General features: G+C 61.0%; 48 protein-coding genes, 2 tRNA genes, 2 rRNA genes and 2 pseudogenes (2 of these 54 only partly in view). 28 read left to right on the top strand and 26 right to left on the bottom strand.

Features of this window, described 5'->3' with window-relative positions; genetic code table 11:
- Positions 1-578: the end of a malate dehydrogenase (quinone) gene (gene mqo, locus J3P94_RS05430; RefSeq protein ID WP_434571879.1), read on the top strand. Its footprint begins 931 nt before the window's first position; 578 of the gene's 1,509 nt are visible here — the last part of the coding sequence; the start codon falls outside the window, past its left edge; the stop codon is at positions 576-578.
- Between the two features lie 113 nt (positions 579-691).
- On the opposite strand, the gene J3P94_RS05425 is transcribed toward mqo, so the two are convergent.
- Together J3P94_RS05425 and J3P94_RS05420 are read right to left on the bottom strand one after the other, a co-directional pair.
- A complete protein-coding gene (locus J3P94_RS05425; protein WP_434571877.1) occupies positions 692-979 on the bottom strand; it encodes a PA4642 family protein in 288 nt (95 codons plus the stop codon).
- A gap of 61 nt (positions 980-1,040) precedes the next feature.
- Positions 1,041-1,526: a hypothetical protein gene (locus tag J3P94_RS05420; protein ID WP_434571875.1), complete on the bottom strand. Its 486-nt coding sequence runs from the start codon at positions 1,524-1,526 to the stop codon at positions 1,041-1,043.
- 295 nt (positions 1,527-1,821) lie between these two features.
- On the opposite strand from J3P94_RS05420, the gene dauA reads away from it, so the two are divergent.
- The gene (gene dauA, locus J3P94_RS05415) at positions 1,822-3,561 is read left to right on the top strand and encodes a C4-dicarboxylic acid transporter DauA (RefSeq protein WP_434571873.1); all 1,740 of its coding nucleotides are present in this window, start codon (positions 1,822-1,824) and stop codon (positions 3,559-3,561) included.
- A gap of 136 nt (positions 3,562-3,697) precedes the next feature.
- On the opposite strand, the gene J3P94_RS05410 is transcribed toward dauA, so the two are convergent.
- Together J3P94_RS05410 and J3P94_RS05405 are read right to left on the bottom strand one after the other, a co-directional pair.
- A complete protein-coding gene (locus J3P94_RS05410) occupies positions 3,698-4,171 on the bottom strand; it encodes a WbuC family cupin fold metalloprotein (protein ID WP_434571872.1) in 474 nt (157 codons plus the stop codon).
- Between the two features lie 4 nt (positions 4,172-4,175).
- Positions 4,176-4,733, bottom strand: a complete 558-nt coding sequence (locus J3P94_RS05405; RefSeq protein ID WP_434571871.1) for a hypoxanthine-guanine phosphoribosyltransferase — start codon at positions 4,731-4,733, stop codon at positions 4,176-4,178.
- A 163-nt stretch (positions 4,734-4,896) separates the two neighbouring features.
- Here J3P94_RS05405 and upp point away from each other — a divergent pair, with 163 nt between their 5' ends.
- Together upp and J3P94_RS05395 are read left to right on the top strand one after the other, a co-directional pair.
- Complete coding sequence (gene upp, locus J3P94_RS05400; RefSeq protein WP_434571869.1) at positions 4,897-5,535, top strand: uracil phosphoribosyltransferase; 639 nt, start codon at positions 4,897-4,899, stop codon at positions 5,533-5,535.
- 2 nt (positions 5,536-5,537) lie between these two features.
- Entirely contained in the window at positions 5,538-6,812 is a 1,275-nt protein-coding gene (locus tag J3P94_RS05395; RefSeq protein ID WP_434571867.1) for a uracil-xanthine permease family protein, read from the top strand.
- A 134-nt stretch (positions 6,813-6,946) separates the two neighbouring features.
- On the opposite strand, the gene hemH is transcribed toward J3P94_RS05395, so the two are convergent.
- Both hemH and J3P94_RS05385 read right to left on the bottom strand, forming a co-directional pair.
- Complete coding sequence (gene hemH / locus J3P94_RS05390) at positions 6,947-7,972, bottom strand: ferrochelatase (RefSeq protein ID WP_434571865.1); 1,026 nt, start codon at positions 7,970-7,972, stop codon at positions 6,947-6,949.
- Between the two features lie 13 nt (positions 7,973-7,985).
- Entirely contained in the window at positions 7,986-8,885 is a 900-nt protein-coding gene (locus J3P94_RS05385) for a TIGR01777 family oxidoreductase (protein ID WP_434571863.1), read from the bottom strand.
- 196 nt (positions 8,886-9,081) lie between these two features.
- On the opposite strand from J3P94_RS05385, the gene J3P94_RS05380 reads away from it, so the two are divergent.
- The 6 genes from J3P94_RS05380 (at position 9,082) to J3P94_RS05355 (ending at position 14,797) form a co-directional block, all read left to right on the top strand.
- Positions 9,082-10,068 carry an NAD(P)/FAD-dependent oxidoreductase gene (locus J3P94_RS05380; protein ID WP_434571861.1) on the top strand — a complete coding sequence of 329 codons (987 nt, stop codon included), beginning with the start codon at positions 9,082-9,084 and terminating at the stop codon, positions 10,066-10,068.
- Positions 10,069-10,240: 172 nt separating this feature from the next.
- A complete protein-coding gene (locus tag J3P94_RS05375) occupies positions 10,241-11,203 on the top strand; it encodes a YbgA family protein (RefSeq protein ID WP_434571859.1) in 963 nt (320 codons plus the stop codon).
- Positions 11,203-12,141, top strand: coding sequence for a MerR family transcriptional regulator (locus J3P94_RS05370; RefSeq protein ID WP_434571857.1), 939 nt, complete (start codon positions 11,203-11,205; stop codon positions 12,139-12,141). Before J3P94_RS05375 ends, J3P94_RS05370 begins: the two co-directional genes overlap by 1 nt.
- A gap of 12 nt (positions 12,142-12,153) precedes the next feature.
- Positions 12,154-13,587, top strand: coding sequence for a deoxyribodipyrimidine photo-lyase (phrB, locus tag J3P94_RS05365; RefSeq protein WP_434571855.1), 1,434 nt, complete (start codon positions 12,154-12,156; stop codon positions 13,585-13,587).
- Between the two features lie 111 nt (positions 13,588-13,698).
- Positions 13,699-14,463 carry an SDR family NAD(P)-dependent oxidoreductase gene (locus tag J3P94_RS05360; RefSeq protein ID WP_434571854.1) on the top strand — a complete coding sequence of 255 codons (765 nt, stop codon included), beginning with the start codon at positions 13,699-13,701 and terminating at the stop codon, positions 14,461-14,463.
- Between the two features lie 28 nt (positions 14,464-14,491).
- Positions 14,492-14,797 carry a YkgJ family cysteine cluster protein gene (locus J3P94_RS05355; protein WP_434571853.1) on the top strand — a complete coding sequence of 102 codons (306 nt, stop codon included), beginning with the start codon at positions 14,492-14,494 and terminating at the stop codon, positions 14,795-14,797.
- A gap of 116 nt (positions 14,798-14,913) precedes the next feature.
- Here the strand turns inward: J3P94_RS05355 and J3P94_RS05350 are convergent, their stop codons facing one another.
- From J3P94_RS05350 to hemA, 6 genes are all read right to left on the bottom strand, one after another.
- Positions 14,914-15,432: an acyloxyacyl hydrolase gene (locus J3P94_RS05350; RefSeq protein WP_434571851.1), complete on the bottom strand. Its 519-nt coding sequence runs from the start codon at positions 15,430-15,432 to the stop codon at positions 14,914-14,916.
- Positions 15,433-15,544: 112 nt separating this feature from the next.
- Positions 15,545-16,336 (bottom strand): glutamate racemase, encoded by a 792-nt coding sequence (murI, locus tag J3P94_RS05345; protein WP_434571850.1) that lies wholly within the window; start codon positions 16,334-16,336, stop codon positions 15,545-15,547.
- Positions 16,329-17,084 (bottom strand): molybdopterin-synthase adenylyltransferase MoeB, encoded by a 756-nt coding sequence (locus J3P94_RS05340; RefSeq protein WP_434571848.1) that lies wholly within the window; start codon positions 17,082-17,084, stop codon positions 16,329-16,331. The genes murI and J3P94_RS05340 overlap by 8 nt, the downstream gene beginning before the upstream one ends.
- Positions 17,078-17,908: a peptide chain release factor N(5)-glutamine methyltransferase gene (prmC, locus tag J3P94_RS05335; RefSeq protein WP_434571846.1), complete on the bottom strand. Its 831-nt coding sequence runs from the start codon at positions 17,906-17,908 to the stop codon at positions 17,078-17,080. The genes J3P94_RS05340 and prmC overlap by 7 nt, the downstream gene beginning before the upstream one ends.
- Positions 17,909-17,922: 14 nt before the next feature.
- The gene (gene prfA, locus J3P94_RS05330) at positions 17,923-19,005 is read right to left on the bottom strand and encodes a peptide chain release factor 1 (RefSeq protein ID WP_305498846.1); all 1,083 of its coding nucleotides are present in this window, start codon (positions 19,003-19,005) and stop codon (positions 17,923-17,925) included.
- A complete protein-coding gene (gene hemA / locus J3P94_RS05325; protein WP_434571844.1) occupies positions 19,005-20,291 on the bottom strand; it encodes a glutamyl-tRNA reductase in 1,287 nt (428 codons plus the stop codon). Before hemA ends, prfA begins: the two co-directional genes overlap by 1 nt.
- Positions 20,292-20,472: 181 nt before the next feature.
- On the opposite strand from hemA, the gene J3P94_RS05320 reads away from it, so the two are divergent.
- The 8 genes from J3P94_RS05320 to ychF all read left to right on the top strand — a co-directional run bounded on the left by J3P94_RS05320 (position 20,473) and on the right by ychF (position 27,389).
- A complete protein-coding gene (locus J3P94_RS05320) occupies positions 20,473-22,197 on the top strand; it encodes a tetratricopeptide repeat protein (protein WP_434571842.1) in 1,725 nt (574 codons plus the stop codon).
- A 3-nt stretch (positions 22,198-22,200) separates the two neighbouring features.
- A complete protein-coding gene (gene lolB / locus J3P94_RS05315; protein ID WP_434558626.1) occupies positions 22,201-22,818 on the top strand; it encodes a lipoprotein insertase outer membrane protein LolB in 618 nt (205 codons plus the stop codon).
- Between the two features lies 1 nt (position 22,819).
- A complete protein-coding gene (ispE, locus tag J3P94_RS05310; RefSeq protein ID WP_434571840.1) occupies positions 22,820-23,671 on the top strand; it encodes a 4-(cytidine 5'-diphospho)-2-C-methyl-D-erythritol kinase in 852 nt (283 codons plus the stop codon).
- Positions 23,672-23,708: 37 nt separating this feature from the next.
- Positions 23,709-23,783, top strand: a tRNA-Gln gene (locus J3P94_RS05305).
- 47 nt (positions 23,784-23,830) lie between these two features.
- Positions 23,831-24,772, top strand: a complete 942-nt coding sequence (locus J3P94_RS05300) for a ribose-phosphate pyrophosphokinase (protein WP_003171603.1) — start codon at positions 23,831-23,833, stop codon at positions 24,770-24,772.
- A 142-nt stretch (positions 24,773-24,914) separates the two neighbouring features.
- Positions 24,915-25,517 (top strand): 50S ribosomal protein L25/general stress protein Ctc, encoded by a 603-nt coding sequence (locus J3P94_RS05295; protein ID WP_186612429.1) that lies wholly within the window; start codon positions 24,915-24,917, stop codon positions 25,515-25,517.
- A gap of 164 nt (positions 25,518-25,681) precedes the next feature.
- The gene (gene pth / locus J3P94_RS05290; protein WP_047735973.1) at positions 25,682-26,266 is read left to right on the top strand and encodes an aminoacyl-tRNA hydrolase; all 585 of its coding nucleotides are present in this window, start codon (positions 25,682-25,684) and stop codon (positions 26,264-26,266) included.
- 22 nt (positions 26,267-26,288) lie between these two features.
- Positions 26,289-27,389 (top strand): redox-regulated ATPase YchF, encoded by a 1,101-nt coding sequence (ychF, locus tag J3P94_RS05285; RefSeq protein ID WP_434571837.1) that lies wholly within the window; start codon positions 26,289-26,291, stop codon positions 27,387-27,389.
- Positions 27,390-27,442: 53 nt separating this feature from the next.
- Here ychF and J3P94_RS05280 read toward each other — a convergent pair whose 3' ends face one another.
- A complete protein-coding gene (locus J3P94_RS05280; protein WP_434571836.1) occupies positions 27,443-29,518 on the bottom strand; it encodes a calcium-binding protein in 2,076 nt (691 codons plus the stop codon).
- Between the two features lie 301 nt (positions 29,519-29,819).
- On the bottom strand, positions 29,820-31,037 hold the full coding sequence (locus J3P94_RS05275; protein WP_434571834.1) for an MFS transporter: 1,218 nt from the start codon (positions 31,035-31,037) through the stop codon (positions 29,820-29,822).
- A 334-nt stretch (positions 31,038-31,371) separates the two neighbouring features.
- Between J3P94_RS05275 and J3P94_RS05270 the strand changes: the two genes are divergently transcribed.
- Complete coding sequence (locus J3P94_RS05270; protein WP_434571833.1) at positions 31,372-33,429, top strand: methyl-accepting chemotaxis protein; 2,058 nt, start codon at positions 31,372-31,374, stop codon at positions 33,427-33,429.
- Between the two features lie 103 nt (positions 33,430-33,532).
- Positions 33,533-33,609 (top strand) — tRNA-Met (locus J3P94_RS05265).
- A gap of 125 nt (positions 33,610-33,734) precedes the next feature.
- Here J3P94_RS05265 and J3P94_RS05260 read toward each other — a convergent pair.
- The gene (locus tag J3P94_RS05260) at positions 33,735-35,060 is read right to left on the bottom strand and encodes an APC family permease (RefSeq protein WP_434571831.1); all 1,326 of its coding nucleotides are present in this window, start codon (positions 35,058-35,060) and stop codon (positions 33,735-33,737) included.
- A 222-nt stretch (positions 35,061-35,282) separates the two neighbouring features.
- Positions 35,283-36,104 carry a carbon-nitrogen hydrolase family protein gene (locus tag J3P94_RS05255; RefSeq protein WP_434571830.1) on the bottom strand — a complete coding sequence of 274 codons (822 nt, stop codon included), beginning with the start codon at positions 36,102-36,104 and terminating at the stop codon, positions 35,283-35,285.
- Positions 36,105-36,228: 124 nt separating this feature from the next.
- Between J3P94_RS05255 and J3P94_RS05250 the strand changes: the two genes are divergently transcribed.
- Positions 36,229-37,029: a response regulator transcription factor gene (locus J3P94_RS05250; RefSeq protein ID WP_434571828.1), complete on the top strand. Its 801-nt coding sequence runs from the start codon at positions 36,229-36,231 to the stop codon at positions 37,027-37,029.
- A 123-nt stretch (positions 37,030-37,152) separates the two neighbouring features.
- Positions 37,153-38,997: a gamma-glutamyltransferase gene (ggt, locus tag J3P94_RS05245; RefSeq protein WP_434571826.1), complete on the top strand. Its 1,845-nt coding sequence runs from the start codon at positions 37,153-37,155 to the stop codon at positions 38,995-38,997.
- Between the two features lie 158 nt (positions 38,998-39,155).
- Here ggt and J3P94_RS05240 read toward each other — a convergent pair.
- Positions 39,156-39,587: pseudogene (locus J3P94_RS05240) on the bottom strand (methyl-accepting chemotaxis protein); the annotation flags it as partial.
- Positions 39,588-39,743: 156 nt separating this feature from the next.
- A pseudogene (locus J3P94_RS05235) lies at positions 39,744-40,316 on the bottom strand (PAS domain-containing protein); the annotation flags it as partial.
- A gap of 374 nt (positions 40,317-40,690) precedes the next feature.
- Here J3P94_RS05235 and J3P94_RS05230 point away from each other — a divergent pair.
- Positions 40,691-42,109: a short-chain fatty acid transporter gene (locus J3P94_RS05230; RefSeq protein WP_434571825.1), complete on the top strand. Its 1,419-nt coding sequence runs from the start codon at positions 40,691-40,693 to the stop codon at positions 42,107-42,109.
- Positions 42,110-42,220: 111 nt separating this feature from the next.
- Positions 42,221-43,381 (top strand): hypothetical protein, encoded by a 1,161-nt coding sequence (locus J3P94_RS05225; protein ID WP_434571823.1) that lies wholly within the window; start codon positions 42,221-42,223, stop codon positions 43,379-43,381.
- Positions 43,382-43,473: 92 nt separating this feature from the next.
- Here the strand turns inward: J3P94_RS05225 and can are convergent, their stop codons facing one another.
- The gene (gene can / locus J3P94_RS05220; protein WP_305498811.1) at positions 43,474-44,118 is read right to left on the bottom strand and encodes a carbonate dehydratase; all 645 of its coding nucleotides are present in this window, start codon (positions 44,116-44,118) and stop codon (positions 43,474-43,476) included.
- 133 nt (positions 44,119-44,251) lie between these two features.
- On the opposite strand from can, the gene J3P94_RS05215 reads away from it, so the two are divergent.
- Positions 44,252-44,656, top strand: coding sequence for a serine kinase/phosphatase (locus J3P94_RS05215; protein WP_434571821.1), 405 nt, complete (start codon positions 44,252-44,254; stop codon positions 44,654-44,656).
- Between the two features lie 258 nt (positions 44,657-44,914).
- Here J3P94_RS05215 and rimI read toward each other — a convergent pair whose 3' ends face one another.
- Together rimI and J3P94_RS05205 are read right to left on the bottom strand one after the other, a co-directional pair.
- On the bottom strand, positions 44,915-45,367 hold the full coding sequence (rimI, locus tag J3P94_RS05210; RefSeq protein WP_003205585.1) for a ribosomal protein S18-alanine N-acetyltransferase: 453 nt from the start codon (positions 45,365-45,367) through the stop codon (positions 44,915-44,917).
- Positions 45,360-46,145, bottom strand: coding sequence for an energy transducer TonB (locus J3P94_RS05205; RefSeq protein ID WP_434571820.1), 786 nt, complete (start codon positions 46,143-46,145; stop codon positions 45,360-45,362). Before J3P94_RS05205 ends, rimI begins: the two co-directional genes overlap by 8 nt.
- A 181-nt stretch (positions 46,146-46,326) precedes the next feature.
- Here J3P94_RS05205 and mksB point away from each other — a divergent pair, with 181 nt between their 5' ends.
- From mksB to mksF, 3 genes are read left to right on the top strand one after another with little or no spacing between them, the layout of a single operon-like run.
- Positions 46,327-47,604, top strand: a complete 1,278-nt coding sequence (gene mksB / locus J3P94_RS05200) for an Mks condensin complex protein MksB (protein ID WP_434571818.1) — start codon at positions 46,327-46,329, stop codon at positions 47,602-47,604.
- Positions 47,594-48,295: an Mks condensin complex protein MksE gene (mksE, locus tag J3P94_RS05195; RefSeq protein WP_434558641.1), complete on the top strand. Its 702-nt coding sequence runs from the start codon at positions 47,594-47,596 to the stop codon at positions 48,293-48,295. Before mksB ends, mksE begins: the two co-directional genes overlap by 11 nt.
- Positions 48,292-51,132, top strand: coding sequence for an Mks condensin complex protein MksF (mksF, locus tag J3P94_RS05190; RefSeq protein ID WP_434571817.1), 2,841 nt, complete (start codon positions 48,292-48,294; stop codon positions 51,130-51,132). Before mksE ends, mksF begins: the two co-directional genes overlap by 4 nt.
- Positions 51,133-51,327: 195 nt before the next feature.
- Here the strand turns inward: mksF and J3P94_RS05185 are convergent, their stop codons facing one another.
- From J3P94_RS05185 to J3P94_RS05165, 5 genes are all read right to left on the bottom strand, one after another.
- The gene (locus J3P94_RS05185; protein ID WP_434571816.1) at positions 51,328-53,631 is read right to left on the bottom strand and encodes an MlaD family protein; all 2,304 of its coding nucleotides are present in this window, start codon (positions 53,629-53,631) and stop codon (positions 51,328-51,330) included.
- Entirely contained in the window at positions 53,624-54,247 is a 624-nt protein-coding gene (locus J3P94_RS05180) for a paraquat-inducible protein A (protein WP_434571814.1), read from the bottom strand. The genes J3P94_RS05185 and J3P94_RS05180 overlap by 8 nt, the downstream gene beginning before the upstream one ends.
- Entirely contained in the window at positions 54,234-54,893 is a 660-nt protein-coding gene (locus tag J3P94_RS05175) for a paraquat-inducible protein A (RefSeq protein ID WP_434571812.1), read from the bottom strand. The genes J3P94_RS05180 and J3P94_RS05175 overlap by 14 nt, the downstream gene beginning before the upstream one ends.
- 148 nt (positions 54,894-55,041) lie before the next feature.
- Positions 55,042-55,157, bottom strand: a 5S ribosomal RNA gene (gene rrf, locus J3P94_RS05170).
- 149 nt (positions 55,158-55,306) lie between these two features.
- Positions 55,307-57,671, bottom strand: a 23S ribosomal RNA gene (locus tag J3P94_RS05165); it runs 527 nt beyond the window's last position.

Here is a 57,671-nt window from a genome sequence, read left to right as displayed (position 1 = left end):
AATCCCTGCTGTTCGGGCCATACGCTGGCTTCACCACCAAGTTCCTCAAGCACGGCTCGCTGATGGACCTGCCGCTGTCGGTACGCGCCGGCAACATCGGCCCGATGCTGGCCGTGGCCCGGGACAACATGGACCTGACCAGATACCTGATCAGCGAAGTGATGCAGTCCATGGAGCAGCGCCTGGAATCCCTGCGGCGCTTCTACCCCGAGGCGAAAGCCGAGGACTGGCGCCTGGAAGTGGCTGGCCAGCGCGTGCAGATCATCAAGAAAGACCCGAAGAAAGGCGGCATCCTGCAATTCGGTACCGAATTGGTGGCGGCCAAGGACGGCACTCTCGCCGCCTTGCTCGGCGCTTCACCAGGCGCTTCGGTCACCGTGTCGATCATGCTCGAACTGATCGAGCGCTGCTTCCCGGAAAAAGCCAAGGGAGAGTGGGCCGCCAAGCTCGCGGAAATCTTCCCGGCCCGGGAAAAAGTGCTGGAAACCGATGCGGCGCTGTATCGCAAGGTTAACGCGCAGAACAACATCGCGCTGGAACTGGTTGAAGCAAGCAGCGAAACCCAAAGCTACGCTTGATCTCCCGGATGAAAAAACGCCCCGTTCTCCATGAGAGCGGGGCGTTTTTTTTTGCAGCTTTTCGTGGCGAGGGAGCTTGCTCCCGCTGGCCTGCGCAGCAGGCCCTGAATCAATCAGCCACGCGCCTTGTTGATCAACTCGATGTATTCCTCGGCATTACGCTGGTCCTGGATCAACGCAACGAAATCATTACCGTGCTCGTCCTTGCCGTTGAGGTCATGGCCGGCCTCGACAAAGAACGTCAGGAAACGCTCGAAATCGTCGACACGCAGCCCACGGTAGGCCTTGATCAGTTTGTGCAGCGACGGCGAAGTGGCATCGACGGGCTCGAAATTGAGGAACAGCTTGATCTGTTCGTCGCCAATCTCGTCACCAATCACTTGTTTCTTGTCTTTACGCATTGCCGGCTCCAGCTCGCACAGTTCACGGGGCGGGCAGTTTACCCCCGGCGGGCCTCGGGGCTCAACGCGGGCGTGCGGCGCCAGTGTGCAGGTCGGCCCAGATATGGCCGTTGGCGTAGCTGAGGAACTGCACGTAGACCGTGTTATTGCGCAACAGATCGATCACCACCCGGTACTGGGCCTGTGGATAAGACAGCGTCAGGGTCTTGCTCGCCTCATCGAATACCGGTTTCTTCAGGCTTTTGCTTTCGCCATCAAAATTGAGGATCACCTGGCTGATGGTGGCGCCCTTGTTCAGGGGCTTGCCCTTGAGCCGCACCATCAGCGGCGAAGTGACCGGGATCGGCTGCTGGTTGGATGGGCGCTGGTTGCCCAGCACCACCGAATACTCGGTGACTTGCAGCAACTGCTGCTGTTCGGGCTGTTCCTGACGCGCCACCAGGTCATCGGGGGGCAGGAACTGGCTGTGCATCGGCGCGGCCACTGCCAGCAATGGCAGGCCGCAGATCAGCAGCAGAGCGGCACAGCGACGGATCGATACACTCATGACAGGCTCCGGAAGGCATGGCCGGGCACGCTAGCACTCCTTGAAAAAATATGCGACCGGGTCAATACAGCAGGGCTTGCGGCGCGGCATACTCCGTGAGGCCATCGGTGTCGGCCCGCTGGCATATGCCGTTGTGGCGAGGGAGCTTGCTCCCGCTCGGCGGCGCAGCCGTCGTAAATCGGCTAGCGCACTCCGTCTGAAAGATTTCAATGGCCCATTTTGGGTCTGCTGCGCAGCCCAGCGGGAGCAAGCTCCCTCGCCACGGGTTTATTGTCCAGTCTATGCGAGGAGCATCATGGCCTTCTCCGCCCCACCGCTGTTCGCCGCCTGGCGCCAAGCCTGGCGTGCCGGTTACACCCTTGAGCGCCTGCGCGGCGACCTGGTAGCCGGGCTTACGGTCGGCATCATCGCTATCCCCCTGGCCATGGCCCTGGCAATCGCCGTTGGGGTGCCACCACAACACGGTCTTTACACCGTGCTGGTGGCCGCCCCCTTGATTGCCCTGACCGGCGGCTCGCGATTCAACGTGAGCGGGCCGACGGCCGCATTCGTTGTCATCCTGCTGCCCATCACCCAGCAATACGGCCTGGGCGGCCTGCTGCTGTGCACAATGCTTGCCGGCCTGATCCTGATTGCGCTGGGGCTGATGCGCGCCGGGCGCTTGATCCAGTTCATCCCGTATCCGGTGATCCTCGGTTTCACCGCCGGGATCGGCGTGGTGATTGCGACGCTGCAATTGAAGGACCTGTTGGGCCTGAGCACTGCGGGCCAGGCCACGCATTACATCGAACAGCTCGGCGAATTGATCGTGGCGCTGCCCGGCGCACGGCTTGGCGACGCTATTATCGGCGCGGCGTGTCTGGCCGTATTGATAATCTGGCCGCGCTGGGTGCCACGCGTCCCGGGCCATCTGGTGGCGCTGATGATCGGCGCGTTGCTGGGGCTGGCCATCGAGCGCGCCGGGCTGCCGGTCGCAACGCTGGGCGAACGCTTCAGCTACGTCGTCGACGGCATCGTCTACCCCGGCATCCCGCCTTTCCTGCCGCGCTTCGACTGGCCCTGGAACTTGCCGAATGGCCAGGGCGGTGCGTTGATACTTTCCTATGACCTGTTCCGCCAATTACTGGGCCCGGCCTTCGCCATCGCCATGCTCGGCGCCATCGAGTCATTGCTCTGCGCCGTGGTGGCGGATGGCATGACCGGGAGCAGGCACGACCCCAACGCCGAATTGATCGGCCAAGGCCTGGGCAACCTCGTGGCGCCGTTGTTCGGCGGCATCACCGCCACCGCCGCAATTGCCCGCAGCGCAACCAACGTGCGCAGCGGCGCGTCATCGCCCCTGGCGGCAATCATTCACAGCCTGGTGGTGCTGGTGGCGATTGTGTTGCTCGCGCCGCTGTTCAGTTATTTGCCGATGGCGGCACTGGCGGCGTTGCTGGTGATGGTCGCCTGGAACATGAGCGAGGCCGGGCATGTGCTGCATACCCTGCGCATCGCCCCGCGCAGCGACGTGCTGGTGCTGCTGACCTGCCTGGGCCTGACGGTACTGTTCGACATGGTCCTGGCCGTCGCCGTCGGCCTGTTGTTGGCCGCCGGGCTGTTCATCAAGCGCATGAGCGAACTGACCGACAGCGCTGAACTGCCACGCCATGCCCACCAGGCCTTGCTGGACATGCCCGAGCATGTTCGCTGCTACGCCATTCGGGGGCCGCTGTTCTTCGGTGCGGCGGAGAAGGCCCTGGATGTATTACGCCGCTTCGACCCGGGTGTCCGGGTGGTGGTCGTGGACATGAGCGCCGTGCCGATGCTGGACATGACGGCCCTGGCCGCGCTGGAAAATATCCTCAGGGACTATCGAAAGCAGGGCATCGGCCTGATCCTGGTCGCGACCGCACCGAGGGTGCGCCTGAAACTGCGCCGCGCCGGGGTCCATCGCGAGCAGCGGCAGTTGGCGTATGTGCAGACGCTGGAACAGGCGCGGAGCAAAAGTGAGCGCTGGCTGGCCGCGAGCGAAGCGCATTCAAGACTGGTTTGATTGTGTGGCGAGGGAGCTTGCTCCCGCTGGGCCGGCTGGCGCTCCAGTGCGCAGCAGGCCATCTTGCGGTTGCTGCGCAACCGAGCGGGAGCAAGCTCCCTCGCCACAAAAGCGTCCTTGCCACAGGGGATACCGATCAATCGAACTGAGCGCGCATCCAGGCCTGGTATTGCGCCACGCCGGGTTCACCTTCGCGGGGGGCCCAATGAGCCAGCTCGCCGTCGCCCACCGGCCGGTACGGGCCGGCCTTGCATTCGAACATCAGGCTGTCGGCTTCAAGCACGACCAGGCCGTGATATACCCCGGCCGGCAGGTCGATACCGAGGCAATCAGCACCGGCCTGGAGGATTCGCTTGTCGATCACCGTCCCGGTTTCATCGAAGATCAACACACCGAGCCGGCCCCTGAGCACCAGCAGGGTTTCCGCCTTGTCGGCGCTCAAATGGCGATGCGGCGGGATGTAGGTAGACGGCTGCAAGCCCACCGCCATGCGGTGGCACGGTTCGTCCATCTGGTGAAGGTTGTGGTGTTGCCGTCCACGGGGATTGGCCGCGGCTTTCTCGGCCAGTTCATCGAACAGGGCTTGGTCCAGGAACGTTGGCCGATCCATACGGTTACATCCCCTTGACGGCAAAAATACCATTGGCGTTACGCCAGTAGCCTTTGTAGTCCATGCCGTAGCCAAAGATGTAGCGATCGATGCACGGCAGCCCGACGAAGTCGGCCTTCAGGTCGGGACGGGCCTTGCGGTCGTGGTCCTTGTCGATCAGCACGGCGGTATGTACGGCACGGGCGCCAGCGTGTTTGCAGAAGTCGATGATCGCGCCCAGGGTGTGACCTTCATCGAGGATATCGTCGATGATCAGCACGTCGCGGTCGATGAACGAGACTTCCGGCTTGGCTTTCCAGAACAGGTCGCCGCCGCTGGTTTCGTTGCGATAGCGGGTGGCGTGCAGGTAGGAAGCTTCCAACGGGAAGTTCAGGCAGGTCAGCAGCTTGCCGGAGAAAATCAGCCCGCCATTCATCACGCAGAACACCACCGGGTTGCGGTCAGCCAACTGATCGTTGATTTGCGCACCGACACGGGCAATGGCCGCTTCGACTTCAGCTTCGGTGTACAGGCAGTCAGCCTCTCGCATGACTTGACGGATATGCTCGAGATCAGCGGACATGGCGCTCTCCAAGGGTGGCGTTTGCGGAAAAGCGGGCAAAGGTACGCATCCCGCCCGGCCAGATCAAGCGTTTGTGGACTAACGTTCTGTATTGTCTATAGGACAACACCCTCGGATAGATTAATCTAGGCCGGTTTTTTTGCCCGCCGCCGGAGCCTTCCCCATGCCCATCCTCGAGATCCGCCACCCGCTGATCAGACATAAACTCGGCCTGATGCGCCGCGCCGACATCAGCACGAAGAACTTCCGCGAGCTCGCCCAGGAAGTCGGTGCCCTGCTCACCTACGAAGCCACCAAGGACCTGCCGCTGGAATCCTACGAGATCGCCGGTTGGGCGGGCACGGTGCAGGTGGAAAAAATCGCCGGCAAGAAGATTACCGTGGTGCCGATCCTGCGTGCCGGTATCGGCATGCTCGAAGGCGTCCTGAGCCTGATTCCGGGTGCCAAGGTCAGCGCCGTCGGCGTGGCCCGCAACGAGGAAACCCTGCAGGCCCATACCTACCTGGAAAAACTGGTGCCGGAAATCGACGAGCGCCTGGCGATGATCATCGACCCGATGCTCGCCACCGGCAGCTCCATGGTTGCCACCATCGACCTGCTGAAAAAAGCCGGTTGCCGGGACATCCGCGCCATGGTCCTGGTCGCCGCGCCCGAAGGCATCCAGGCCGTGGAAGATGCCCACCCCGACGTGACCATCTACACCGCCTCCATTGACCAGAAACTCAACGAACACGGCTACATCATCCCGGGCCTGGGCGATGCCGGCGACAAGATCTTCGGCACCAAGCAGAAGGACGCCTGAGCATGCAGGACGAATTCAACGATCCGCTCTGGCGTCAGGTGCTGTCCGGCGCACAGATGCTGTTCGTCGCCTTCGGCGCGCTGGTGCTGATGCCGCTGATCACTGGCCTGGACCCGAACGTGGCGCTGTTCACGGCGGGCCTGGGGACGATCCTGTTCCAGATCGTTACCGGGCGTCAGGTGCCGGTATTCCTGGCGTCGAGTTTTGCTTTCATCACGCCGATCATTCTCGCCAAGGGCCAGTTCGGCCTGGCCGCGACCATGGGCGGCGTGATGGCGGCCGGTTTTGTCTATACGTTCCTGGGCCTGGCGGTGAAGATCAAGGGCACCGGCTTCATTGACCGGCTGTTGCCGCCAGTAGTAATCGGCCCGGTGATTATTTCCATCGGCCTGGCGATGGCGCCGATCGCTGCAAATATGGCGATGGGCAAGGCCGGCGACGGCACCGAGCTGATTCCTTATCAGACCGCGATGCTGATCTCGATGCCGGCGTTGCTCACTACCCTGATCGTCGCCGTGTTCGGCAAAGGCATCTTCCGCCTGGTGCCGATCATCTCCGGCGTATTAGTGGGTTTTGCCATGGCGTTTTTCTTCGGCGTCGTCGACACCGCGAAAATCGCCGCCGCCCCCTGGTTCGCCCTGCCGGCCTTCACCGCGCCGGAATTCAACTGGCAAGCGATCCTGTTCATCGTGCCGGTAGCCCTGGCGCCAGCGATCGAGCACATCGGCGGAGTGATCGCCGTGGGTAGCGTGACCGGTCGCGACTACCTGAAAAAACCCGGCCTGCACCGCACGCTGTTCGGTGACGGTATCGCCACCACCGCAGCCGGCCTGTTCGGCGGCCCGCCCAACACCACCTATGCCGAAGTGACTGGCGCGGTGATGCTGACCAAGAACTACAACCCGAAGATCATGACCTGGGCCTCGATCTTCGCGATCAGCCTGGCGTTCATCGGCAAGTTCGGCGCACTGCTGCAAAGCATCCCGGTGCCGGTGATGGGCGGGATCCTGTGCCTGTTGTTCGGTTCGATCGCGGCGGTGGGCATGAATACGCTGATCCGCCACAAGATCGACCTGGGCGAAGCACGCAACCTGGTGATCGTTTCGGTGACGCTGGTGTTCGGCATCGGCGGCGTACTGGTCGGCACCGGTACCGGCCCGGACGACTTCGGCCTCAAGGGCATCGCGCTGTGCGCCGTGGTGGCGATCGCGTTGAACCTGATCTTGCCGGGCAACGATGGCTGGAAGCAGAAGAAGGCGGATGAGCCGCTGATCTGAAGTACTTTGTTGTCAGTCAGAAAGCCATCGCGAGCAAGCTCGCTCCCACAAGGGGATCTGTTGTGAACACAAATTTTGTGACCACTCGAGATCCACTGTGGGAGCGAGCTTGCTCGCGATGAGGCCCTTGAACCTCACAAAGCAATCGGCGCCCGCTCGCAAAGGGTGCTCAACACCTTCGCCCACTGCGGATCGTCATTGAGACACGGCACCAGTACCAACTCCTCCCCTCCCGCTTCGCGAAACTGCTCGCGCCCGCGGTCGCCGATTTCTTCCAGCGTCTCGATGCAATCGGCAACGAATGCCGGGCACATCACCAGTACTTTCTTCACGCCGCTTTTGGCCAGTTCGTCCAGGCGCGCCTCGGTATAAGGTTCGATCCACTTGGCCCGTCCCAGTCGCGACTGAAACGACACCGACCATTTGCCATCCGCTAGCCCCATCTGCCGGGCGAACAGCTCGGCGGTACGAATACACTGGGCGCGGTAACACGTGGCCATGACTTCCGGCGGCGCGTTCCGGCAGCAATCGGCGTCCTTGAAGCAGTGATAGCCCGTAGGGTCGAGCTTGGTCAGGTGCCGTTCCGGCAGGCCATGGAAACTCAGCAACAGATGATCGTAATCCTGCATCAGGTACGGCTTGGCGCTGGCAACCAGGGCATCGATATATTCCGGCTGGTCATAGAAGGGCTGGAGAATCGAGAACTGCACCTTGAGCTTTTTCTCGCGCACTACCCGCTTGGCTTCTTCGATGACCGTGGTCACGGTGCTGTCGGCGAACTGCGGATACAGCGGCGCCAGGGTGATTTTGGTGTGTCCCTGGCTTGCCAGGCGCACCAGGGTCGATTCGATCGATGGCTCGCCATAACGCATTGCCAGCTCCACCGGGCCCTGGGTCCATTGCGCTTTCATGGCCTGTTGCAGGCGGCGACTGAGGACCACCAGCGGCGAGCCCTCCTCCCACCAGATCGAGGCATAGGCGTGGGCCGATTGCTCGGGGCGCTTGACCAGGATCAGCGACACCAGTAGCCGCCGCACCGGCCATGGCAGGTCGATGACGTAGGGGTCCATCAGAAATTGGTTGAGGTAGCGGCGTACATCGGCCACCGAGGTGGAGGCAGGCGAACCCAGATTCACCAGAAGCAACGCGTGATCGGTCATGCAACGTCCTATTTCAAAGGCGACCCGACAAATCTTCCAGGGCCGCAGACAACTCAGTGAACCGGAATGAAAACCCCGCCGCCTGCAATCGGGCGGGCGTGGCGCGCTGGCCTCCCAGCAACAGCAATGACAATTCCCCCAATGCGATTTTCAACGCAAGCTCCGGCATCGGCACCACGGCCGGGCGATGCAGTACGTGCCCCAGGGCCTTGGCGAAATCGCGGTTGCGCACCGGGTTCGGTGCGCAGGCATTATAAGGACCGCTGGCATCGCTGCGGTGCAGAAGAAAATCAATCAGGGCGATTTGATCGTCGATATGAATCCAGGGCATCCACTGCCGCCCGCTGCCGATACGCCCGCCCATTGCCAGTTTGAACGGCAGCAACAGCCGCGACAAAAAGCCGCCCTCTGCAGACAGGACCAGGCCGGTGCGAACCAGCACCACACGTATGCCCAGGGCTTCTGCACGTTGCGCGGTTTCTTCCCAGGCGATGCACAACTGGCTGGCGAAGTCTTCGCTGACCGGCCCGGATTCTTCGGTCAACTCCCGCTCGCCGCCGTCGCCATACCAGCCCACCGCAGAGCCGGAAATCAGCACCCGCGGTTTCTGTTCGCAACGCTCCAGCCAGGCCAGCAGAACCTCGGTCAGCGTGACGCGGCTGCTCCACAGCAGCATCTTGCGTTTATGGCTCCAGGGCCTGTCGCCGATAGGCGCGCCGGCAAGGTTGACGACCGCGTCCACCGGCTCGCCAAGCTCATCGAGGCTGGCGATACCGCGCACCTGCGCGCCACAGATTTTCGCCACCTGTTCGGGCCGACGACTCCAGACCGTCAGGCGATGTCCCTGCTCCAGCCAGTGCCGGCAGAGTTGACGTCCGATCAAACCAGTACCGCCGGTCAGCAATATGTGCATGAGATGTTCCTCGGCTCGCGTTTTACCTGGCCCATTAGTCTATTTTTATAAGTAGGCATTTTTCATATCGGACAGGGTCTGTACCTAACAATAGGACAACCCGCCAAAACGCGAACGGTAAAACTTATACCAAAAACCAGAATTGTACAGGATTAAACGACGGCGTAGTCTGTACAGAAAGGTAAACGAGGCCCTCATGACTGTACCCATCGCAATCATCGGCACCGGCATCGCCGGACTTTCAGCCGCCCAGGCCCTGACGGAGGCCGGGCATGTCGTTCAACTCTTCGATAAAAGCCATGGCAGCGGCGGCCGCATGTCCAGCAAGCGCAGCGACGCCGGCGCGCTGGACATGGGCGCACAATATTTCACCGCCCGGGATCGGCGCTTCGTCACGGAAGTCCAGCGCTGGCAAGCCAACGGCTGGGCGGCGGAATGGAACCCGCAGCTCTATCACTTCCAGGACGGGCAGATGAGCCCCTCGCCGGACGAGCAGACCCGCTGGGTCGGTACCCCGCGCATGAGCGCGATTACCCGCGCCCTGCTCGGCGAGCTGCAGGTGCAGTTTTCCTGCCGCATCACCGAGGTCTTTCGTGGCCAGGAACACTGGCACCTGCAGGACGCCGAAGGGTTTACCCACGGCCCGTTCGGCCAGGTCGTGATTGCCACGCCCGCGCCCCAGGCCACGGCGTTGCTCGCCGCCGTGCCGAAACTGGCCGGCGTCGCCGCCGGGGTGAAAATGGACCCCACCTGGGCAGTGGCGCTGGCCTTTGAACAACCCCTGGATACGCCCATGGAGGGCTGCTTCGTCCAGGACAGCCCCCTCGACTGGCTGGCCCGCAACCGCAGTAAACCAGGGCGCGACGCCAAGCTCGACACCTGGGTGCTGCATGCAACCAGCGACTGGAGCCGCCAGCACATCGACATGCCCAAGGAAGCGGTGATCGAGCATTTGCACGGCGCCTTCGCAGAACTGCTGCACAGCGCGATGCCCGCGCCGAGCTTCAGCGTGGCCCATCGCTGGCTGTATGCCCGTCCCGCCGGCAGCCACGAATGGGGCGCCCTGGCCGATGCCGACCTGGGCTTGTATGTGTGCGGAGACTGGTGCCTGTCCGGCCGGGTCGAAGGAGCATGGCTCAGTGGCCAGGATGCCGCCCGTCGCTTGCACGCCAGCCTTCAGTGAGCGCATTCCCCAAGCCATCCGCTGCTGTCGTGAGAGGCAGCAGCCGGCGGCCAGGTCACGACGCCGCCCTTCGGCCTGGAACAATCGGTTGACTTGTTCGCGTACCGACCTATGATGAAAATATTGTACAAACAATAGTACATGTACAAGATTTACCCAGCAGAGGTCGCCCATGCCCAACGAAGCTATCGCCAAACCGAAAATTGCCATCAGCGCCTGCCTGATGGGCGCTGAAGTGCGCTTCAATGGTGGTCACAAGCAATCGCCGTTGTGCAGCCGCACGCTGGTCGAATACTTCGATTTCGTGCCGGTGTGTCCGGAAGTCGCCATTGGCCTGGGCGTCCCGCGCGAGCCGATCCGGCTGGTTGGCAACCCCGCGCGCCCCGACGCGGTCGGCACGGTGAAGCGAGACCTCGACGTGACCCAGCCATTGGCCGATTACGGTCAACAAATGGCCGCTGAGCTGGATGACATCTGCGGCTATATCTTCATGCAGAAGTCGCCGTCCTGCGGGCTGGAGCGGGTCAAGGTCTACGACCACAACGGCGTCCCGCAGGACGGCGGTGGACGTGGTGTCTACGCCCAGGCCTTTTGCGAGCGCCACCCCGACTTGCCGGTGGAAGAAGACGGCCGCCTCAACGATCCGGTACTGCGCGAGAACTTTCTGACCCGTGTATTCGCCTATGCCGCCTGGCAACCGCTGCGCCGCCGCGGGCTGACCCGACGCGACCTGATTGAATTTCACTCACGCTACAAGTACCTGTTGATGGCCCACAACCCTGAGCAATACAAGGCGTTGGGCAACATGTTGGGCAACATGGGCAAGGCCGATCCGGACGAACTGGGCCAGCGTTATTTCAGCGCGCTGATGGCGGCCTTGAAGAAATGCGCCACCCGACGCACGCACACCAACGTCCTGCAGCACCTGAGCGGTTACCTCAAGCGTGCCATCGATGCCGATGACAAGCAGGAGGTGCAGCACCTGATCGGGCAATACCGTCTTGGTATCGTGCCACTGGTGGTGCCGCTCACATTGCTCAAGCATCATCTGCGTCAGCACCCCGACCCCTATCTCGCCCAACAGGTGTACCTGCAACCGCACCCAGAGAACCTCAGCTTGCGAAACGCCATTTGATGAAGAACGAACTCGACTCCAGCGCCAGCGAAGACCTGGGCGCCGATTTCGCCAAGGCCCTCGCGCAGGGCTGGCTGCCGATCCGCGAAGTCGCCCGGCAAACCGGCGTCAATGCCGTCACGCTGCGAGCCTGGGAGCGGCGCTACGGGTTGATCGTGCCGCACCGTACGCCCAAGGGCCATCGCTTGTTCAACCGCGAACATGTGCAGCGGATCCTGAGCATCCTCACCTGGATCGATCGTGGCGTGGCAGTGAGCAAGATAAAACCGTTGCTCGACACACCGCAGCCGTCAGGCGAACCGTTGGAAGACGACTGGCAACGTCAGCGCCATGCCCTGATGCTGGCGGTGACGCAACTGGCCGAGCGTCAGGTCGATGAGTCGGTAAACCAGGCCATGGCGCTGTATCCGCCTTGGACTGTTTGTGAACAGTTGCTCCTGCCCTTGCTGGGCGAGTTGCAATTGCGCTGGCAGAGCCAGTTCGGCGCGCAGCTGGAAAAGGTCTTCCTGTACTCCTGGCTGCGCAGCAAATTCGGCAGCCGGATCTACCACAACAACCGCCAGTTGCGCGGCGCACCGCTGTTGATGATCAACCAGTCCGAGGTGCCGCAGGAGCCCCAGTTGTGGCTCACCGCCTGGCTGGCAAGCAGCGCCGACTGTCCCGTGGAGGTGTTCGACGGGCCGCTCCCGGCCGGTGAGCTGGCGTTGGCGGTCGAACGGCTCAAGGCCCGCGGCGTGCTGCTGTATTCGAGCCAGGCACTGAACCTGTCGCAATTGCCCAGGCTGCTGAGCGGGCTCGACTGCCCGATCATCATCGCCGGCCCCACCGCCTCGATTCACCAGGCCAAGCTGTCTGCAAGCGCGGCAATGAGCAACGTCAGCTGGGCCGAAGACCCGCTATCGGCTCATCGCGAACTGAGCCGCAGAGAACTCCTCTAGTTGGAAAAAACCATGCAATTGATCTGGCTGCGCAGCGACTTGCGCCTGCACGACAACACCGCCCTGGCGGCCGCCGCTGCCCGGGGGCCCTGCGTAGCGGTCTACCTGCCGAGCCCGAAGCAATGGGCGGCCCATGACGATGCACCCTGCAAGATCGATTTCTGGTTGCGCAACCTCGCGACATTGAGCACGGCCCTGGCGGAACTGAACATCCCATTGCTGATCCGCAACACGGAGTATTGGAATCAGGCCCCGCAAGTGCTGGTCACTTTATGTCGCGAGCTGGGCATCGGTGCCGTACACGTCAACGAGGAATACGGCCTGAATGAAACCCGGCGCGACGCCGACGTCGCCCGGGCGCTAAAGGATGAGGGCGTGGAATTTCGCAGCCATCTCGACCAGCTCCTGTTCAAGCCCGGCAGCGTCCTGACCAAGACCGGCAGTTATTTCAAGGTGTTCAGCCAATTTCGCAAGGTCTGCTATAGCCGTCTGCATTTTTCGTTACCGAGCCTGGTGCCCGCGCCTGTTCGGCAGGCACCTACGGCCATCGCCAGCGATCCGCTGCCGACGCAGGTTGAAGGATTCAACCCGCCGAATGCGGACCTGCGCGATCTCTGGCCCGCCGGCGAAAGCGAAGCCCGGCGCCGGCTCGAGTCGTTCGTCGAGCAACACATCGATTACTACCAGAGCGAACGGGATTTTCCGGCCAGACCCGGGACCAGCCAGTTGTCGGCCTATCTGGTGGCCGGCGTGGTTTCACCGCGCCAGTGCCTGCACGCCGCGCTGCAGGCCAATCAGGGCGAGTTCGAAAGCGGAAACGTCGGAACCGTGACCTGGATCAATGAACTGCTCTGGCGCGAGTTTTATAAACACGTTCTGGTGGGATTCCCCCGCGTATCGCGCCACTGCGCGTTCCGCCCGGAAACCGAGGCCCTGGCCTGGCGCAACGACCCCCAGGCACTGGCGGCGTGGAAAGAAGCCCGTACAGGCTTGCCGATCATTGACGCTGCCATGCGCCAATTGCTGGAGACCGGCTGGATGCATAACCGCCTACGGATGGTGGTGGCGATGTTCCTGACCAAGAACCTGTTGATCGATTGGCGTGAGGGCGAACGCTTTTTCATGCAGCACCTGATCGATGGTGACCTGGCGGCAAACAATGGCGGCTGGCAGTGGAGCGCCTCGACCGGCACCGACTCGGCGCCCTGGTTCCGGATTTTCAATCCGTTGAGCCAATCGGAAAAATTCGACCGCGAGGGGTTGTTCATCAAACGCTGGTTACCCGAACTGAACGATCTCGATAAGCCGGATGTCCATAGCCCGAATACCCGTGGCGATTTGTTTGGTGCGGTGGACTACCCCGCTCCGATCGTCGACCTCAGCCAGTCCAGGGCCCGCGCCCTGGCAGCGTTCAGAAACCTGCCGTCACGGCAGGACGCCGGTTGAGGATTTGTGCGGTGAACGAATAGGGGTCGGCCGATGCGGGCTGCCATTCTCAATAGTATGACGATATAGTCGTTAAAAAATGCGCATCGTCCGGTAAACAAGGAGTGAGTAATGGGTTCGACACCGCCACGGCGATACTGGCTGACCGGCGCCGGTAACGGAATTGGCGCCTCTTTGGCCGAATCGATACTGCGTACCGGCGCCCATCTGGCTGTCAGCTCACGCTTGCCGTGCGATGCGCTTTCGGCAAGATATCCAGGACAGGTCCTGATCGTGGCCGGCAATTTGACCGACAGTCAGGCCGTACGCGAGGCGGGCGAGCGAATCGCCCAGGAATGGGGCTCCCTGGATACCGTGATCATCAACGCCGGAACCGCCGAATACATCAGCGGACAACCCGTCGACCCATCGATCATCGAACACATCGTGCGCAGCAACCTGCTGGCCGCCAGCCTGTGTATCGAGGCGGCCGCACCATTGCTGCGCGCCGGCAACGGGACCCATCTGGTGGGCATCGCCAGCCCGCTGACCTATCTGCCGCCCTCGCAATTCGAGGCCGGGGACCAGGGGATGCGCTTTTTATTCGAATCGGCTCGCGGCAAACTGGCCCGCGATGGCATCGACGTCACCATCGTGCACCCAGGGTTCGACAACTCATCGCCGGCCATCGACGATGGCTTGCCGCCGTCGATTCGCTGGTCTGCTGAAACGGCGGCCCATCACATCCTGACCCAACTGACCGAACGTCCCCTTGAAGTGATCCTGCCCGCCATGACCATGGACCTGCTTTGGCCATTGCCATCGAACGACACGGTGCTGGCGGGCGCGCATTCACGTTCGGACAGTTACCAGTGCCCGATCAAGGGACGCCCCTGAATAGCGCGCTTGCCTTACACTGCGCGCCATGAAGACCATCCCGCTGCACGAAATCCCCGCCCCGGCCGTCACGTGTTCAACGTGTGCGGCGTGCTGCTGCCAACTGGAAGTCATGTTGATCACCGACACCGGCGTGCCCGAGCGCTTCATCGACACGGATGACTGGGGTGGAGAAGTGATGCTGCGTCTTGACGACGGCTGGTGCGCGGCGCTGGATCGCGACACCATGAGATGCACAATCTACGAAAAGCGCCCACTGATCTGCCGGGAGTTCGAGATGGGTGCGCCAGAATGCCTGGAAGAGCGCCAGGGCATTGCAACGGCGTACAGATAAAACAAGCTTTTATGTGGGAGCGAGCCTGCTCGCGAATGCGCTGGGCCAGCCAATATCAACCCGACTGACCCAACGCTTCGCGAGCAGGCTCGCTCCCACTGTGCCCAAGCGTTTTGTTACAGCGGCATTGTGTAATGCAATGCGTAGCTTTCCACACCGTCGTTGGTCGACTTGATGCCGGCGTTGGAATAGTGAGTGGCACGGATGCCGACTTCATGCCCGCCATTGAAGCGCAGGCCAAAGCCGATGCGGTCTTCGAACTGGAACGCTGTGCCGAGCTTGTTGCTTTCGATTTCAGTGTTTTCAAACAGCGCAACACCGACGCCTGCCTCGATGTAAGGCTTCACGTTCTGACCAGCAAACTCATACACCAGGACTGGCGAGAACGACAGGCTGTGGTTGCTCGAAGTTTCGTCCCCCTCCCAGTACGTATAGGCACCGCTCCAGTAACCGGTCAGGCGACCCACGTCGCTCTGCAGCCAGCTCTTGTCCCAATCGAATTGCATGCCCAGGCGATAAGTCATGGTCGAGTCGCCGGTCTGGCCAACCCCGAATTCCACGCCCGCCGCCTGTGCGGTGTAAGTGTGCCCCAGCAACGCAGCCGCAAATGCGGCAAAGCAGAATAAACGCTTCATTAGAAACATCCTTTTCCGACAGCCTTAGTTAGTTTTTCTTACAGAAGACACAGCTATAGAAATCCACGCCAAATCAGAAGTTCAGCACGATTCACATAATTTTCACGTTTTTTTACAGAGCGAAGCTTCGCACAATGCCAGACGAATTCCATAGCATCGGTAGGATATTTCTTAAATGTATCGGATCAGCGCTACTCCAGAATTGAGTTTCGCTGGCAGGCCCGTCAGCCAGTAGCGCCCGCTCCGCCAACAAGCGCTGGAGTTGCCGGGCCACGGCGGCGCCCGTATCGATCAGACTGATATGGGCGGGAATCATCTGTTTGAGCAACGGCTTGAGGAATGGATAGTGCGTACAGCCAAGGATCAGTGTGTCGCAGCCAGCCGCCAGCAGCGGGTTGACGTAGCCTTGTAGCAGTTGGTGCAAGGCCGAACTGTGCAGGTCCCCCGCCTCGATCAATTCCACCAGTCCCGGACAAGGCTGCGTGATCACGCGGACATCCGTGGCGAAGCGGTCGAGCAATGCGGCAAATTTGGCGCTCTGCAAGGTGCCAGTCGTTGCCAGCACGCCAACGATGCCGCTTCGCGTCGCGGCGGCAGCCGGCTTGACCGCCGGCTCCATACCAACGATGGGCCAGTCGGGGTAGTCGCGACGCAGGTCAGCCACCCCGGCAACTGTCGCGGTGTTGCAGGCCACCACCAAAGCCTTGGCGCCCTCGCGCTGGAAAAAATCGGCAATGACCGCGCAGCGCTGCCGGATGAATTCCGGGCTTTTTTCGCCATAGGGAATATGCCCGCAGTCGCCAACGTACAGCAGCGACTCATTGGGCAACAACCGACGGATTTCACCCAGCACCGACAGCCCGCCGACACCCGAGTCGAACACACCGACCGGCGCCTCACGCATGCCGGTTACCGCAGACACCGCAGCGCGGATCGCGCTTGACGCGTAGTTCGCGAAAACGCGTGCCCAGGGCATCGATCAGCAGCAGGCGCCCCACCAGGGGCTCACCGAAACCCGCCAGCAACTTCAAGGCTTCCAGCGCCTGGAGACTGCCTACCAAACCCACCAGCGGCCCGAGCACACCGGCTTCGCTGCAGGTCAGTTCGGCTTCGCTGCCGTGCCCGTAAAGGCAGTGGTAACAAGGACTTTCAGGGCGACGTGGGTCGAATACCGACAGTTGCCCTTCCAGGCGAATCGCTGCGCCGCTGACCAGGGGCTTGGCGGCGGTGACACACGCCGCATTCACCGCTTCGCGGGTAGCAAAGTTGTCGGAACAGTCGAGCACCACATCCACCGCCGCCACCGCGCCGGCCAGGGAGTCTTCATCCATGGCGGTCGAATGGGAAACCAGGCGAACCTCGGGATTGATGGCGGTCAGGCGACGCACCGCCGAATCGACCTTGGTGAGGCCGACGCTATCGGTGTCGTGAATGATCTGTCGCTGAAGGTTGGTCAGGTCGACCGTGTCGAAATCCGCCAGGTGCAACTCGCCGACGCCAGCGGCGGCCAGGTACAACGCCACCGGGGCGCCCAGGCCACCGAGGCCGATGATCAATACGCGGCCCTGCTTGAGGCGCAGCTGCCCATCGATGTCGATGTGCTGCAACAGAATCTGGCGACTGTAGCGCAGCAGTTCTTGATCATTCAGCACGGCAGGCGTCCCAGGCTGATGCGTTCGTGATTACCCAGATCCTTGCGACTGTGGACTTCGGCAAACTCTTGCTTTTGCAACAGACCACGCACCGCCTCGGCCTGGTCATAACCGTGCTCCAGCATCAGCCAGCCGCCTGCCCCGAGATGATCGGGGGCCTGGGCGATGATTGCACGCAAGTCGTCGAGACCGTCCGCCCCCGCCACCAGCGCACTGGCCGGCTCGAAGCGCACATCGCCCTCGGCCAGGTGCGGATCGCTGGCGGCTATATAAGGCGGGTTGCTGATGATCAGGTCGAAACGCTCGCCTTCCAGGGCGCTGAACCAGTGACTGCTGAGCACCGTGACATTGCGCAGGCCCAGGCGCTGGCGATTGCGCTCGGCCAGGGCCACGGCTTCCAGCACCCGGTCGACCGCCGTGACGTTCCAGGCCGGACGCTCGCTGGCCAGCGCCAGGGCAATCGCGCCGCTGCCGGTGCCAAGGTCGAGGACCCGGGCGGGCGTGGCTGGCAACAATGCCAGTGCGGTCTCGACCAACAGTTCAGTGTCGGGTCGGGGGATCAGCGTATGGGGCGCGACTTCCAGGTCGAGCTTCCAGAAACCCTGCTGCCCGAGAATATAAGCCACCGGCTCGCCGGAGCGACGGCGACGCAAGTATTCGGAAAACAACAGCGCCGCCTCGCTCGGCACGATTCGCTCGGGCCAGGTGTGCAGGAAGCTGCGGGACTTGCCCAGGGCGGCGGCCAGCAACAGCTCGGCGTCCAGTCGTGGACTGGGCGAATCCGGCAATTGCGCGGCGCGAAGCAAGCTGGCGATGATGGTCATGGGTTTACCTCTGCTTACTCGCCAATCGCGGCCAGCTGGTCGGCCTGGTATTCAGCGAGCAAGGGCTCGATGACGGCGTCGACACCACCTGCAAGAATTTCGTCGAGGGAATACAGGGTCAGGTTGACACGGTGGTCGGTGACCCGGCCCTGGGCAAAGTTGTAGGTACGGATCCGCTCGGAACGGTCGCCCGAGCCCACCAGCAACTTGCGTTCGCTGGCGATGGCATTGGCGGCGGCGCTGGTCTGCTGGTCGTTGAGCTTGGCCGACAACCAGGCCATCGCCCGCGCCCGGTTCTTGTGCTGGGAGCGCTCTTCCTGGCACTCCACCACGATGCCCGAAGGCAAGTGCGTGATGCGAATCGCCGAGTCGGTCTTGTTCACGTGCTGGCCGCCCGCGCCGGAAGACCGGTAGGTGTCGACGCGCAGGTCCGCCGGGTTGATCTCGATGGCTTCCTGTTCGTCCGGCTCGGGCAAGACCGCCACGGTGCAGGCGGACGTATGGATGCGCCCCTGGGATTCGGTGGCCGGCACGCGTTGTACGCGGTGGGCGCCGGACTCGAACTTCAACTTGCCATAGACGTTATCGCCCTCGACCCGGGCGATAACTTCTTTATAGCCGCCGTGTTCGCCTTCGTTTTCCGAGAGGATCTCGACCCGCCAGCCGCGACGCTCGGCGTAGCGCGAATACATGCGGAACAGGTCGCCGGAAAAGATCGCCGCCTCGTCGCCGCCAGTGCCGGCGCGGATTTCGAGGAACACGTTGCGCCCGTCGTTCGGGTCCTTGGGCAACAGCATGCGTTGCAGGTTGCTTTCCAGCTCGACCAGTTGCTCCTTGGCTTCGCGAACTTCTTCCACGGCCATCTCGCGCAGGTCCGGATCGCTGTCCTTGAGCAGCGCCTGGGCGCCCTCAAGGTCGCTCTGCACCTTGAGCAACTGCTTGTAGGTCGCAACGATCGGCTCGACTTCCGCGTACTCCTTGGAGTAGGTGCGAAATTTGTTCTGGTCGGAAATGACTTCGCCATCGCCCAGCAAGGCGGTCAGTTCCTCGAAACGGTCCTGGAGAATATCCAGCTTATTGAGCAGTGACGCTTTCATTACGGTTTCTTATCCGATAAGCCATCCGGTGAAGCTTCACCGAGGGCGAAAAGTTCCTGGGCCATGGCCAGCGCATCGAGGCGGCCTTCGGCGGTCAGCTTCTTGAGCTGGACACTGGGCGCGTGAAGCAATTTGTTGGTCAGGCCACGCGCCAGTTGCACCAACACCTCTTCGGCGCTGCCGCCGTTGGCCAGCAGGCGCTGGGCCTTTTGCAATTCTTCGTCGCGTAGCCGCTCGCTTTGCTGACGATACGCCTTGAGCACATCCACCGCCGCCAGCTCGCGCAGGCGCACCATGAAGTCCTCGGCGCCAACGGTGATCATTTCCTCCGCCGCCTGGGCCGCGCCCTGACGGCTCTTGAGGTTCTCGGCAACGACTTCGTGCAGGTCATCGACACTGTAGAGGTAAACGTCGTCGAGTTCGCCCACTTCCGGCTCGATGTCGCGGGGAACGGCGATATCGACCATGAAGATCGGCTTGTGCTTGCGCAGCTTCAGGGCGCTTTCCACCGCGCCCTTGCCGAGGATCGGCAGTTGGCTGGCGGTGGAACTGATGACGATGTCGCTGTGCACCAGCTCGGCGGGAATGTCCGAGAGCAGCACTGCATGAGCGCCGAACTGCTCGGCCAGGGTGCTGGCGCGCTCCAGGGTGCGGTTGGCGACCACGATGCGCTTCACGCCGAGGTCGTGCAGGTGCCGGGCGACCAGGGTAATGGTCTCGCCCGCGCCGATCAGCAGCGCCTGGCTGCGTTGCAAATCACTGAAAATCTGTTTCGCCAGGCTGACGGCGGCGAACGCCACGGACACCGGGTTTTCGCCAATGGCCGTGTCGGTGCGTACTTGCTTGGCGGCATTGAAGGTGGCCTGGAACAGACGTCCCAGCAGCGGGCCAACCGTTCCGGCCTCGCGGGCCACGGCGTAGGCCGATTTCATCTGGCCGAGAATCTGCGGTTCGCCCAGCACCAGCGAATCGAGCCCGGAGGCGACGCGCATCATGTGACGAACTGCCGCATCGTCCTCATGCACATAAGCACTGGCGCGCAGTTCTTCAAGGCTCAGATCATGGTATTGGGCCAGCCAGCGCAGCACCGAATCGGCCGAAACGTGATCCTGCTCGATATAAAGCTCACTGCGATTGCAGGTGGAGAGAATTGCAGCTTCTCGGCTGTCGGTGAGTCGGCAGAGCTGCTGCAGGGCCTCCACCAGCTGCTCAGGCGTAAAGGCCACCCGCTCGCGGACGTCTACTGAAGCAGTCTTGTGGTTGATACCAAGTGCAAGGAAGGCCATTCAAGGTCGCTGGTGGTGACGTGAAGCCGGCAATTGTCCTACTTCGTCAGATTCAGAACAACTACCACCGACTATTGTCACAATTACCTGTGCCTATGAGGCATCCACCGAGACTCGGTTATGTTTGGCCGATGGCTTGTGTCATGATGATCCGACCGCAGGTTAGTCGCCCTCTTCCTATATGAATAGATCTTTCGCGTTGCTCCTCGCTTTTGCCTTCCTCGGCGGCTGCCAGTCCATGGCCCCCGTCTCGACGGACGGTACGCCACCGGTCGAAGACAGCACCCCGGCCCCCGAAAAGCCCAAGGTCTACGGATCGTTCAGCGAAGAAACCATCTTCAGCCTGTTGAGCGCCGAACTGGCCGGCCAGCGCAATCGCTTCGATATTGCCTTGGACAACTATGTGACCCAGGCCGTCAACACCCAGGATCCGGGCATCTCCGAGCGGGCCTTTCGCATCGCCGAATACCTGGGGGCCGACCAGCCCGCGCTGGATACGGCGCTGATCTGGGCCAGGAACGCACCCGACGATCTCGAAGCGCAACGCGCCGCCGCCGTGCAACTGGCGCGCGCGGGCCGTTACGACGATTCCATGATGTATATGGAGAAAGTCCTGCTGGGCAAGGGCGATACCCATTTCGATTTCCTCGCGCTGTCTGCGGCCGATACCGACCAGGAAACCCGCGACGGCCTGATGAAGAGTTTCGACCGCCTGCTGCAGCGTCACCCGAACAACGGGCAGCTGATTTTCGGCAAGGCCTTGCTCTTGCAACAGAACGGCGACTCCCAGGGTGCCCTCACGCTACTGGAGGACAACCCGCCGGAACCCGGCGAAGTGGCGCCTATCCTGTTGCGCGCCCGCCTCTTGCAAAGCATGAATCGCGGCGATGAAGCCCTGCCGCTGATGGAAAAAAGCATCAAGAAATACCCGGACGACAAACGCCTGCGCCTCACCTATGCACGCATGCTGGTGGAAAACAACCGCATGGACGACGCCAAGGTCGAGTTCTCCAGCCTGGTCCAGCAGTATCCTGAAGACGACGACCTGCGCTATTCCCTGGCGTTGGTCTGCCTGGAAGCCAAGGCCTGGGAAGAAGCCAAGGGTTATCTGGAGGACCTGATCGCCCGCGAAAGCCACGTCGATTCGGCCCACCTGAACCTGGGGCGCATCGCCGAAGAACGCAACGACCCCGAAAGCGCGCTGATCGAGTACGCCCAGGTCGGCCCGGGTAACGACTACCTGCCCGCGCAGTTGCGCCAGGCCGACATCCTGATCGGCAATGGTCGGGCGGCCGAGGCCCAGAGTCGCCTGGCCATCCAGCGCGACACCCAGCCGGACTACGGCATCCAGCTCTACCTGATCGAGGCCGAGACCCTGGCGGCGAACAACCAGAGCGACAAGGCCTGGGCCGTGCTGCAACAAGCCTTGAAGCAATACCCGGACGACCTGAACCTGTTGTATACCCGATCCATGCTGGCGGAAAAACGCAATGACCTGGCCCAGATGGAAGAGGACCTGCGTCTGATCATCCAGCGTGATCCCGACAACGCCATGGCGCTCAACGCCCTCGGCTACACCTTGTCGGATCGCACCACCCGCTACGATGAAGCCAAGGTGCTGATCGAGAAAGCCCATCAGATCAATCCGGAAGACCCTGCCGTGCTCGACAGCCTTGGCTGGGTGAATTTCCGCCTGGGCAACCTCGACGAAGCCGAACGCCTGTTGCGCCAGGCCCTGGAGCGCTTCCCCGACCAGGAAGTCGCCGCTCACCTGGGTGAAGTCCTGTGGGCCAACGGCAAACAGCGCGAGGCCCGGCAGATCTGGAGCAAATTCCTCAAGGAACAGCCCGACAGCCCGATTCTGCGCAGCACCATCAAACGCCTGACCGGATCAGAGACTCTTTAAGCCATGTTTTTGCGCCACTTCATCGTCTTCAGCTTTATCGCCCTGCTCGCCGGTTGCGCGGGCTTCGGCGCCCGCGAGTCCGTCCAGGGCCAAGGCAACCAGGCCCAGTGGCGCGTGCACAAGGAACAACTGAGCGGCCTCGACGGCTGGCAGATCGACGGCAAGATCGGTATTCGCGCGCCTAAAGACTCGGGCAGCGGCACCTTGTTCTGGTTGCAGCGCCAGGATTACTACGACATTCGCCTTTCCGGCCCGCTGGGTCGTGGCGCGGCACGGCTGACCGGCAGGCCAGGCCAGGTTTCGCTGGAAGTCGCCAACCAGGGACGCTACGAGGCGCCCAGCCCCGAGGCGTTGCTGGAAGAACAGCTGGGCTGGAAACTGCCGGTATCGCACCTTACCTGGTGGGTCCGCGGCCTTCCGGCGCCGGACAGCAAAAGCCGCCTGACCCTGGATGCCGACAGTCGCCTGTCCAATCTGGAACAGGACGACTGGCAGATCGAATACCTCAGCTATGCCCAGCAGAACGGTTACTGGTTGCCCGAGCGCATCAAGCTGCACGGCAGCAACCTCGACGTCACGCTGGTCATCAAGCAATGGCAGCCGCGCAAGCTGGGGCAATGACATGAGCGCAACACGCCTGACGCTGCCCTCCCCGGCCAAGCTCAACCTGATGCTGCATATCCTCGGCCGGCGTCCGGACGGTTACCACGAATTGCAGACGATTTTTCAGTTCCTCGACTACGGCGACGAGATCACCTTCGCCGTACGCGATGACGGCGTGATCCATCTTCACACCGAGTTCGACGGCGTACCCCATGACAGCAACCTGATCGTCAAGGCCGCGAAAAAACTCCAGGAGCAATCCGGTTGTTCGCTGGGCATCGACATCTGGATCGAAAAAATCCTGCCCATGGGCGGCGGTATCGGTGGCGGCAGTTCGAATGCGGCGACGACTCTGCTGGGCCTAAACCATTTGTGGCAGCTTGGCTGGGACCTGGATCGCCTGGCAGCGCTGGGCCTGACACTGGGCGCCGACGTACCGGTTTTCGTGCGTGGCCACGCGGCTTTTGCCGAGGGCGTCGGGGAAAAACTCACCCCGGTGGAACCCGAAGAACCCTGGTATCTGGTACTGGTGCCGCAAGTATCTGTAAGTACAGCAGAAATTTTTTCAGATCCGCTGTTGACACGTAACTCGGAGCCCATTAAAGTGCGCCCCGTTCCCAAGGGAAACAGTCGAAATGACTGCTTACCGGTGGTAGCAAGGCGTTATCCAGATGTTCGTAACGCTTTGAATTTGTTAGGTAAATTTACCGAAGCAAAACTCACCGGAACTGGAAGTTGTGTGTTTGGGGGCTTCCCAAGCAAAGCTGAAGCTGATAAAGTCTCGGCCCTTCTGACAGAGACCCTTACAGGGTTTGTAGCAAAGGGAAGCAACGTTTCGATGTTGCATCGCAAGCTACAAAGTCTGCTCTAAAAGGAATCGAGTGCTGGGCACTCGCAGCAACAGATACAGGGGCGTCGCCAAGCGGTAAGGCAGCAGGTTTTGATCCTGCCATGCGTTGGTTCGAATCCAGCCGCCCCTGCCATTTTCCTATACTCATCCAGGTATACCCTCAGCCTTCAGGTACTGCGCGTGTCCAAGATGATGGTCTTTACGGGGAACGCTAACCCCGATCTGGCTCGGCGTGTAGTACGTCAGCTGCATATCCCTCTCGGTGACATTTCTGTCGGTAAGTTCTCCGACGGCGAAATCACTGCCGAGATCAATGAAAACGTTCGCGGTAAAGACGTCTTCATTATTCAGCCGACTTGCGCTCCGACCAACGATAACCTGATGGAACTCGTCGTGATGGCTGATGCCTTCCGCCGCTCCTCGGCTACTCGTATTACTGCTGTTATTCCTTACTTTGGTTATGCCCGTCAGGATCGCCGTCCGCGTTCCGCACGTGTGGCTATCAGCGCGAAAGTCGTCGCCGATATGCTCACCGTGGTCGGCATCGATCGTGTACTCACGGTCGATCTGCATGCTGACCAGATCCAGGGCTTCTTCGATATTCCCGTGGACAACATCTACGGCTCCCCGGTCCTGGTGGATGACATTGAAGATCAGCGCTTCGAAAACCTGATGATCGTGTCCCCGGATATCGGCGGCGTCGTGCGTGCACGGGCTGTTGCCAAATCCCTGGGCGTGGATCTGGGTATCATCGACAAACGCCGTGAGAAGGCCAATCACTCCGAAGTGATGCACATCATCGGCGACGTCGAAGGGCGCACCTGTATTCTGGTCGATGACATGGTCGATACCGCCGGCACCCTGTGCCACGCGGCCAAGGCCCTGAAAGAGCATGGCGCTGCCAAGGTCTTTGCCTACTGCACACACCCTGTGCTGTCGGGTCGAGCGATCGAAAACATTGAAAATTCCGTGCTGGACGAACTGGTGGTAACCAATACCATCCCGCTGTCCGCTGCAGCACAAGCCTGTGCGCGTATCCGTCAACTGGATATCGCACCGGTAGTTGCCGAGGCGGTTCGCCGCATCAGCAATGAAGAATCGATCAGTGCGATGTTCCGTTAAGGGCCCTGCCCTTTCCAGGATGTCTCGCTGACGAAAAGCGCCCCGCCCCGGCATCACCTGTCGGGGCGGGGCTTTTTTGCCCATACCGTGCCTGGCGCTGGTCGCAAACGCCACTCGGTCATGGCTATTTTGGAGATACAACATGAACGATTTTACTCTGAATGCTGAAGTGCGTTCCGACCTGGGGAAAGGTGCGAGCCGCCGCCTGCGTCGTCTCGCAAGCCTGGTTCCAGCTGTAGTCTACGGTGGCGACAAAGCCCCTGAGTCCATCAGCATGCTGGCCAAAGAAGTTGCCAAACTGCTCGAAAACGAAGCGGCCTACAGCCACATCATCGAGCTGAACGTTGGTGGCACCAAGCAAAACGTCGTGATCAAAGCCCTGCAGCGTCACCCGGCCAAAGGCCACGTGATGCACGCTGACTTCGTCCGCGTTGTTGCCGGTCAGAAGCTGACTGCTGTTGTTCCAGTGCACTTCATCAACGAAGCTGCTCCGGTCAAGAAAGGCGGCGAGATCTCGCACGTGACTTCCGAACTGGAAGTTTCCTGCCTGCCGAAAGACCTGCCTGAATTCATCGAAGTCGACCTGGCTGACGCCGAAATCGGCACGATCATTCACCTGTCCGACCTCAAGGCCCCTAAAGGCGTTGAGTTTGTTGCCCTGGCTCACGGTGATGACAAGGCTGTTGCCAACGTCCACGCTCCACGTGTTGCTCCAGAAGCTACTGAAGAAGGCGCTGCAGAGTAATTTCACTCTGTCGCCGGGGTGACCGGAAACATCGCGGACTGGAACGTAGCGAGACAACGGGCAAGAACGCGAAGTTTACTTAACGGTAGATCCGCAATTTTCGTTCGTTGTCGCCATACACCTGACCGCGACATGTTATCCACACTCCAGGAAGGGCCCCTATCGTGACTGCCATCAAACTGATCGTTGGCCTGGGAAATCCAGGCGCTGAATACGAACAGACCCGGCATAACGCAGGGGCCCTTTTTGTTGAGCGCATCGCGCACGCCCAAGGCGTCAGCCTGGCTGCCGATCGCAAATATTTCGGCCTGACCGGGCGCTTTTCGCATCAAGGTCAGGATGTTCGCCTGTTGATTCCCACCACCTACATGAACCGCAGCGGCCAGGCCGTGGCGGCATTGGCCGGTTTCTTTCGCATCAAGCCTGAAGAAATCCTGGTGGCCCACGACGAACTCGATCTGCCTCCGGGCGTTGCCAAGCTCAAGCAGGGCGGCGGCCATGGCGGTCACAACGGGTTGCGCGACATCATCGCGCAACTGGGCAATCAGAATACGTTCTACCGCCTGCGGCTCGGCATTGGCCACCCGGGCGTTGCCAGTATGGTTTCAAACTTTGTCCTGGGTCGCGCACCTCGCGCCGAACAGGAAAAACTCGATGCCAGCATCGATTTTGCCCTCGGCGTGCTGCCGGATATCCTCGCCGGTGAATGGAACCGTGCGATGAAAAACCTGCACAGCCAGAAGGCTTGACACTTATCCGAGGGGAAACACCATGGGATTCAATTGCGGCATCGTCGGCCTGCCTAACGTCGGCAAGTCCACCCTGTTCAACGCCCTGACCAAATCCGGGATCGCGGCCGAGAACTTCCCCTTCTGCACCATCGAGCCGAACAGCGGCATCGTGCCGATGCCCGACCCGCGCCTGGAAGCTCTGGCAGCCATCGTCAACCCCAAGCGCATCCTGCCGACCACCATGGAATTCGTCGATATCGCCGGCCTGGTGGCGGGCGCCTCGAAAGGTGAAGGCCTGGGCAACAAGTTCCTGGCGAACATCCGTGAAACCGATGCAATCGCCCACGTGGTGCGCTGCTTTGAAGACGAAAACGTGATTCACGTTTCCAACAGCGTCGACCCGAAACGCGACATCGAAATCATCGACCTGGAACTGATTTTTGCCGACCTCGACAGTTGCGAAAAACAACTGCAGAAAGTCGCTCGCAACGCCAAGGGTGGCGACAAGGACGCAGTAGTCCAGAAGGGCCTGCTTGAGCAGTTGATCGCCCACTTCACTGAAGGCAAACCTGCCCGCAGCCTGATGAAGAACATGAGCACCGATGAAAAACTGGTGATCAAGGGCTTCCACCTGCTGACCACCAAGCCGGTCATGTACATCGCCAACGTCGCTGAAGACGGTTTCGAGAACAACCCGCATCTGGACGTGGTCAAGGCCATCGCCGAAGAAGAAGGTGCCATGGTCGTTCCGGTCTGCAACAAGATCGAAGCGGAAATCGCCGAGCTGGACGAAGGTGAAGAGAAGGATATGTTCCTCGAGGCCCTGGGCCTGGAAGAGCCTGGCCTGAACCGCGTGATCCGCGCCGGCTACGAAATGCTTCACCTGCAGACCTATTTCACCGCCGGTGTAGAAGAAGTCCGCGCCTGGACCGTTCGTGTTGGCGCGACCGCCCCGCAAGCCGCCGGCGTGATCCACACCGACTTCGAAAAAGGCTTCATCCGCGCTGAAGTCATCGCCTACTCGGATTTCATCCAGTACAAGGGCGAAGCCGGTGCCAAGGAAGCCGGTAAATGGCGCTTGGAAGGCAAGGAATATATCGTCAAGGATGGCGACGTGATGCACTTCCGCTTCAACGTCTGAAATAAAAAAACACCGCGTGGCAGCAACTGTCACGCGGTGTTTTTTTATGGGCATCAACTCAACAAATGCCATTGATCGACGTCTGGCACCACCCCGATCAGGCCTAATTCGGCGTCGGGAGCCGCAGCGGGAGCAAAGACCATGTTGTCTTCGCCAAGGCTTTCCCGCCAGTCCCCAGCCAGCGCAATCTGGAATGCATGCCCTTGCGCGTCCGCTTCCGCATCCTTCAGGTAAGTGCGGTCCAATGCCTCGTTGTAAACCAACTTCAGCGTCGTGTCCGTCCCCTCTCCGAAGCCGGTATAGCCCAGTGCCGATACATCGATCTTGTCGTCAACCGTAAAGCCTTCAATAAGGTCGGCAAAGCTCTGGCTGTCGGTACGGTAGCTGTCTTCGGTGGAGAGATAGCGGAATACGTCGGCGTTTTCCCGATTGTCCGTCCACAACGAAATGTCGGCCCTGTCTCCGCCGTTGAGACGGTCGGCGCCCGCGCCACCGATGATGACGTCTGCTCCGGCGCCGCCGTTGATACGGTCGTTGCCGTCCAGGCCACGGATGATCTCTGACAAGGCCGAACCGGTGATCGTATCGTTGGCAGACGTACCTTCGACGGTGGGCGCGGTAAACACCAGATTGGTGCTGTTCAGTTGCCCTACCAGATTGCCGTCCAGGGACAGTTCAAAGCGTTGCCCGGCGGCATCGGCGTCGTAGCTCTTGAGGTAGGTGCGGGTGCCGTCCGCGCTGGCCTGGATGGCCAAGGTGCCGTCATGGCCGTCGCCAATTCCGGTGAAGCCCAGGCCAATCAGGTCGATGCGGTCCTGTGAGACATCGAAGTCCCGGACCCGGTCGCTGTTGTTCAGCGCAGCCGTGCGGAAACTGTCGCCCAGTTCGGTAAAGCGGAAGATGTCCGCGCCAGCGCCACCTTGCAGAACGTCACGCCCGCCATTGCCCTGGAGCACATCGTCGCCGGCCAGGCCGTGGATGATTTCGGCGGCAGCGCTCCCCCGCAGGATTTCCTCACCGGCGTACCCATCCACATGGAGCTTGCCATCCTGGCTGCCGAAACTGCTGTCCAGACTGCCATCGGCGTTCAAGCGGATGACACTGAAATCGCCGTTGCTCGTGCCGGCGGCCAGGATCCTGCCATCTGCCTGTACCGTCAATGCCACTGGCGTGTCGGCCTCGAAGGTCACCCTGCCGTTATCGCCAAAGTGGCTGTCGAAGGACCCGTCAGCGTTAAGCCGCGCGATGGTGGCCAAGGTACCGCCCTGAGCATGGCCCATGACAACGATCTTGCCGTCAGCCTGAACGGTGACCGTCGAGTCTTCGCCAAAACCCATCGCAGCGCTCAAGTGCAGGACACCGTTGTCACCAAAACGGGCGTCCAATTGACCGTCGGGGTTGTAGCGCTGTAATGCGAACGTCGGATCACCCGCCCCGGCGGCATTGTAGGCAGCCCCGACCACGACACCTCCATCGGCTTGCACCGCAGTAGAGATTGCTCCGTTGAAATATGGGTCTTCGGCAATGTTGACGGTCAGCACGCCCTCGTTGCCAAAGCCGTCGACAAGGGTGCCGTCATCGCCGACCTTGGTGATAGTGGCCTGGTCGAACCCGCGCGCGCTGACCTGGAAGGTGCCATCCGTGTTGGCCGTCAGGTCGATGTCCTTGAAGTCATGGCTGATGGCGACCGTCACGGCGCCGTTCTGACCAAAGGCTGCATCGCGTGTCCCGTCGCTGTTGAAGCGCTCCACCTGTATGCCGGTGTTCAGCGCGACAGCGACAAGCACCTTGCCATCGGCCTGCACCGCCGTCAGCTCGTAGCGGGACGACGGGGCTATCGTGGCAGGAACAATGTCGACGCCGCCGTCGTGGAAGCCGGTGTCCAGGCTGCCATCCGCGTTCAGGCGGACAACCGAATGGTTCTGTTCGTAGCCGTAGCTTTCCTCGCCTGGCGCGCCGGGGTAACCCCATGCCAGGTATTCGGTATAACCGCCAATCAGTATCTTGCCGTCCGGCTGGATAATGATGCTCTGGTTGTCATCGGAATGGCCGGTGAGGTCGACCTGGACAGTGCCCGGGCCCGTTCTCACGATATGGGAACGGGTTCCCGTGCTATCGGTAGTTGCCATGGTTTAATCCTTTAAATGGGTGCTGGATTCGTCACTCTAGTAAAGCGATCAGGGTTTGCACGCCGCCCGACCATGAGCAAGACCAGTGGTTTTGGTGGCCACTGGCCTCGTCGGAGCTGATCGAGATGATCGCTTTTTTCGGAGATATCAAACGAGCGGCAAGTTCACTTGCGGCTGGAGGAAGACGACCAAAGGAGGCTGATCTGGCGTCGGGGCGTGTTGGTGACCGTGTGAAGGGTGATTCGCCTGTGCGGATTATGTGGCGGCTCCCCCCTCCCATGGAAGGAGCACTGCGCCCGCCTCAGGCCTTTTTGGTCCTCGGCAGGAAAATCGCCAACACCCCAAGCAACGGCAGGAATGAACACAACCAGTACACATATTCGATGCCACGGATGTCTGCCAGATGCCCCAGCAGCGCGGCGCCGATCCCGCCGAAACCGAACATCAGGCCGAAGAACACGCCGGCAATCATCCCGACGTTGCCCGGCACCAGTTCCTGGGCATACACCACGATGGCGGAGAATGCCGAGGCCAGGATGAAGCCGATCACCACGCTGAGGATACTGGTCCACAGCAGATCAACGTGAGGCAGGATCAGCGTGAATGGCGCCACGCCGAGGATCGAGAACCAGATCACCGCCTTGCGTCCGATCCGGTCACCGATCGGTCCGCCAAAAAACGTTCCGGCCGCTACCGCGCCAAGAAACAGGAACAGGTGCAACTGGGAAGACGCCACCGACAGGTCGAATTTCTCGATCAGGTAGAAGGTGAAGTAGCTGGTGAAACTGGCCATGTAGAAATACTTGGAAAACACCAGTAACCCCAGCACCACCAACGCGCTCAAGACCCGGCCCCTGGATAAGCCGTGGGTCGCCGCCTGGCCTTGCTTGAGCTTGAACAGGTTCAGGTGATTGGCGTACCAGCGGCTGATGCGGTACAGCACGAACAAGGCGAACAGCGCGAACAAGCCAAACCAGGCCACGTTGCCCTGCCCGTAGGGAATGATGATCGCCGCCGCCAGCAACGGCCCGAAGGCGGAGCCGGCGTTGCCGCCCACCTGGAACGTCGATTGTGCCAGGCCGTAGCGGCCGCCGGAGGCCAGGCGTGCCACGCGCGACGCCTCGGGGTGGAAGGTCGAGGAGCCGATCCCGATCAACCCGGCCGCCAGCAGGATCAAGGCAAAACTGCCGACCATCGACATCATCACGATACCGACCAAGGTGCAGATTGTTCCTGCCGGCAAAAGCCATGGCTTGGGGTGCCGATCAGTGTGATAACCCACCCACGGCTGCAGCAGCGAGGCCGTGAGCTGGAAGGTCAGCGTGATCAGGCCGACCTGGGTAAACGTCAGGCCGTAGCTTTCCTTGAGCATCGGATAGATTGACGGCAGCACGGCCTGGATCAGGTCATTGATCAGATGGGCCAGCGCCACCGCACCAATGATGCGCATGACTAACGGGCTGCTTTGAGGCGTGGCGGCTGGCGACGTCGTGTCGGCCTGGGTATTGCTGATAGCCATGGGAGTTTCCATACGGCGGATGGGTGCACACGGGCAGGTGCGTCAATGTGCCATTTTTCGGTGCGGCAAGGCTATCCCCTTAGCTTGCTATCTACCTATAAAAAATAGTCGCCGAACAAGGTGATAGCGCAACGCCATGGTCTGAATCTTGCCTTGTTTATGCTCTACGACGCGGCTCCTTACAAAGGGGACCGAGAATGGGAAGTTTCGCTACAGAGCAGGCCCATAGAGCCAGCCTGGACAAACTTTCGAGGCCTTTTAAAAGGGCACCTGGTTCGACACTTGTGTCGAAACGCACAAAAAGAGTGCAAAGGGTGTCCAGGGGAGTATGGGCATGCAGGCTTTTCTATCACCGGGCATCCGGTTGCTGGGGCATTTTGGTTTCGCCCGTAAATTCCAGTTGTTGTTCCTGTTGTTCATCCTGCCGCTCATGGGCAGCCTGTGGCTGATCGGCCAGGATTACCGGGACAAGCTCAACCTGATTTCCGGGGAACGTGCCGGGGTGCGTCAGTTGCTGGCGCTGGACAACCTGGACAACCTGCTCGCCGCCCAGCGCAATCGCGCGGCGCGCTGGAGAGCAACGGAAACCAACCGCCAACCGACCCCGGCGACACTGGCCGCCATGGCCGCGTTCGAGGCCGTGCAACCGGCGCTCAACCAGGCCGCCAGTGACCTCGGCGCGACCCTGCAAGCCGAAGGCGCGGAGGCCGACACCCTCGCCCGCTATCAGACATTGCAAACCAGCCTCAACGGCCTGGACTCCAAAAGCCTCGGCACCGTCGGTTGGTGGCCGGACGGCTATGATCGTTTCACCGCGGCCCTCGGCGCGCTGCAAGCGTTGCGCGAACAGATCGTCATGGACAATCGCCTGACGCTCGCCTCCTGGCTGGAAACCTATCTGCTGACCCAGATATCGACCCAGCAGACACCCGACCTGATCGAACGTGTCGGCCGCCTGGCCAGCGTTGGCCAGGCCTCGGTGGTGTCAGGCCAGTTCACTCTGCAGAGCCGCCTGCAACTGCGCGACTTGCGTAGCCGCATCGGCGATGCCCGGGACCAGCTGGTCAAGACCGGTGCGCTGCTGGAAACGCGCCTGCCCAGCGAGCTGCAAACCTGGGCCGGCCAGTTCCAGGGCAGCCTGAAAAACCTCGACGGCGGTTTGAAAATCCTCGATGACGGCGTGTTCGGCGGCGCCATCAATCTCAAGCCGGAAGGCTTTGAAAAACAGATGGATGCCCTCCTCCTCGATCTGGCGACCCTGCGCCAACAATCGTTGATCGCTCTGGATACCCGGCTGGAGCATTATCACAGCTCGGCGATCCGCCAATTCACCTTGGTGGCCACCGTGCTGGGCTGCCTGCTGCTGGCCGCGCTGTATCTGTTCATCTGCCTGCAGACCTCGATCCGGCGCAGCGCCAGCGGCATCACCGTGCTGGCCGAAGCCCTGCGTGACGGGAACCTGAGCGTGCAAGTGCCGGTGCAGGGCCGCGACGAACTGGCGGCGATCAGCACCGCTCTCAACGTCGCCGTGGTGCAATTGCGCAACAGCCTGCTGGGCGTCGACCACGAGACCCTGCAACTGAGCGATGCCGTGCGCACCCTCAACACCCATTCCAGCGGAGCCCTGGGCGAGGTCGAGGCACAACAGATACAGATCAGCCAGATCGCCGCTGCCGCGACGCAACTGGCGGCAACGTCCCAAGGCGTCGCGAGAAGTTGTGAACAGGCATCCGACAGCGCCCAACAGACCCGCCAGATCGCCGCCGACAGCAGTCGCGACAGCCAGCGCACCACGGCGAGCATCCAGCAACTCAACCAGCGTCTCAACGAAACCGCCGCGGCGCTGGGCCGGGTCAGCGAGCAGGGCCAGCAGATCCAATTGGTGGTCGACACCATTCGTGGCGTGGCCGAGCAGACCAACCTGCTGGCGCTCAACGCCGCCATCGAGGCCGCCCGCGCCGGCGAACAAGGCCGCGGGTTTGCCGTGGTTGCCGATGAAGTGCGCAGCCTGTCGCAGCGCACCCAGTCCTCGACGCAGCAGATTGCCGGCACCGTCGACAGCCTGCGCGCCACGGTCAACGAGGCCGTCAGCCTGATGGAGGCCGCCTGCGGCCAGGCCCAGACCGACGCCCAAGCCGTCACCGGGCTTGGCGAACGACTGGGCGAAATTGCCAGCGCCGTGCAAAGCGTCACCGATACCCTGGCGCAAATCGCCACCGCGGTTGACGAACAGGCCAGCACCGCCGACGAAGTCAGCGGCAATATCCAACAGGTGGATCAGGCCGCCATGCGCTTGCTGGAAGGTGCCCGCGCCGTGAACCTGGCGGCGGACACATTGAGCCAAGGCAGCCAGGCCTTGAGCGCGAACACGGGGAGATTTCAACTCGGCTGACAAGCGCTGGCGGCGAGGATGGATAAGCGGTTGAAAGCGCAGAGAAATATTTTTGATTCACGCTTGACACATCTTCGTTACCAGCGAATAATGCGCGCCACTTGGCTACATAGCTCAGTTGGTTAGAGCATAGCATTCATAATGCTGGGGTCCGGGGTTCAAGTCCCTGTGTAGCCACCAAGTCCTGTTCAAAGATGTTCTCGAATGTCTTTGAACAACAAGAAGCCCGCCTAGTGCGGGCTTTCTTGTTTCTGGCTGTATCTCCTTCTCCCCTCCTTCGTATATCCCTCCAGGTTGCAGTGCGGTTATGCAGTCTCCTGGAAATCCATCTCCGGTGGCTGGCGCTGGAAGCCGCCCGTCAGCACCGCCAGGTACACCACGCCGATCGCCAGCCAACTCAGGCCCAGATAGATCGCCAGATGATCGAGGCTGACCATCAGCCACACATCCGCTGCCAGTCCTATGAACGGGAACAGCAGGAACAATACAAATTCACGCGGGCCCTTCTTTTCTGCGCCGATCCAGTAGTGAAAGATCACTGACAGGTTCACCAGGCTGAACGCCAGGAACGCGCCGAAGTTGATGAACGAGGTGGAGGTGGTGACGTCCAGTTTCAGCGCCAGCAACGCGACCACTGCGCACAACAGGATGCTGTTGATCGGCGTCCCGAAGCGCTCATGCAAGGTACCGAAGAAAGATTTTGGCAGCACACCGTCACGGCCCATGGCGAACAGCAACCGCGAGCCGCTGGCCTGAGCCGACAGCCCCGACGCGAACTGGCCAACGATCAGGCCGATCAGGAAGATCGACACGAACAGGTCGCCACCGATATTGCGGGCAATTTCATAGGCCGCCGCATCGACGCTGTCGAACTGGAACGACGGATGCGCGACCTGCACGAAATACGACACGCTGACGAAGATCAATCCGCCGATCAGGGTGATCAGCATGATCGCGCGCGGAATGGTCCGGCGCGGGTCGCGGGTTTCTTCGGTCAAGGTGCTGACCGCGTCGAACCCGAGGAAGGAATAACAGGCGATGGCTGCACCGCTCATGATCAGCGGCATCTGCATGTCACCGTTGAAGAACGGCTTGACCGACCACAACGGTGTGCTCGCATCACCGCCGATGTAATGAACGCACAGCGCAACGAAGGCGATCAGTACCAGGAACTGCACCAGCATCAATAACGCGTTGATACCGTTGGCCAGTTTCAGACCGACGATATTGATCGCACTGGTTATGCCGATGAAGAGCAGCACCCAGATCCACTGCGGCACCGCCGGAAATGCAGAATGGAGGTAGGCCGCGCCGATCAGCCAGATCGCCATGGGCAGGAACAGATAATCGAGCAGCACCGCCCAACCGGCGATGAACCCGAGTTTCGGGCTGATCGCCTTGCGCACGTAGCTGTAGGCCGAACCGGCGACGGGAAACGCTGCGGCCATGCGGCCGTAGCTCATCGCGGTGAAAAACATCGCCACCAGTGCCGCAAGATAAGCGGCGGGAACCATGCCGGCGGTGGATTGAGCGAGGATGCCGAAGGTGCCGAGGACAATGATCGGCGTCATATAAGCGATGCCGAACAGCACCACCGACCCCAATGACAGGGTGCGTTGTAAACGAGCCATGAGCGACTACTCCGAATTATTGGATTTATGGCAGAGCCGAGTTCGGCGCAAGTTTTCGGGTGTTACGTTGTTGTTCTGGTTTTTCTTCAGCAAAGAGATGTTGCTGCTCAGGGCCCCTTCGCGGGCGGGCCCGCTCCCACAGTTGAACTCTGGCGTTCACACATCCAGTGTGGGAGCGGGCCTGCCCGCGAATGCGTCAGCCCTACCCACACAGGATCAGGATCAACGCGCAGGAATCAGCAGCTCGCGCAATCCACAGGCATGCTCGACAATTTCCCCCGGCAACTTCAGGCGTTGGTCATCCAGATACCGATAATTATGCCGCGCCGCCGTCAGCTGGTTCAGGTCCAGCTCCACCGCAAACTGCCCTTCCTCCCGCCCGGCCTCGAACAACAATTTGCCCAGCGGGTCCACCAACGCACTGCCGCCTGCAAACACCAACCCGCCGTCGCCCTCCTCCACCCGGTTGACCATCAGCGCAAACGCCTGGTTTTCCTGGGCGCGGGCCATGATTGCGGTGCGGTGGGTCGGGCCGTAGGGATCCATGTTGCCGTTGGTGACGATCAGCAGTTCGGCCCCCAATTGCGCCAGGGCTCGGGCGGTTTCCGGGAATTCGATGTCGTAGCAGATCAGCAGGCCGACCCGCACACCTTTCCATTCACACGTGGCGTAACGGTCGCCGGCCTCGAACACCCCGCGATCCGACGCCCACAGGTGTGTCTTGCGATATTTCAGCGCAATGCCTTGTGGCGTGATCAGCAGCGTGGTGTTGTAAAAGCGGCCGCGGTCGTTCTCGGCCACGCCGATCACCACGGCAACGTCATGTTCCCGAGCCGCAGCGAGCACCGCGCTGACGGTCGGTCCGTCCAGCGGTTCGGCGGTTTCTGCCACCGTCTCAAGCGATGGAAAACCCATCAGGTGGGTTTCGGGGAACACGATCATCTGCGTATCGGCGGCACACGCGGCAATCGCCTTGAGCGCGCGTTCAAGGTTGTAAGCCGTGGCGTTATCACGGCCCGCCAACTGGGCGAGTTCGACTTTCATGGGTATTCCTTGTTCTTGATCGGCGGGTAGAAAGATTGCCCGCTCGGTGTCTGTGCGCCAGTATGCGCAGCAAGCCCGCGGCCGGGAAATCACGCCGCTGGGGTAACCCGATAGGGGTAGAGGCATGACACTTTCGCTGGATGACATCGCGTGGCACCGCTCGGTCGGGCAACTGATCGACGCCTTGGACAAGCCCAATTTCTGGACGCAGCTGGTACGGCTGCTGGATCAGTACGTCCCCTTCGACAGTTGGGTGGCGTTGCTTTTCAGTGCCGACCAGCGCCCGCAAGTGTTCGCCGAGTGCCCGGGCGCGGACGGCACCCCCGATCAGTTGTTCCAGGATTACCTGCGCGGTTTGTATCTGCTCGATCCGTTCTACATCGCCTGTCGCGAGCAGTCGCGCACCGGGCTGTATCGCCTCTCGGAAGTCGCACCGGAACATTTCGAGCTGACCGAGTATTACCAACGCTACTTTCGGCTGAATGTGGTATCCGATGAAATCCAGTTCAATTGCCAGCTCGAAGGCGACCGCACGCTGTGCCTGTCGTTGGGCAGCAAGCAGCGCTTCAGTGGCGAGCAGATCGCATTGCTGTCACTGATCCAGCCCTGGGTACTCGGCCTGTTGCGCCAGCGCCTGCCTTATGAAATCAATGAGGTCGTGGCCCTCGCGCCGGCACCGTCGCAAGTCGACTGGCGAGTGCAGCTGGAAGCGTCAGTGCAGCAGCTCAAGGGCGCGCAATTGACGGCGCGGGAGCTGGATGTCGGGCGCTTGATGCTCAGTGGCTGCTCCAGCAAGGAAGTCGCCCGCAAGCTGGAAATTTCTGTCGAGACCGTGAAAGTCCATAAGAAGCACATGTACAGCAAACTGGGGATCAAGTCCCAGTCCGAGCTGTTTTCGATTTTTCTCCAGGCGCAGAATGCCTGACGTGTCTATGGAGCGACGCAGAAAAGCGCTTATTGAAAGAAGCACGCCCTTGCTGATTTGCGCCCCACGTCCCGCATCGCTACAGTCGGCCTCAATATCCCTGGCCCATGGATGGAGCGACACGTGCTTTCAGCCCTCAACCCGAATCTTCATCGCCTGTCAGCCGTTTCGCTGCTGGCCGTCGCCCTGACACTTGTTGCCTGTAAGACGCCGCCCGCCTCCACGACTGCCCCGCCATTGCCCACCGCTCCGGAAATCGCTTCCGGCTACCGCACCGACCTGCAGACTCGCCACGCCGACCGGCACATGGCCGCTGCGGCCAATCCTCTGGCGGCCGAGGCCGGGCGGGAAATGCTCCGGCGTGGAGGCTCGGCCATCGACGCGGCGATTGCGATGCAGGCGGTGCTGACGCTGGTGGAACCGCAGTCTTCCGGCATCGGCGGCGGCGCGTTCATTGTGCTGTGGGACGGCAAGGCGGTGCGCACCTACGACGGTCGCGAAACGGCACCGGCCGGCGCCAGCGAAAAACTCTTCATCCAGGCCGACGGTAAACCCATGCCGTTTGCCGCCGCGCAGATCGGCGGCCGTTCGGTAGGCACGCCTGGCGTGTTGCGCGCGCTGGAACTGGCTCATCGCAAACACGGTCGCCTGGAATGGGCGACGCTGTTCGAGCCGGCCATCAAACTGGCGGAACAGGGCTTCAGGATTTCCCCCCGGCTGCACTCGATGATTACCGCCGATACGGCCTTGCCCAGCTCGCCCGAGATGGCCGCCTATTTCCTCAACGCCGATGGCAGCCCGAAAGCGGTCGGCACGCTGCTGAAAAATCCTGCCTTGGCCGGCGTACTTTCGCGTATTGCCCGCGAAGGTCCCAGCGCGTTGTATGAAGGGCCGGTGGCTGCGGAGATTGTCGCCAAAGTGCAAGGCCATGGCAATCCCGGCAGCCTTTCGCTGAGCGACCTCAAGGGTTACGCCGCCCGGGAACGCGCGCCGTTGTGCACCGACTACAAGCGCTGGCAAGTCTGTGGCATGGCGCCACCGTCGTCCGGCGGGATCGCCGTGGCGCAGATCCTCGGGACATTGCAGGCCCTGGAACATCGCGACAGCCGCTCGGCCCTTGCGCCGTTGAAACCGCTACCGTCAGACAAGCCCGCGGGTATCGAGCCGGCGCCGCAGGCGGTGCACCTGATTTCCGAGGCTGAACGCCTGGCCTACGCCGACCGCGCCCAGTATGTCGCCGATGCGGACTTTGTCCCGGTGCCGCTCAAGGGTCTGGTCGATCCGGCTTATCTGGCCAGTCGCGCGAACCTGATCGGCCCACGCAGCATGGGCATCGCCAAGCCCGGCACACCGCCGGGTATCCAGGTGGCCTACGCACCGGACCGCTCGCCCCTGCGCATTTCCACCTCGCAAGTGGTGGCGGCGGATGACCAGGGTGGCGCCGTGTCGATGACCACCACGGTGGAGTCGGCCTTCGGTTCGCACTTGATGGTGCAGGGCTTCATGCTCAACAACCAGATGACCGATTTCTCGTTCATACCCGAAGAGAACGGACAGAAAGTCGCCAACCGCGTCGAGCCCGGCAAACGCCCGCGATCGTCCATGGCGCCGACGCTGATCTTCGATCGCCAGAGTGGCGAATTCCTAGCCGCGATTGGTTCGCCGGGCGGATCGCAGATCATCGAATACGTCGCCAAGTCGGTGATCGGCCTGCTGGACTGGAACCTGGACCCGCAAGCCGCCATCAACCTGCCCAACTTCGGCAGCCGCAACGGCGCCACCGAACTGGAGCAGGGCCAGTTCAGCCCGACGCTGATCCAGGCGCTGAAAGACCAGGGCCACACGGTGAGCGAAATCGACATGACCAGCGGCACCCAGGCGATCGTTCGGGTGCGCAATGCGCAAGGCAAGGCTTCACTGGCTGGCGGGGCGGATCCGCGGCGTGAGGGAGAGGCGCTGGGGGATTGAGCGCGCGGAAATCAGGTAAGACCCGCTTGGTTTGATGGTGGATGGGATGATGCCTTCGCGAGCAGGCTCGCTCCCACAATGGATCTGCGTGATAGTGACAACCCCCGATCAACTATGGGAGCGAGCCTGCTCGCGAAGGCGGCTCACTCAGCAAGTTCTCAAGTCGACAGCTGATTGGCGAACTGGCTCACCGCATCCACTACCTTTTTCGCCCCGTCCTGGATCTCGACGATGACCGTTCCCGCCTCGGCTGCCAGGGCCAGGCCTTGTTCGGCCTGATGTTGACCATCGGTCATCAGCGCCACGGCATTGCGGGCCATGTCCTGGTTCTGGCGGACCACGCCAATGATCTCGTCGGTCGCCTGGCTGGTTCGCGAAGCCAGTTGCCGGACCTCATCGGCGACCACTGCGAAACCGCGTCCCTGCTCACCGGCCCGAGCAGCCTCGATGGCCGCGTTGAGCGCCAGCAGGTTGGTCTGTTCGGCGATGCCGCTGATGGTCTTGACGATGGTCCCGATGACCAGGGATTGCTCGTTCAGGGCCTCGATACCTTGACCGGCGGTTTGCATGTGTCGGGCCAGGTCACGCATCACGTCCACCGCCTGGGTCACGACGGTGGTTCCGCGCTGGGCGCTGTTATCGGTCTGCAATGACGTGCTGTAGGCGATGCTGGCGGCTTCGGCGACGGCTTTTTCCTGGTTGACCTGATCGGTGATATTGGTGGCGAACTTGACCACTTTGTAAAGGCGCTCATTGGCGTCGAGTACCGGATTGTAGGAAGCCTCCAGCCACACCTCACGGCCATTGCTGTCGAGGCGCTTGAAGCGGCCGGCGACAAACTCCCCGTTGTTCAGGCGTTTCCAGAAGTTCTGGTAGGCCGCGCTGTTGTACTCCTCGGGTTCGCAAAACGTGCGGTGGTGCTTGCCCTTGATCTGCGCAAGGTTGTAGCCCATGGCATTGAGAAAACGATCGTTCGCTGTCAGGACGTGGCCGCCCAGGTCGAACTCGATCACCGCTGTCGAACGCACCAGGGCGCCGATCAGGTTTTCATGCTCGCGGGAATTTTCGATGGTGCGGGTCAGGTCACTGGAATACATCGAGAAATAGCGGATTCGCCCATTGGCATCCCGTACCGGCTGGAGGATCGAGCGTAGCCAGGCCTCGTCGCCGTTGCCTCGTGCCAGGCGAACGGCACCGGAGAAGTGCTCACCGCGGGTCAGCGCGGTCTTGAAACGAATCTGGAATTCGTTGGACCTCAGGTAGGCCGGCACCAGGTCCTCGACAGCGCGGCCAATCAAGTCCTGGCTCTTGTAGTGCATCTCATCGAGAAAGTTCTGATTGACCGATTGCACCCGCCCCTCGGCGTCCAGGGTCAGCGCCAACATCTCTCGATCCAGGCTTTCCTTGACTTGCATGATGCTCGAGAGTTCTTGGCGAAGAGCCAGGAGCTCCTGCTTGAGGCGGGTGTTGAACATGGGCATGCTCCGGCAGGCAGAGAATCTGTTGTGTTCCCATGCCATCGGCTTGGCGATTTGTTTCTGAAGAGTGCCGCTGGTCGGCCTGAAAAATAATCCAGTGGCGCTCGAACGCCGGTCCGGCTTCCACGGTCATTGGAATGTTCCACCGCTGGCGTCCGACCGCTGATGCTTCGTCGCACCAGATACCCATAACCATAAAAACCGAGGTGATTGCCGTGACCACTGACATTGAAGACAGCCGCTCCGCCCGCTTCGCATTGCGCTGCTCCAGTTTCGCCGAGCGCTGGTTTCCCGACTCCTGGGTCTTCGCCGCGCTGGCGGTGCTGGTGGTCGCAATCGCCACGCAGTTCATCGGCGCTACGCCCACGGCAGCGGCGATGGCGTTTGGCGATGGCTTCTGGAGCCTGATTCCGTTCACGATGCAAATGGCCTTCGTGGTGATTGGCGGTTACGTGGTCGCCAGTTCGCCGCCCGCCGTCAAGCTGATCGATCGCCTGGCACGGGTTCCAAAAAACGGCCGCAGCGCGGTGGCCTGGGTGGCCTTGATTTCCATGGTCGCGTCGCTGCTCAACTGGGGCCTGTCGCTGGTGTTCGGCGGCCTGCTGGTGCGGGCACTCGCCCGGCGCAGCGACTTGAAAATGGATTATCGCGCCGCCGGTGCCGCCGCCTATCTGGGCCTGGGCGCGGTGTGGGCGCTGGGATTGTCTTCGTCGGCCGCGCAACTGCAGGCCAACCCGGCCAGCCTGCCGCCATCTATCCTGTCCATCACGGGCGTCATTCCGTTCACCCAGACCATTTTCCTCTGGCAGTCCGGGGTGATGTTGCTGGCGCTGATCGTGATTTCGCTGATCGTTGCCTACGCCACCGCTCCGGGGCCCAACAGCGCTCGTGACGCCGCCGCCTGCGGGATCGACCCGAGCTTCAGCATGCCGGCATTGCAGCCTCGCACCCGTCCGGGAGAATGGCTGGAACACAGCCCGCTGTTGACCATCGCCCTGGTGCTGCTGGCTGCCGGCTGGCTGTTCCATGAGTTTTCCACCAAGCCTGCGATCAGTGCCATTTCCGGGCTGAACACCTACAACTTCCTGTTCATCATGCTCGGCGCATTGCTGCACTGGCGCCCGCGCAGCTTTCTCGACGCCGTGGCCCGCGCGGTGCCGACCACCACCGGGGTGTTGATCCAGTTTCCGCTGTACGGTTCGATCGCCGCGCTGCTGACCACGGTCAAGGGCAGCGACGCGCAGACGCTGGCCCACCATATCTCGACCTTTTTCGTACAGATCGCGTCGCATGACACCTACGCCTTGTTGATGGGCGTCTATTCGGCGGTGCTGGGCTTCTTCATTCCCTCGGGCGGGGGCAAGTGGATCATCGAAGCCCCCTACGTCATGCAGGTGGCCAATGACCTGAACTATCACCTGGGCTGGGCCGTGCAGATCTATAACGCCGCCGAGGCGCTGCCGAACCTGATCAATCCGTTCTACATGCTCCCGCTGCTGGGTGTCCTGGGGCTGAAGGCCAGGGATCTGATCGGTTTTTCCTTTGTGCAACTGCTGGTACACACCCCTCTGGTGCTGGTACTGCTCTGGGCGTTGGGGACTACGTTGACCTATTTGCCGCCGGTGATGCCATAAAGCCATAAAAAAGGGCCGATATTTACATCGGCCCACTTCTTCTTCGGCTTCGTCTGTTTCAGTATGGATACACCCTGTTCAAAGGGCTCACACGCTGAAAAGGATCTGAGCATGTCCAAACTCGCCGTATTCTCTCTCGCCGCCCTGGCCTTCAGTGCCGCCGCCCATGCCGCCGACATCGATGTACAACTGGGCAGTACCGAACGTGTCACCCGTCTCTTCGCCTATCCCAACAACTGCAACGTCATCTGTTTTCGCAACTGGACGCTGGAGCAGACCGTCGAGCATTACCTGACCCAAAGCGTTCAGCGCGACGGCTACGGCGCGGCCAAGGTCAGCGTCAAGCGCGATAACGACATCGTCTACGCGAACATCAGCGGAGTCCCGAAAAGCTACGGCCAACCGCTGGCCGCGCTGCTCAACGCCGGAGACCTGGCGTACAACGGCGCGACGAAACTCAACAATGACAAAAAGTGGGCCTACAACTGGTACCTGTTCCTGCCCTTGGGCATGGCCCTGGAAAACCGCAAGAGCGTCGAGTTGCTGCACTTCCCGCCGGATTACTCGCTGACCCAGGCCCAGGATTACCTCGAATCGGCCACTACCGACCGCTGGGCCACGCTGCTGACCGCCAATGGCATCGCCGCCGACCAGACGCCGGCCTACCAGACGATCATCGACATCGCGCCGATCGCCGCCCCGTCCAACGCCGGCCAGGCGCTGGAAGGCGTCTACGATTATTTCAATGACTACCAGACCACCATGGTCAAGCAGGTCAGCCAGAACGCCAGCGGCAATGCACTGCCGATGGTGGCCTTCGGCGCTCCGGTTCGGAACTGGATCAAGACCCAATACGGCCCGACCGTGAATGTGCTCGGCCTGGCGACCATCACACCGACAGAAGGCGTCAAGGTTCCGGTACTCGGCTCCAATCACCCCAGCTATATCTGGTACGCCGCCGACCCTGAAAGCTATGACGGTGACCAGGCCAAGGCAGATGCTGCCGGCTTGAAAGTCATGGGACAGGACCTGAGCGCCGCATGCTGGCAAGCCGGGATGGGCAGCAAGCCCAATACCGATCCGACCCAGCAACTGAACCAATGCACGCAGACCTGGCAGGTTACCCAGAAAGAGAAGACCTGCGAGTTGTTCTATACCTCGATTCGCAAACTGACGCCGGCCGAAGCGGCGACAAAATGCGCGGCGCCGGCGATCAAGTCGCAACTTCAGCAATTGAAGGTGCCTATGCCGCTGCCAGCTGAATCAGTCTGAACCTGACGGAGCCTTCCCGCGTGAGCCTTGGCTGACGCGGGAAAGCGCCGCTGCCGTCAAACAGCGACGATGCTGATCACTGACATCTACGCTCAGGGCGCGTCTACAGGACGCAAGCGATACTGCGGAGGCAACTGCTCGAAACCGCTGATCGTGGTGTCCAGGCTTTTCCAGCGCCCGTCCTTGATCCCATAGATGCAACCATGAATGGACAGTTTCTGCCCGCGGTGCCAGGCATTCTGGACGATGCTGGTGTGACCGACGTTCGCCACCTGCTGGATCACGTTGAGTTCACACAGGCGGTCCACCCGTTCCTCTTCGGTCGGCAATTTGGCCAACGCTTCGCGGTGCTCGTAGTACAAGTCGCGAATCGAGCGCAGCCAGCCGTCGATCAGGCCGAGCTGGCGGTCCTGCATCGAGGCACGCACGCCGCCGCAGCCGTAATGGCCGGTGACCAGGATGTGCTTGACCTTGAGCACGTCCACGGCGTACTGGATCACCGAAAGGCAGTTCAGGTCGGTGTGCAACACCACGTTGGCCACGTTACGGTGCACAAACAGATCACCTGGCAACATGCCGACGATTTCGTTGGCCGGCACTCGCGCGTCGGAGCAACCGATCCACAGGTATTCGGGGGTTTGCTGACGAGCCAGCTTGGCGAAGAAGTCAGGATCCTCCTGCTTGATCGCATCGGCCCAGCGCGCGTTGTTATCAATCAGATCTTGTAATTCATTCATGCTGTCCAGCCTCGATAGAGAGTGCGCAACTGTGACAGACGACCGCCGGTCGAGGTCACGTCGGCAGCGCGTTGGAATTCCTGGCACCGCAGCCGGTCGACTCATAGTAAGGCCCACAGTATGAGGAATTGCCATGAATGATTCACGACGTCCCTACGATGCGGTGCAACCGGAACCCATCGACGACAACGAAGACCGCATGGGCTCGATGCGTGAGCTGGAATTCGATGACGATGAATACGAGGCCAGGATCGGCGACGAGCTGCCTGAAAACGAGCGCGAGCAACTGATACCGGACGAACGTGTGCGCGAAGCAGGCATGACGGGGGCCTCGATGGATGACCGCCAGCCGACCGAAGATGATCTGAGCCCCGAGACCCTGATCCGTGATGATGGCGCCAGGGACGCCCTGGAGGCCGGTGAAGGTGAACAGGCCGATTGGGACCTGAGCGTCGTGGATGAAAATGATATCGGCGGCGGCGACGGCCTGGACGAAGCGGAAATGGCCGATATCGACCCGTTGAATGGCAAGCGCTGAACAACCTCGCCAGTCCCTTGTGGGAGCGAGCCTGCTCGCGAAAGCGGTGATTCAGCTAGCATTGATGCCGACTGCACCGCCGCCTTCGCGGGCAGGCCCGCTCCCACATGGGTTCTGTGTCTGGCCTAGGATTTGATGTACGCCGCCAGTCCCCTGTGGGAGCGAGCTTGCTCGCGATGGCGGCGGATCAGTTTGCATATATGTGGAATGTACCGCCGTCTTCGCGAGCAAGCTCGCTCCCACATGGGTCGTGGCAGTTCAGTCCACCAAGGTACAGGCCATGACCACCGCATCCTCACGCCCGCCCACCGCCGGGTAGTAATCCCGCCGCCGGCCAATCTCGTTGAAACCATAACGCTCATACAACCGGAACGCCGTGCGATTGCTATCGCGCACTTCCAGGAAGCATTCGCGTGCCTCCGCCTTGTAGGCAATCGACATCAAGTGTTCCAAGAGCCGCAAACCCAGGCCGCGCCCCTGGTTTTCCGGCTTGACGGTGATATTTAGCAGGTGCGCCTCATCGAGGATGATCTGCACCACGCCATGGCCGACTTGCTGCTGGCCTTCGAACATCAGCCAGATCTGGTATTTGCCCAGCCCGTCGAGAAATATCCCGCGGGTCCAGGGATGGCTGTAGGCCGCGTATTCGATCTTCAGTACAGCGTCGAGGTCCGCCTCGGTCATAGGGCGGAACGATACAGCGTCACTCATTCGATTCTTTCCAGCGCGCCATCAGCCGGCGCATGGCTTGCCAGACGTCAGCCTTGTGCCGTGGCGTTTCCATTAACGATTCCAGTCCAGGCAGCGCCCAGGCCGAGCCCAGGCCTTCGACCTGCAATTCACGGTTGAACGCTTCGGCATCCGCCTCGCCGGCGAACCTCACTGCCGGCAGGCCGATCAGCCACAGACACACGCACGGTTCATCTTCCAGACGCGCCGAAACAAATCCCTGGACAAAATCCCGCGCCGCCTCCGGCCCCTGGTCCATCGTGCCGCGCGATAACAATGGCCAGCGCACCGGCTCGCCGATGATTTGCGGGCTGTCCGGCAGGCCGGCGGCACGCAGCATGTCCTTGAGCAGCAAGTAGGCTGGATCGCGGCTCTGGAAGGGTTCGCCGGTGGGTAACTCCACCAGCAGCAGGCAACGCCCGGCTCGCAGCAGTTGCAGGGCGAAACGTGGCGGCGGCACCTGTGCAACCTTCACCGGGGCCGGCGCTTCGTCGACTTCTTCCACCGGTTTGGCGTTGGTCCGGGTCGAGGCCAGGCTCGGACGCGGGACTTCGACTTTCGGCCGTTCGACAGCGGGCGCCAACGGTTCGGCAGCGGTCTTGGCGACGGGCGCGGCCTGGGGCGGCGCGACCTCCATCGGCTCAGGCGCTTCCAGCAGCTCGGGCCGCGACGGGGCGGCAAATGGCAATTCGGTACGCGGCAGCCAGTTGACCACCTGCATGGCGGTCAGATAGGCGCGGCGGCGGGACTCGATAAGCAAGGGTCGGCCACTTGTGGATAACTGAAAGTGGGGAGGATTCTACCGCCCTTCGGCGCGGATCGCTTCCCTGTTGAGCCGATAGTTGAGCGATGCGCGACGACAGTCCGTCTCGGGGGTGAATAGCAACCGGCGCGATGCAGTACAATCGCCGCTTTTAATTGCCAACCCGACGGCCATTGCGATGATCGAACCCAAGCGCGTCTTGCGCGCCCTTGCTGAACACTGGGCATTGCTGGAACCTTTGTGCGAGCACTTCGACCAGGGCACCCTGAGCCTCAACGAACTGCGTTCACAACTGGCCGCCCAACAACTGGACAGCACGCCCCAGGATATTACCAACCTGCTGGACGTGTGGATCCGCCTGGACATCCTCGTGCCGGTGGCGAAAAGCCCCAACCGTTTCGAGCTCAACGCCCAGATCCACGACTTCCTCGCCTACCTTCGCCGCGAACACCGCCTGGGCCTGTGCCTGGAGATCGAAGCCTACCTGCGCCACCTCGAGCGCCTGGCCGGTTACATCCAGGACGCTTTCGAGGTGCGCGACGGCAACGACCTGGCCCGCCAGTTGCGCTTGCTGGACATGCGCGTGCGCGACGTCCTGAAGAAGCTCGCCAACGATGAGCAGGCACTGGTGGCCGTGGCCGAACGGGCCAAGACCAGCGATCGACAGATTCCGCTGCGCCAGCGCTACGCCGAAGTACTGGCGACCTGGGACGAATACGTCGAGCCGATGATCCAGTTGGTGAACGCCGACGGCGCGTTCGAGCAAGGCGTGCGCAAGGTCGAGAACGTGCTGTTGCGCATGCTCACCGAACAACAGCGCCTCGGCCACCTCGTCGACGACGACATGCTGCTGCGCACCCATGCACGCATCCTCGAAATGCAGACCAGCGCCCAACTGACCCTGCGCCACGCCCGGGAACTGCTCCTGCCGCTGCGTGAAGAGGCTCGCCGCCACAACGCCGTGACCCGTGGCGCGGCGCTGGCCCTGGCGGCCATTCGCCGCAAGGGCATCGATGCCGTGCCGCAAGCCGCCATGCCGCTGTTCACCCGACCGCAAAGCACCTTCTTGGGCAGTGCCAGCCAGGTCGAAGCCTATGTCTATGCCCTGGCCCGCTTCGAACCGAAACCGGCGCGCTTCCCCAAGTCCCACAAGACCCACAAGGGCGGCGAGGCACCACGGGCGCCGCGCACCGTGCGCGAGATGGTCGAGCGTTGCGAAGACGCCCTGCCGATGCCGGACCTGATGAGCTGGCTGCTGGAGCAAGAACCGGACGGTGCCACCGACGAATTGCTGTACTGGTTCTCGCGCCTGTCGCGGGAAAAACGTTTCAAGCGCGAGCGTCTGGAACGCCGCGATTACCACACCCATGAGCATCAGGTCAGCCTGCGCTCCTTCGCCCTGCTCTCGGCCGGCAGCGCCGCCGAGGATTCTGCGAGCATCCCCCATGCATCTTGATCTATCCGAACTGTCCCAGCTGGCACCGATCTTTCGCGAGCTGTTCAAGGGTTACCACGTCAGCCGCCGCGACCCGGAGCTGTACGCGCAACTGTCGAACTTCCAGGACCAGTACCGCACGCTGTTCAAGGCCTTGGGCTTCGAACTGGTGTGCGACACCCGCGGCTTTTATTACTTCGTGCCCGACTTGGCCGCCGCCGCGGTGAACAAGACCGCCCAGCGCCTGGCCCTGTTCACCTTCATCCTCGTCGAACACCTGGCCGATCAGGGTCGCGACCCAATCGCCGTGCTCGACGGTGGCAGCCTCGGCCGCGATGAGTTGCCGTCGCTGCTGGAAAAATACCGCGACCTGTTCATCCAGGCCGAAGTACAGACCCAGGAAGAGCTGGAAGAAAAAATCATGCGCCGCATGACCCAGCTGGGTTTTGCCAGCGAAGAAAACGGCGTGTATCGCTTCCTGCCGCCGATGCATCGTTTTCTCGACGTCTGCCTGTCGGTCCAGCAGGACCGCGACCTGGCCGCCAGCCTGCACAGCGTGTTGCCGCTGCCGGCGCCGGTACTGATCGACGAAGACAGCGACGAAAAACTGCTGCAGACCGATGACCCGCTGGACCTCAGTGAATTCGACGGTGAAAGTGAAGAAGACGCACTGGCCCGTGCCATTGCCGAAGAACAGGAGACCGACGCATGAGCAAGGAACGCTACGGCATCCGCCGCTTTGCCCTTTTGAACACCGCCGGCTATAGCCTCGGCCTGTTCCCGCTGGAAGAACCGTTATCAGTTTACGGCGCGAACAACCTCGGTAAATCCGCCTCGATCAACGCTTTGCAGTTCCCGATCCTGGCGCGCATGTCGGACATGAGCTTTGGCAAGTACAGCCTGGAGCAATCCCGGCGTTTCTATTTCGCCTCGGACACCAGCTACATCCTCGTGGAAGTTGCCCTGCCCCACGGCCCGCACGTGATTGGCGTGGTCGGTCGCGGCCCTGGCGGCGGTTTCGGCCATCAGTTCTTTGCCTACGCCGGCAAACTGGACCTGGCCCACTATCAGAAAGATGACACTTGCCTGCGCCAGAAAGAGCTGTTCACCAACCTGGAGCGCGAAGGCCTGAAGGCCTACGAACTCAAGCCGGATGAACTGCGTCGCCTGCTGGTCGGCGGACACACCTCGATCCCCCTGGACCTGACGCTGATCCCGCTGCGCTCCACCAGCGAGCAAAGCCTCAAGACCTTCCGCGCGTTGTTCATCAACCTGCTGCACATGCGCGAAATCACCGCCGCCAAGCTCAAGCAACTGTTCCTCGATGCCTTCGAGCACAGCCTGCGCTCCGGCAGCGTGGACTACATAGCCGCGTGCGAAGAAGCCTTCCGCGACGTGCGACGCATGGAACAGGACTACAACTCCCTGGTGGCGGCGGGCCCGTTGGTGGAAGCCTTGGCCAACGGCGTGAAGCAGCGCGATATCCTGCGCGGCAAACTGCATCGCCTGTCGCCATTGCTCGACTCGCTGCTGGGCACCTGGTCGGACTATGCCAGTGCGCGCAAGGAGGAGCTGACCATCCAGGCCGAGCACTACCGCAACGAGCAGGATTCGCTGCAGAACGACCAGCGCGGCGGCACCCAGGAGCTGATGCGCCTGGAGCGTGAAATCAGCGGCATCCAGCGCTGGCTCGGCGAACTGTCGGTGCTCAAGCATCGCTTTGCCCTGGTAGACGACGTCAAGGTCCTGGAGCAGCAACTGCTCGCCGCCAAGGACGCCCACGACGAACTGGCCGGCGCTCTGGCTCAGTCCCGGCAGTTCAGCGCCGAAGACCTGGAAGAGCGCCTGCGGGATCTGGAAAAACGCCTGAAGTCGGTCAAGCAGCAACTCGATCACGCCGACAACAACAGCTACGCCCGCCTGCGCGAAGAGTTCTCCCAGCAGGACGTCGAGCGCCTGATGCGCCTGTTCAACAGCGCTTTGTTCAGCCTGCCGCTGGGCGAACACGGGATCGCGCTGGACGAGAATGGCGAGTGGGTCAAATCCATGGAGCTGATTCTCGACGGCTTCAAGGGCGAGCGCTTCGAAGTGCCGGGCCTGTCCATCGACCTGTCCCACATCGAACCGCCGGCTCTGCAAGCGCTTGCCGACCGCGCCGCGCTGCGCGATCAGAAAGAGCGTCTGGAAAAAGAACTCAAGCAGCTCAAGACCCAACAAGCCGTGGCCGCCGACCGTGCCGCGAGCAAGACCCAGACCGAAGCGCTGTACCAGCAGGTGCTGGATGCACAGAAAGCCCTGGAGGATTTCCGTCGCACCCAGACCTTGAGCGCCGAGGAAAGCGAGAAACTCGAACAACTGGCGCAGATGGAAGCCGCCCAGGACGAACTCAAGCGCTCCAGCGATGCCTTCACCGAGCGCGTCCAGCAATTGTCCGCCAAGTTGCAACTGGTGGGCCGGCAGATCGCCGACATGGAAGCCAAGCAACGCACCCTCGACGATGCCCTGCGCCGTCGTCAGTTGCTGCCGGCGGACCTGCCATTCGGCACGCCGTTCATGGACCCGGTCGACGACTCCATGGACAACCTGTTGCCGCTGCTCAACGATTATCAGGACAGTTGGCAGGGCCTGTTACGGGTCGATGGCCAGATCGAAGCGCTGTACGCCCAGGTGCGCCTCAAGGGCGTGGCCAAGTTCGACAGCGAAGACGACATGGAGCGCCGTCTTCAACTGCTGATCAACGCCTATGCCCACCGCACCGACGAAGCCCTGACCCTGGGCAAGGCGCGCCGTGCGGCCGTCACCGACATCGCCCGGACCTTGCGTAACATCCGCAGCGACTACGACAGCCTCGAACACCAGTTGGCGCTGTTCAACCGCGAGATCAACAAGCGCCAGGTGTCCAACCTGCAAAGCTTCCGCATCGTCCTGGCGCCGAACAAGGAAGCGCTCAAGCACATCGACCAGATCATCCACAGCGCCGGCCAGTACGAAGAAGGCGAGACGCTGTCGGTGTTCGACCTGAGCCAGAGCGCCGAGCAGGACAACAAGAACGAAGAAGCCAAGGAATATCTGGCGCGGCTGGTGGCTGCAAACCACAACCAGCTCGGCCTCAAGGACTTGTTCGAACTGGCGTTCGAGATCACCAAGGTCAACGGCCAGCCGGTGATCCACACCGACATCGACGGCGCGGCGTCCAACGGCACCACCATGACCATCAAGGCGCTGACCAACATGTACTTGTTGCTGCACCTGATGGACCGCGAACAGGCCGGCCGTGTGCGTCTGCCGTATTACCTGGACGAAGCGGCGGACATCGACGAGAAGAACCAGGCTGCGCTGCTGGAAACCAGCTTGCAACTGGGCTTCGTGCCGATCCTCGCCAGTGTGAAGCCGCAGGTCTGCGCCAGTGTCGCCATCGACCTGGAAGGCGGCAGCGGCCCGAACGGCATCTACATCGACGAGGCGGACTGGAAGTACATCCGTCGCCACGATGCGGTGAAAGCCACGGTGAACGTCCAGGCCGATGAGCCGGAGCTGGATCCGGTCTGAGGTGAATAGCCGGGTATGAAAAAGGCCGCGATCCATTGGATCGCGGCCTTTTTTGTGATCGCATACTCCGTGGCGAGGGAGCTTGCTCCCGCTCGACTGCGCAGCGGTCGCAGGCTTTGGGGCCGCTACGCCCGAAGCGTCGGACCGGCCCAGCGGGAGCAAGCTCCCTCGCGACAGGTGTCACATCCTATAAGCTCACTTGCCGAGCGTGATCTTCGGCGCCCAGGTCAGCCACTCATCTTCAAACTTGTCGAACAGCGGGAACGTCTGCTGCGGTCGCGCCGGGTTGCCCATCCGCTCGCCGTCCGGTGTCGCAAAAGCGATACCGCCCTGGATCAGTGTCTCCAACGACTCGGTCCGCACCGTCGCGCCCTTGAACAGGCCGAAGTCCAGGCCAAAACCGCTGCTGTTCCAGAAGCGAGTGCCGCTGCGCACCAACGGCGCATACTTGGGCTCGATCAGGATATGGACCAGCACCCGGTCCGCCGTCTGGCCCAATTCATATCCCGTGACTTTACCCACCGTCACTTCGCGATAGGTCACCGGCACGCCAATCTTCAACGAACCACGGCGCGCCGCACTCAATACCAGGCTCAAACCAGCCTCCGGAACCGCGCTTTCGGGTGGTTCGGCCAACGCAACAAAGCTTTTCTGCGGGCCCTGGCTTTTCACAGCGGGCTGCACTTCAATGTATTGACCGGTCACCAGGGTTTCCAGGTTCGACGTCTTCATCAACCCCAGCTCTGGCTTGACCACCCAGAACTGAGTCCCGACGCGGGCGATACGCTCCGGCACTTCGGTGATACGCGCGGTGACCAGCACCGACTGCATGTCGGCGCTGAGATCGACGTTCTCGATCTTGCCCACATCCAGCCCCTTAAAACGGATCGGCGTACCGCTGCGCAAGCCGTCGGCGCGATCGACCTTGATCGTCACGACCGTGCCGTTCTGCTGTGCCGCTTCGCGGTCTTCATGCAGACGGAACCGAGGGATGCGTCTTTTCAACGGTACATTCGGCTCCGGCGTCTCGAAGGCGATCCCGCCGGCCATCAGGCTCTGCAGGGACTCGCTCTTGACCTGTATTCCGCCAGTCAGACCGCCCGTGAGGGTGACGCCGCTGGCGTTCCAGAATCGCGTCGAACCGTTCACCAGCCCTTCGTATTCCTTCTCGATGTGCACACCGATGATCAACTGTTTTTTCTTGCGGGAGAATTGGTAGCTCTGCACCGAGCCGACCTTGACCTGCTTGTAGAGAATCGGACTGCCGACTTCCAGCGATCCCAGATTCTCAGTCAGCAGCACCAGGTGCAGGCCAGGGGAACGCAAGTCCAATGGCGGAGCCTTCGCCCTGGCTTCGAATTCGCGCTGCGGCGCCGCGCCCTTGTCGCCCGGGCGCACGGCAATGTAGTTACCCTTGACCAGCGCTTCCAGGCCGGTGATACCCGCGAGGGAAATCGATGGCTTGACGACCCAGAACTGAGTGCCGGTCACCAAGTAGTCCTCGGCCAAAGGATCAAGGGTCAGCTCGGCGCTGGCGCTGGACAAGTCGGGGTCGACCTTCAACGTCTTCAGGCTGCCGACCTGGATGCCTTTGTACATGACCGGCGTGCGCCCCGCCTGTAACCCTTCGAAATCGCTGAGCTTGACCTTTACCCGGATCCCGGCGGCGGCCGCATCGAAGTCCTCGTACAGACGAAACGGCAGGCTTGGGTCCGTGGGCGGGCTGTCCTTGCGGTTTTCCGGCGTGGCGAACGCGATACCGCCGGCCACGATACTGGCCAGTGATTCACTGCGTACTTTGACGCCCGACAGGTTGGCATCGATGCTGATGCCGCTGGCGTTCCAGAATCGTGTGTGTTTGCGAACCAGGCTGGCGTAGGTCGGCTCGATGAAGACCTTGACCTCGACTGTGCGCTGATCTTCCGACAGGGAATAACTTTTCACCTGGCCAACTTGAATCTGTTTGTAGAAAACCGGGCTGCCACGGTCCAGCGAACCCAGGCGCTCAGCCTTGATCGTCAGGTGCAAACCTGGTTTGGCGTCCGATAGCGGCGGCTCTTCGGCCAAGGCCTTGAACTTGCGTGTCGATTCGCCTTCTCCCGGGCTTATGGCCACGTAGTTTCCTGATACCAGCGTCTCCAGGCCGGTGATCCCGGCCAGGCTCACACTCGGCTTGACCAGCCAGAAACGTGTGCCGGTCTTGAGGTATTGCTCGACGTCCTTGTTCATTTCGACGGTCGCGATAACGCCTTTCGAGCTGCCCTCGTCATCAAGCGTAAGGTCCTTTACCTTGCCCACCGTCATGCCTTTGTAGACGATCTCGGTCTTGTTGACCTGGATGCCCTCACCGCTTTCAAAACGTACGCTGATCTCGATACCGGTCTCGTTATAAGCCCGCCAGCCGAGCCAACCGCCGATGATCAAGGCAATCAACGGCAAGACCCAGATGGCCGACCAGTTCGAAGCCGGTCGGGTTTTAGCAGTAGGCAAATCAGTCATGGTCGTCATCCGACTCCGTGTTATCCCAAATCAGTCGGGGATCGAAGGTAACTGCGGCAATCATTGTCAAAATCACTACGCTGGCAAAGGCGATGGCGCCAAGACCGGCTTCAACACTGGCAAGCCGCCCGAAATTGACCACCGCCACCAGGATTGCGATTACGAAAATGTCCAGCATCGACCAGCGGCCGATGAACTCAATGAAGCGATACATGAGGATGCGCTGACGCGCGGACATGGGCTGGTGCCGTTGCACCGAAAACAACAACAAGGCGAGCCCCACCAGCTTGAAAGTGGGCACGACAATACTCGCAACAAACACCACCGCGGCAATGGGGATCATGCCGTGCTGAACCAGCTCGATGACGCCGGCCATTATGGTGCTGGGCGATCCCTGGCCCAGCGAATTGATGGTCATGATCGGCAGCATATTGGCCGGGATATAGAGAATCGCGGCCGTGATCAATAATGCCCAGGTCCGCATGAGGCTGTTCGGACGACGGGGATGGATGCGTGCGCCACAACGGGAGCAGGTCTGTTTGTCAGCGCCTGCATCCTGTCGATTCAACTCGTGACATTCGACGCAGATCAGAATGCCCGCATCAATCGCCCGCATGAGAATCCTCTCCTGACAGCGCCTGCCAGATCTGATGCGGTGACATCACCACTTCCAGCCAGACCTGAACCAGCAACAAGCTGACAAAACACACCAGGCCCAGGCCTACAGTAATAGCCGCCATGTCGGCAAGTTTGACAATGGCAACCAGCACGCCCATGAAATAGACCTCGAGCATCCCCCAGTCCCTTAAGTGATGGTAAGTGCGGTACAACAACAAGCCGTAACTTCGTCCGACGTTCCAGCGAATGGTCAGCAGCACAATCAGCTGACACAGCAACTTGAGCAGCGGAATCCCCATGCTGCACAGGAACACCACCACCGATACACCGTGCATACCGGTATTGAACAGCCCGACCACGCCACTCCAGACGGTGTCCTGGGACGACTGTCCGAGCAGATTGAGCTGCATGATGGGTAAAAAGTTCGCCGGCACAAACAACAGCAAAGCGGCAACTACCAGGGCGAGGCTACGTTCGACCACGTTATGTCGGTGTGCATAAAGTTCGTATCCACAGCGGGGGCATTCGGCTTTTTCGCCGTGGGCCAGCTGTGGCTTGCGCATCAACAAGTCGCATTCATGACACGCCACCAGACCGTCCAAGGGTAGATCTGACAACCTATCGATGTCTGACGGATCGGGCATATAGCGCTCTGGCTCAACTAAGGTGGGGCTATTCTAGTGCTCCAGCTCGAAAATAACTGCGCAAATTTACCACGAGCTTCGGCCGGTTTTATTACAGATAAAAACAAAACCCCTACCTGCGTCAGCAGATAGGGGTTTCGGAATTTAATCTTGACGATGACCTACTCTCACATGGGGAAACCCCACACTACCATCGGCGATGCATCGTTTCACTTCTGAGTTCGGGATGGGATCAGGTGGTTCCAATGCTCTATGGTCGTCAAGAAATTCGGTAGCCAGCGCGTGCCTTGCGGTCACGTTCCAGCGAATGGGTATGCGATAGTTTGTGGGTTTTGACTCGAACTTTCGGTTCATCTCGTCTTCACACACCGCAATCTGGCCTCTTTCGAGTCTACAGATTGCTTGGGTGTTATATGGTCAAGCCTCACGGGCAATTAGTACAGGTTAGCTCAACGCCTCACAGCGCTTACACACCCTGCCTATCAACGTCGTAGTCTTCGACGGCCCTTCAGGGGACTCAAGGTCCCAGTGAGATCTCATCTTGAGGCAAGTTTCCCGCTTAGATGCTTTCAGCGGTTATCTTTTCCGAACATAGCTACCCGGCAATGCCACTGGCGTGACAACCGGAACACCAGAGGTTCGTCCACTCCGGTCCTCTCGTACTAGGAGCAGCCCCTCTCAAATCTCAAACGTCCACGGCAGATAGGGACCGAACTGTCTCACGACGTTCTAAACCCAGCTCGCGTACCACTTTAAATGGCGAACAGCCATACCCTTGGGACCGGCTTCAGCCCCAGGATGTGATGAGCCGACATCGAGGTGCCAAACACCGCCGTCGATATGAACTCTTGGGCGGTATCAGCCTGTTATCCCCGGAGTACCTTTTATCCGTTGAGCGATGGCCCTTCCATACAGAACCACCGGATCACTAAGACCTACTTTCGTACCTGCTCGACGTGTCTGTCTCGCAGTCAAGCGCGCTTTTGCCTTTATACTCTACGACCGATTTCCGACCGGTCTGAGCGCACCTTCGTACTCCTCCGTTACTCTTTAGGAGGAGACCGCCCCAGTCAAACTACCCACCATACACTGTCCTCGATCCGGATAACGGACCTGAGTTAGAACCTCAAAGTTGCCAGGGTGGTATTTCAAGGATGGCTCCACGCAGACTGGCGTCCACGCTTCAAAGCCTCCCACCTATCCTACACAAGCAAATTCAAAGTCCAGTGCAAAGCTATAGTAAAGGTTCACGGGGTCTTTCCGTCTAGCCGCGGATACACTGCATCTTCACAGCGATTTCAATTTCACTGAGTCTCGGGTGGAGACAGCGCCGCCATCGTTACGCCATTCGTGCAGGTCGGAACTTACCCGACAAGGAATTTCGCTACCTTAGGACCGTTATAGTTACGGCCGCCGTTTACCGGGGCTTCGATCAAGAGCTTCGCGTTAGCTAACCCCATCAATTAACCTTCCGGCACCGGGCAGGCGTCACACCCTATACGTCCACTTTCGTGTTTGCAGAGTGCTGTGTTTTTAATAAACAGTCGCAGCGGCCTGGTATCTTCGACCGGCGTGGGCTTACGCAGCAAGTGCTTCACCCTCACCGGCGCACCTTCTCCCGAAGTTACGGTGCCATTTTGCCTAGTTCCTTCACCCGAGTTCTCTCAAGCGCCTTGGTATTCTCTACCCAACCACCTGTGTCGGTTTGGGGTACGGTTCCTGGTTACCTGAAGCTTAGAAGCTTTTCTTGGAAGCATGGCATCAACCACTTCGTCACCCAAAGGGTAACTCGTCATCAGCTCTCGGCCTTAAGATCCCGGATTTACCTAAGATCTCAGCCTACCACCTTAAACTTGGACAACCAACGCCAAGCTGGCCTAGCCTTCTCCGTCCCTCCATCGCAATAACCAGAAGTACAGGAATATTAACCTGTTTTCCATCGACTACGCTTTTCAGCCTCGCCTTAGGGACCGACTAACCCTGCGTCGATTAACGTTGCGCAGGAAACCTTGGTCTTTCGGCGTGGGTGTTTTTCACACCCATTGTCGTTACTCATGTCAGCATTCGCACTTCTGATACCTCCAGCAAGCTTCTCAACTCACCTTCACAGGCTTACAGAACGCTCCTCTACCGCATCACTTGCGTGATACCCGTAGCTTCGGTGTATGGTTTGAGCCCCGTTACATCTTCCGCGCAGGCCGACTCGACTAGTGAGCTATTACGCTTTCTTTAAAGGGTGGCTGCTTCTAAGCCAACCTCCTAGCTGTCTAAGCCTTCCCACATCGTTTCCCACTTAACCATAACTTTGGGACCTTAGCTGACGGTCTGGGTTGTTTCCCTTTTCACGACGGACGTTAGCACCCGCCGTGTGTCTCCCATGCTCGGCACTTGTAGGTATTCGGAGTTTGCATCGGTTTGGTAAGTCGGGATGACCCCCTAGCCGAAACAGTGCTCTACCCCCTACAGTGATACATGAGGCGCTACCTAAATAGCTTTCGAGGAGAACCAGCTATCTCCGAGCTTGATTAGCCTTTCACTCCGATCCACAGGTCATCCGCTAACTTTTCAACGGTAGTCGGTTCGGTCCTCCAGTCAGTGTTACCTAACCTTCAACCTGCCCATGGATAGATCGCCCGGTTTCGGGTCTATTCCCAGCGACTAGACGCCCTATTAAGACTCGCTTTCGCTACGCCTCCCCTATTCGGTTAAGCTCGCCACTGAAAATAAGTCGCTGACCCATTATACAAAAGGTACGCAGTCACCCAACAAAGTGGGCTC

Source organism: Pseudomonas sp. Z3-8, assembly GCF_051131975.1.
GTDB lineage: Bacteria > Pseudomonadota > Gammaproteobacteria > Pseudomonadales > Pseudomonadaceae > Aquipseudomonas.
This window is presented reverse-complemented; position numbering and strand designations above follow the sequence as displayed.

Bases quoted from the DNA above. Each gene is read 5' to 3' on its own strand.
- J3P94_RS05410 (WP_434571872.1), bottom strand. From the start codon at position 4,171: ATGGATCGGCCAACGTTCCTGGACCAAGCCCTGTTCGATGAACTGGCC.
- J3P94_RS05370 (WP_434571857.1), top strand. From the start codon at position 11,203: ATGAAGAACGAACTCGACTCCAGCGCCAGCGAAGACCTGGGCGCCGAT.
- J3P94_RS05185 (WP_434571816.1), bottom strand. From the start codon at position 53,631: ATGACTGATTTGCCTACTGCTAAAACCCGACCGGCTTCGAACTGGTCG.
- J3P94_RS05250 (WP_434571828.1), top strand. From the start codon at position 36,229: ATGACACTTTCGCTGGATGACATCGCGTGGCACCGCTCGGTCGGGCAA.
- J3P94_RS05385 (WP_434571863.1), bottom strand. From the start codon at position 8,885: ATGCACATATTGCTGACCGGCGGTACTGGTTTGATCGGACGTCAACTC.
- J3P94_RS05405 (WP_434571871.1), bottom strand. From the start codon at position 4,733: ATGTCCGCTGATCTCGAGCATATCCGTCAAGTCATGCGAGAGGCTGAC.
- J3P94_RS05350 (WP_434571851.1), bottom strand. From the start codon at position 15,432: ATGAAGCGTTTATTCTGCTTTGCCGCATTTGCGGCTGCGTTGCTGGGG.
- J3P94_RS05260 (WP_434571831.1), bottom strand. From the start codon at position 35,060: ATGGCTCGTTTACAACGCACCCTGTCATTGGGGTCGGTGGTGCTGTTC.
- hemA (WP_434571844.1), bottom strand. From the start codon at position 20,291: ATGGCCTTCCTTGCACTTGGTATCAACCACAAGACTGCTTCAGTAGAC.
- can (WP_305498811.1), bottom strand. From the start codon at position 44,118: ATGAATGAATTACAAGATCTGATTGATAACAACGCGCGCTGGGCCGAT.
- J3P94_RS05175 (WP_434571812.1), bottom strand. From the start codon at position 54,893: ATGCCCGATCCGTCAGACATCGATAGGTTGTCAGATCTACCCTTGGAC.
- J3P94_RS05380 (WP_434571861.1), top strand. From the start codon at position 9,082: ATGACTGTACCCATCGCAATCATCGGCACCGGCATCGCCGGACTTTCA.
- mksE (WP_434558641.1), top strand. From the start codon at position 47,594: ATGCATCTTGATCTATCCGAACTGTCCCAGCTGGCACCGATCTTTCGC.
- phrB (WP_434571855.1), top strand. From the start codon at position 12,154: ATGCAATTGATCTGGCTGCGCAGCGACTTGCGCCTGCACGACAACACC.
- J3P94_RS05255 (WP_434571830.1), bottom strand. From the start codon at position 36,104: ATGAAAGTCGAACTCGCCCAGTTGGCGGGCCGTGATAACGCCACGGCT.
- mksF (WP_434571817.1), top strand. From the start codon at position 48,292: ATGAGCAAGGAACGCTACGGCATCCGCCGCTTTGCCCTTTTGAACACC.
- rimI (WP_003205585.1), bottom strand. From the start codon at position 45,367: ATGAGTGACGCTGTATCGTTCCGCCCTATGACCGAGGCGGACCTCGAC.
- J3P94_RS05395 (WP_434571867.1), top strand. From the start codon at position 5,538: ATGCAGGACGAATTCAACGATCCGCTCTGGCGTCAGGTGCTGTCCGGC.
- J3P94_RS05425 (WP_434571877.1), bottom strand. From the start codon at position 979: ATGCGTAAAGACAAGAAACAAGTGATTGGTGACGAGATTGGCGACGAA.
- upp (WP_434571869.1), top strand. From the start codon at position 4,897: ATGCCCATCCTCGAGATCCGCCACCCGCTGATCAGACATAAACTCGGC.
- mksB (WP_434571818.1), top strand. From the start codon at position 46,327: ATGATCGAACCCAAGCGCGTCTTGCGCGCCCTTGCTGAACACTGGGCA.
- J3P94_RS05420 (WP_434571875.1), bottom strand. From the start codon at position 1,526: ATGAGTGTATCGATCCGTCGCTGTGCCGCTCTGCTGCTGATCTGCGGC.
- J3P94_RS05275 (WP_434571834.1), bottom strand. From the start codon at position 31,037: ATGGCTATCAGCAATACCCAGGCCGACACGACGTCGCCAGCCGCCACG.
- dauA (WP_434571873.1), top strand. From the start codon at position 1,822: ATGGCCTTCTCCGCCCCACCGCTGTTCGCCGCCTGGCGCCAAGCCTGG.
- ispE (WP_434571840.1), top strand. From the start codon at position 22,820: ATGAGCGCAACACGCCTGACGCTGCCCTCCCCGGCCAAGCTCAACCTG.
- J3P94_RS05225 (WP_434571823.1), top strand. From the start codon at position 42,221: ATGTCCAAACTCGCCGTATTCTCTCTCGCCGCCCTGGCCTTCAGTGCC.
- J3P94_RS05360 (WP_434571854.1), top strand. From the start codon at position 13,699: ATGGGTTCGACACCGCCACGGCGATACTGGCTGACCGGCGCCGGTAAC.
- J3P94_RS05295 (WP_186612429.1), top strand. From the start codon at position 24,915: ATGAACGATTTTACTCTGAATGCTGAAGTGCGTTCCGACCTGGGGAAA.
- lolB (WP_434558626.1), top strand. From the start codon at position 22,201: ATGTTTTTGCGCCACTTCATCGTCTTCAGCTTTATCGCCCTGCTCGCC.
- murI (WP_434571850.1), bottom strand. From the start codon at position 16,336: ATGCGTGAGGCGCCGGTCGGTGTGTTCGACTCGGGTGTCGGCGGGCTG.
- hemH (WP_434571865.1), bottom strand. From the start codon at position 7,972: ATGACCGATCACGCGTTGCTTCTGGTGAATCTGGGTTCGCCTGCCTCC.
- J3P94_RS05270 (WP_434571833.1), top strand. From the start codon at position 31,372: ATGCAGGCTTTTCTATCACCGGGCATCCGGTTGCTGGGGCATTTTGGT.
- J3P94_RS05280 (WP_434571836.1), bottom strand. From the start codon at position 29,518: ATGGCAACTACCGATAGCACGGGAACCCGTTCCCATATCGTGAGAACG.
- J3P94_RS05215 (WP_434571821.1), top strand. From the start codon at position 44,252: ATGAATGATTCACGACGTCCCTACGATGCGGTGCAACCGGAACCCATC.
- J3P94_RS05355 (WP_434571853.1), top strand. From the start codon at position 14,492: ATGAAGACCATCCCGCTGCACGAAATCCCCGCCCCGGCCGTCACGTGT.
- prmC (WP_434571846.1), bottom strand. From the start codon at position 17,908: ATGACCATCATCGCCAGCTTGCTTCGCGCCGCGCAATTGCCGGATTCG.
- J3P94_RS05180 (WP_434571814.1), bottom strand. From the start codon at position 54,247: ATGCGGGCGATTGATGCGGGCATTCTGATCTGCGTCGAATGTCACGAG.
- J3P94_RS05375 (WP_434571859.1), top strand. From the start codon at position 10,241: ATGCCCAACGAAGCTATCGCCAAACCGAAAATTGCCATCAGCGCCTGC.
- prfA (WP_305498846.1), bottom strand. From the start codon at position 19,005: ATGAAAGCGTCACTGCTCAATAAGCTGGATATTCTCCAGGACCGTTTC.
- J3P94_RS05320 (WP_434571842.1), top strand. From the start codon at position 20,473: ATGAATAGATCTTTCGCGTTGCTCCTCGCTTTTGCCTTCCTCGGCGGC.
- ychF (WP_434571837.1), top strand. From the start codon at position 26,289: ATGGGATTCAATTGCGGCATCGTCGGCCTGCCTAACGTCGGCAAGTCC.